Below are 57671 nucleotides of genomic sequence, written 5' to 3'. Positions count from 1 at the left end.
TGCGGTAGGTGCGGATCGGTCCCGCCGGGGTGGCCTGGGCGATGAGGTCGGCGATGATCGGGTGGTGGCGTTCGCCGGCGAACCGTGCGAAACCCTCCTCGTCGTTGGGGGGTTCGCCGCCCCGGCTCCCGAACAGGCTGAGGATCCAGCGGCCCTCCTCCATCGGCAGAAGTCCGGCACCCTGGCCGGGCTTGCCGGTGCCGGGGGTCATCTGGATCATCACGCCGGGGAAGTCGTCCTTCGCGCCGGGCGGTGCCTCGAACCAGCGGCTGACGTAGGTGATCCCTGCGTCGACGACGTCCTCGCGGACCTCGGGGAGGCCGAGCGCGGTCAGCCAGGCGGGGGCGCTGGAGCCGCGCCCGGTGGCGTCCACGACGAGGTCGGCGTACAGCCGCTCCGCACCGCCGCCGGTCTCGACGTGCGCGCCGGTCACCCGGGAGGCGGTGCCGGTCAGTTCGAGCACCTTGGTGCCCTCGCGGACGGTGACCCGGCCGTCGCGCAGCACCTGGCGGCGGACGACGTGATCGAGCAGGTCGCGGCTGCACAGCAGCAGGTAGGCGTCGGTGTCGATGCGTTCCATCCAGCCCTCGGGGCCGCGGGCCAGGGCGCCGTGGGGCAGGCCGCGCTTCTTGGCCCCGGCGGCGTAGAGCAGGTCGACGGTGCCGGGCAGCAGTTCGTCGACGGCCTCGACGCCGCCGCGCATGAGGATGTGGCTGTGGTGGCCCTGCGGCAGTCCGCGGCGGGGCTCGGGGGCGTCGGGGAAGGTGTCGCGTTCCAGGACGACGACCTGGTCGACGGTGTCGGCGAGGGCGGCTGCGGCCAGCATGCCGGCGAGGCCGCCGCCGAGGACGAGCGCGCGGGTCACTGGTCGACCCCCGAGATGGCGAGGAACAGCTTCATCCGCTGTTCGGCGAGTTCCGGGTCGGGGAAGGCGCCGGCCCGGTCGGCCAGCCGGTAGGCGGTGGCCAGGTGCGGCACGGAGCGCGCGGACTGCTCGCCCCACACCATCCGGAAGTGCGGGGCGTGCCCGGACAGCCAGGCGAGGAAGGTCACGCCGGTGCGGAAGAAGTAGATGCTGCGGCCCTCGCCGCTGAACAGGTGCCGGTTCAACGGCAGTGTGGACCGCAGGAGTTCGGTGGCCTTGGCGTCGTCGCCGTCGTCGAGGGCGCGGAACGCCTGGGCGGCGAGCGGGATCACGGGATCGATGACGGGGGTGAGGCCGTGGCTGTGGCCGCGTTCGTCGCCGACGAACATCCGCGCGTAGTCGGTGGTGTCGCTGGTGTAGAACTTCACCCCCTCGGGCAGCTTGGCGCGCCAGGCGATCTGGCGGTCGAGCTCGGCGGGGCCGATCTTGACGCCGTCGACCTTGCCGGGGTGGTCGCGGACGATGTCGAGGAGGGCGTCGTAGGCGGGCTCGGGTTCCTCGTGGCCCCAGTACTCGGTGTTGCGGGGGTCCCACTCGGAGGTGATCCAGTGCAGGATCACCGGCTTGCTGGACTGGCGGATGAGGGCGCCGTACACCTCGGCGAAGTCGTCGTGTCCCCGGGCGGCGACGGTGAGGTGGGGGCTGCACATGATGACCGGCTGGGCGCCGGCCTCCTCGACGACGGCGAGCTGCTCCTCGTAGGCGGCCTGTACGTCCTTGAGGGTGCAGGGCTCGAAGGGCTCGATCTGGTCGGTGAGGACGGCGGCGGCCATCCGGCCGCCCACGGCCCTGGCCTCGGCGCCGCAGCGGCGGATGAGTTCGGCGGCCATCGGCCAGTCGAGGCCCATGCCGCGGTGGGCGGTGTCCATGCCTTCGCAGAGGGTGAAGCCGTGGGACCACAGGTGCCGGCGGAAGGCGAGGGTGGCATCCCAGTCGAGGGTCTGCGGCGGCGGGGTGGGGCCGACGGGGCCGAGGGGCTCGTTGTCGGCCAGCGGGTCGGCGAGCACGTGGGCCGTCGCCAGCATCGACCTGGTGCGGAAGGGGGTGGGGTCGGCCGGCCGCACCTGGGGGGTGTGGTCCGGTTCGTAGCTGGTGAGGGTGCCGTCCGCCTCGGGAAGCTTGATCATCTTCTGCTCCGAACCCCGTTCCCGGGAAGGTCTCGTGGAGCGGCGGAGCTCGCCGTGGAGCTCGCGCGGCTCATGCGTCGTTGACGGAGATGGCGTTGACCGGGCAGTTCGCGGCGGCGGTCAGCGTCGCGGCGCGCAGTGCCTCGTCGGGTTCTTCGACGAGGCGGAGCACCCGGCCGTCGGGGTGCTGGTCGAACACGCCCGGTGCGTGGAAGACGCAGTTCCCGGAGCCCACGCACGCCTCGCGGTCGACCGAGATCCGCATCGTCCTCACTCCCGTGTCACCAGGTGACGGGCAGCTCGTGGAGCCCGTACGCGTGCGCGTCGAACATGTAGGGCAGTGCGTCGGCGGGTGCCGCGAGACGCAGGCCGGGGATGCGGGTGAACAGCGTGCGGAACACCACGTCCAGCTGCATCCGGGCGAGGTTGGCGCCGGGGCACATGTGGTTGCCGTAGCTGAACGCCATGTGGCCCTCGGCGTCGCGGTGGATGTCGAAGCGGTGCGGGCCCGGGTACCGGGTGGGGTCCCAGTTGGCGGCGCCGTTGAGGGCGAGGACGCCTTCACCCTCGCGCACGGTCTCGCCGCCCGCCAGTTCGATGTCCTTGGTGGCGACGCGTACGGTCGCCGAGTCCAGGATGCTGAGGAAGCGCAGCAGTTCCTCGATGGCGCCGGGCAGCAGCGAGGGGTCGCGCCGTACTTCGTCGAGCTGATCGGGGTGTTCGAGGAAGGTGAGGGTGCCCAGCGAGATGATGTTCGCGGTGGTGTCGGAGCCGGCGATCACCAGGAGCCGGGCGATGGCCACCAGGTCGTCGTGTTCGAGGGTCGGTTCCTCGGGCAGTCTGGCGGCGATCCGGCTGAGCAGGTCCTCGCCGGGGTTCCGGGTCTTCTCGGTGATCAGTTCGTCGAGGAACTCGTCCATCTCGGCGATGGCGCCGGCGACCGCCTCCATGCTGGAGTCGTGGCCGGTGGTGGTCTCGGCGTAGTTCCGGAAGTAGCCGATGTGCTCGGGGTCCGCGCCGAGCATCTCGCAGAACAGCAACGAGGGCACGGGGACGGCGAGTTCGGCGACGAGGTCGACGGGGCCGCCCTTGGCCAGCATGGCGTCGATGCGCGCGTCGACGATGGCCTGGGTGCGCGGCTTGAGTTCGGCGATCCGCTTGGCGGTGAACTCGGGGATCACCATCCGGCGGCGCACGGTGTGCTCCGGCGGGTCCATGGCCGCGAACGGGAAGGCGATGTAGGGCAGCATCTCCTCCGGCACCTGGAACTGGTGCGGGTAGCCGGGGTTGCGGGCGTTGGAGCTCATCGACGGGTCGCCGAGCACCTGGCGGACATCCGCGTAGCGGGTCAGCGCCCAGGCCGGCTTCCCGGTCATACGGTTGACGACCTTGGCGACCGGCTCGTCCGTGCGCATCACCTCGTATTCCCGGGGAACCGAGAGCGGGCACTTCCTGCGGTCGAGCGGGAACACCGGGAGGGCCCCGGTGGCACTGCCGGTCTCGGCGTTCTCGGTCATCGGCTGGATGTCCTCTCTGGGATCGTGGCTCGATCCAAGCGCGCGCCGGTCGGGCGGGGAGCCGGGAGACCCCCCTAAGGTCGCCGGGCAACCCCTAATGCCGTCCGGCGGCGCCCGCTGGGGTCGCCCCTACGCGGTGCCTGCCGGGGGCGGCGCGGGGTGACGTATGGTCCTTGTACGGCGGGCGGTTCCCCGGCCGGGCCGTGGGGTCCGCCGCCCGCACCGCCGCGGCCCGCGGGTGCCGCAGCGCCCGGGGCCGGCCGGGCTCCGGGGCGTTTGGACAGGTCAGCGCGGGTGTCGTCGCGTGTACGCCGGCGAAGCCCTGTTCGGTCGCGGACGGGCAGCGCATAGACTGAGGTGCAGGACGACCGGTTCTGTCCCCGGGCAGGACCTCGCGAAGGAAGTGAGTCGATGGACGCAAGCGGGGAGCCAGCCCTGCCGAGCTACCTCGGCCAGGCATGGGGTCTGCGGGAGAGGCCGACCAAGGGGCCGAAGCGCGGTCTGAGCCTCGAGCGCATCGTCGACGCCGCCGTGGCCATCGCCGCCTCGGAGGGCCTGTCCGCCGTCTCGATGAGCCGCGTCGCGTCCGATCTGGGCGCCTCGACCATGGCCCTGTACCGGTATCTCGCCTCGAAGGACGAGCTGCTCGTCCTGATGATGGACGCGATCTACCAGACGCCCCCTTCGCCGCCGCAGACGCCGGACGAGGGCTGGCGCGCGGGGCTGTCGCGGTGGGCCTGGGAGCAGCACACGATCCTGCGCAAGCACACGTGGGCGCTGCGCATTCCCATCACGGGTCCGCCGGTGACGCCGAATCAGATCATCTGGCTGGAGCGCGGTCTGGACTGTCTGGGCGACACTCCGCTGTCCGAGGGTGACAAGCTGTCCGTGATCATGCTGCTGAGCGGTTACACGCGCAGCGAGGCGACCGTCTCGGCGGACGTCGAGGCGACGTTCATGGCGAAGGCGCCGGACGAGCTGGCGGCCATGGTGTCGTACGGGCAGCTCGTGCGCCGGCTGGTCGGTCCCGACCGTTTCCCCGCGCTGAACAAGGTGATCGACGCCGGTGTCCTGGACGAACCCGCGGGTCCGGACGACGAGTTCGTCTTCGGGCTCGAACGCATCCTCGACGGCATCGGTGTGCTGATCGACCAGCCGCACGGCTGAGCCCGCCCGCCTGCCGGTACACCGGCTCGGTCCGCCGGTTCCCCGCGCCCGGCCGCGCGCCCCTGGTTAGGGGGCGGAAGGGGGGCCGCCGTGCGCCTCGCGTGGCTACGGTCTGCCGCGAGTGCGCCGCCTTTCGCTTTGCCGCGTCGGCCGTCGCGCACGCCGTAGGCCGCCGGCCGGACGGGCGCGAGGGCGCCGGGGCCTGGCGGTGCGACCGACACCGTCACCGCAGGAGGCGACATGACCGACACCGGTACCGGGCTCTACCTGGAGCTGCTGAAGAAGGTGCTCACCAACCGGATTCAGATGGACACCCCGTCGGCCTGGCCGGCGGGTCCCGGGGGCGCGGCGGACGGGGAGGACGAGGCCCGGCCGGCCGCGTTCAGCGCGCACACCATGGTGAGCCCCGAGAGCCTCGACAACGTGCAGTACTGCGTCGAACGCGCCCTCGCGGACGGCGTGCCCGGCGACCTCATCGAGACCGGTGTCTGGCGTGGCGGCATCTGCGTGCTGATGCGCGCCATCCTCAAGGCGCACGGGGTGGAGGACCGACGGGTGTGGGTCGCCGACTCCTTCGAGGGCGTGCCCGAGTCGGGCGAGGGCAGCCACCCGCTGGACCAGGAGATGGCGCTGCACAACCTCAACACCGTGCTCAGTGTGTCGGCGGACGCGGTCCGGGCGGTGTTCAAGTCGTACGACCTGCTGGACGAGCGGGTCGAGTTCCTGGAGGGCTGGTTCAGCGAGACGCTGCCGGCCGCGCCCATCGAGTCGCTGGCCGTGCTGCGGCTGGACGGCGACCTGTACGTCTCGACGATGGACTCGCTCTCGGCGCTCTACCCCAAGCTGTCGCCGGGCGGCTTCGTCATCATCGACGACTACAACATGGAGGGGTGCCGTACGGCGGTGCACGAGTACCGCGACGCGCACGGCATCAAGGAGGAGATCGAGGCGGCCGACAGCGTCGGCGTCTGGTGGCGCAAGGAGTCCTGAGCCGTACGAAGGCGGCCTCCGCGACGTGACGTCGTGGAGGCCGCCTTCGGCTGTGCGGGGAAGAAGCCGCCGGTGTGTCAGTCGGCGCGGCGCTGGAAGAAGACGCCGGCCAGCACGACGGACACCAGGAGGATGCCGCCGGACCAGACGAGCCCGATCCAGGCGTGGTCGCCGACCGGCCGGTCGAGCAGGAAGCCGCGGACGCTCTCGATGATGGCCGTGGACGGCTGGTGCTCGGCGACGCCCTGCAGCCAGCTCGGCAGCGTCTTGATCGGTACGAAGGCGCTGCTGATGTACGGCAGGAACATCATCACGAAGGCGAAACTCGCCGCCGCGTCCGTGGACTTGGTGAGCAGGCCGACCACGGCGGCGAGCCAGGACATCGCGAGGATGAACGCCACCAGCACGCCGGCGGCCGCGAGCCACTGGAGCGTGTCGGCCTTGGGGCGGAAACCGATGAGGAGAGCGACCCCGATCACCACGAAGGTCGAGGTGATGTTCTTGATGATGCTGGCCATGACGTGGCCGCCCAGCATGGCGGCGCCGCTGACGTCCATGGACCGGAACCGGTCGACGATGCCGGTGCTCATGTCGTTGGCGACGCCGACGCCGGTCTGGGCCGCGCCCCACACGGTGCACAGCAGGAGCACACCGGGTGCCACGTAGGTGACGTAGTCGCCGCCCGTCTGGATCGCCCCGCCGAAGAGGTAGACGAACAGCACCATCATCATGATCGGCAGCATGAGGGACATGATCAGCGCGTCGACGTCACGCCTCGTCAGGCGGGTGCACCGGCCGATCATCGTCAGCAGGCTGGACACCGTTCCGACGGAACGCGGCCTCGCGGTCAGCGCGATGCTCTCAGACACCGGCGGTCTCCTTCGCTTCGTCCGCCTCCGCGTTCGCGGTGCGGCCGGTCAGCGCCAGGAACACGTCGTCCAGGGTGGCGCTGTGGACGTGGAACTTCGCGACGCGGTCGCCGTCGGGGTCGACCTCGTCGAGCAGGGCGCGGACCCGCTGGGCCGAACCGTCCGAGGCCACGCCGATCGTCAGCAGGCCGGGGTCCTGTGCGACCGTCCGCTCGCCGAGCAGTCCGAGCACGGTGTCGTAGGCGCCGCGGTCGGTCAGTTCGAGGTCCAGGCGCTGCCCCGAGACCCGCTCCTTGAGCTCGTCCGGGGTGCCCTCGGCGACCACCTTGCCGCCGTCGAGCAGGGCGATGCGGTCCGCGAGCCGGTCGGCCTCCTCCAGGTACTGCGTGGTGAGGAAGACGGTGAGGCCGCCCTCGGCGAGGGCCGCGACGACACCCCACAGCGCCTGCCGGCTGCGCGGGTCGAGACCGGTGGTCGGCTCGTCGAGGAACACCACCGACGGTGAACTGACCAGGCTCGCCGCGAGGTCGAGGCGGCGGGCCATGCCGCCCGAGTAGGTGCTGAGTTTGCGGCCGCCCGCCTCCGTGAGGTCGAACCGCTCCAGCAGGTACCGCGCGCGCTCGTGCGCCTCCTGCCGGGACAGCCCGGAGAGCCGGGCCATCATGTAGAGGTTCTCCGCGCCGGTCTGGTTCTTGTCGATCGCCGCCTGCTGCCCCGTCAGCGTGATCCGCTGCCGGACTTTTCGGCGCTCCCGGGTGACGTCAAAACCGGCGACTTTCGCCTCTCCGGCGTCCAGGGAAGTCAGCGTCGACAGGATGCGGACCGTGGTCGTCTTTCCGGACCCGTTGGGCCCGAGCAGTGCGAAGACACTGCCCTTGCGCACGTTTATGTCGACACCGTCGAGCACCTGTACTTTTCCATAGGATTTCCGTAGCCCACGGGCCTCGATAGCCATTTCGTGGATCATTCGCCGTTGCACCCCTCGCCATCCGGAGAGCATGTCCGCAGCATCTTGAAGGCGATCTGCGTGTACCGTACGCTATTGAGCGTATCCCATACACAGTCCGGTGTCCACCCGCGTCCTGAACTGCGAAGAAGCTCAACTCCTCGCGTCCAGGGCGGCGTTCGCATGCGAGGGATCGATGACTTGGAGGGCAGGCGTGCCGTTGTACCGGGAACGTGGTGTCGAGGTCACGGTGAATCCGGACGGCTGGCTCGTTCTGTGCGACGGGCTGACGGGGAAGGAGCACTTCTATCCACCCCCGTTCACGGTCGCCTGGATCGCATTGCAGCGCTGGGGCGGGGACCCGCATCTCGCCACCGACGAAATCGCCGAAATGTGGCAGGAAGACGCGGCGGAGACCTTGACGGCTGTTCAGAAATGGCTGGCGGAGCTGCGGACGGCCCGGCTGATCCGCGACGACCACCCCTAGGCCGGATTTCCTCCCGGCCGGATTCCGCACTGCGACGGAAGGTGACGACGTTGGAAGGGCGCACGAGCCAGGGAATGCCCGCCCATCTCGCCGACGTGTGGGGCCTGCGCGAACGGCCGGCCAAGGGACCCAGACGCGCCCTCAGCCTGCCGCGCATCGTGGACGCCGCGGTGGCGGTGGCCGGCGCGGAGGGCCTGGCGGCCGTCTCGATGAGCCGGGTGGCCGCCGAACTGGACGCCTCCCCCATGTCCCTGTACCGCTACGTGTCCTCCAAGGAGGACCTGCTGCTGCTCATGGTGGACGCCATCTACCGCACCCCGCCCTCCCCGCACGAGGGGGACGGCGGCTGGCGCGAGGGCCTGCGGAGCTGGGCCTGCGAACAGCACGCGATCCTCGACGAGCACACCTGGGCCCTCCACGTGCCGGTCAGTGGACCGCCGGTGACCCCCCATCAGCTCAACTGGCTGGAGCAGGGTCTGGCCCGGCTGGCCGGCACCGCACTCCCCGAGGGCGAGAAACTGTCGGTGATCATGCTGCTCAGCGGCTACATCCGCAACGAGGCGACGGTGACCGCGGAGGTCCGGCAGTCCTTCCTCGCCGCGGCGCCGGACGAGCGGGCCGCGATGGCCTCGTACGGCCGGCTCATGCGCGCCCTGACGGACCCGGCCCGGTTCCCGGCACTGAACCGGGTGATCGACGCCGGGGTGCTCGACGAACCCACCGGCAGCGCCGAGGAGTTCGCCTTCGGCCTGGACCGCGTCCTGGACGGCGTGGGCGCGCTCGTCCGGGCCCGGGGGCGCGAGGCCGCCGACGGCCACCGGTAGGACGGACGCTCCGGGCGCGCCCCGTCACGGGCGCGTCCGGATGCGGCCCGCGTCCGGTTACGGGTGCGTCCCGTTCCCGGCCGTCGCCGTCAGCCGCTCCCGCAGGAGCGCGACGACGTCCCCGGCGTGCCGGTTGAGGTAGAAGTGGCCGCCGGGGAACACCTTCAGTTCGAAGGGCCCGGTGGTGTGCTCCCGCCACGCCTCCGCCTCGGCCTCGGTGACCTGCGGATCGGCGTCCCCGGTCAGCGCCACCACCGGGCACCGCAGCGGGGGTCCTGGCCGGTACCGGTAGGTCTCGGCGGCCTTGTAGTCGCTGCGGAGGGCCGGAAGGATCATCCTGACCAGCTCGGGGTCCTGGAGCATCGCCGGCTCGGTGCCCTCCATCTTCACGATCTCGGCGAGCAGCCGCTCGTCGTCGCCCAGGTGCACCCACTGCGCGCGGTGCCTGGACGGTGCCGTGCGCCCGGAGACGAACAACGCCGACAGGGTGGTCCCGGCGGCCTCCAGGCGCCGGGCGACCTCGAAGGCGACCGTCGCGCCGAGGCTGTGGCCGAACAGCGCGAGGGGCCGGTCCGTGAGGTCCGCGAGCTGCCCGGTGACGGCGTCGGCGAGCAGCTCCGCGTCCTCGAACGGCGCCTCACGGCGGCGTTCCTGCCGGCCCGGGTACTGCACGGCCAGCACGTCCACGGCGGGAGACAGCGCCCGGGAGACGGGGAAGAAGTAGGACGCGGCACCGCCCGCGTGCGCGAGGCACACCAGCTGGGCCGCGGCCCGCGGGGCCGGGTGGAAGCGCCGGATCCACTCTCCAGTGCCGACGGTCACTGCCTGTCCCTTCGTCGTACGAACCTGATGGAGCCGCGCCGGCCACGACCGTGCGTCGCCGGTCGGCCGGCCCGTGGGTCAGCCGGTCAGTCAGTCGTCATCGTCGTCGTCCTGGTAGTCGGGCAGGGAGAGTTCGGGTGCGATGGAGAACTCCGAGACGTCCGCGGTGCGGTGCTCGACGCGGCCCAGGGCCTCCTTGATCGGCACGCTCAGCCGCTCGGCCTTCTCGGCCTCCTTGCGGTCGCGGCCCTCCACGAACTCCGGCATCACCTCGCGGGCGAACAGCTCCAGCGACTCCATGATGTGCTCGTGCCTGTTCTTGCCGATCTGCACCGAGAAGATGATCTGGTCCACGCCGACGGCCTCGTAACGCCGGATGATGTCGCGGATCTGCTCCGGCGTGCCGATGCCGCGCCGCAACATGCCGACCTGGTCCATCATCGCCTGCTCGACCCCGCTCTGCTCGTCGCCCTCGGCGGGGGCGGCGGCCGGTGTGCGGGTGAAGCCCAGCGACTCCTTGGCGGCCTGGAACTCCGCCCAGATGTCGGTGACTCCGGGGCGGTGCTCACCGGTCATGTAGTAGTGCATCAGCGAGTACGAGAAGAAGTGCGCCGCCTCCAGGCCCCGGTCGAGGGCGACTTCCTCGTCCTCGTGGCACATGAACGGCAGGACCATGGCCACGTTCGCGTTGACCGCGTGGCCGAGCGGCCGGCACTCCTGCGAGGCGAGGGTGCCGTAGTAGGCGTCCACCCATTCCTTGGCCTCCTCGGGGTTGACGAAGGAGAAGGCCAGCGCGCCCATGCCCTCGCGGGCCGCGTCCTGGATGCTGTCGCGGCGCGTGCACGCCCGCCACAGCGGCGGATGCGGCTTCTGCTTGGGCTTGGGCACCACGTTGCGGGGCGGCATGTTCACCCAGGTGCCCTCGTGGCCGGTGAACGGTGTCTCGGTCATCATCCGCACGACGACTTCCAGCGCCTCGTGCCACTGCTCGTACTTGTCCTTGAGCTCGATGCCGAAGGCGCCGACCTCCAGCTGTGAACTGCCCTGCCCCGAGCCGAAGTCCAGTCGTCCACCGGATATCAGGTCCAGCACGCCGAGCCGTTCGGCGATGCGTGCCGGGTGGTTGACGGCGGGAGGCATGTGGACGATCCCGTGGGCGAGCCTGATGTTCTTGGTGCGGGCCGCGGCGGCCGCCAGGAACACCTCCGGCGCCGACGAGTGGGAGTACTCCTCGAAGAAGTGGTGCTCGGTCGCCCACGCGTAGTCGAGGCCGAGCCGGTCGGCCAGCTCGATCTGCTCGAGGGCCTCGTTGTACAGCCTCTCCTCGCTGTCCTCCGCCCACGGCCGGGGCAGCTGGTGGTGGTAGATCAGGCCGAATCTCATGAACTTCCTCCGTGGGACGAGAACCGTGCACAAGGGAGCCGCAGGCCGACCCTAGGACGCGGTGCCGTGCAGGTGGGACGACCCGCGGGGCACTGAGGGGGTGGGCCGGACGGTTCAGGGGGCGGGTGCCGCGCCGCTAGGGGTGGTGGGGACGGCACGGTGGAACCGGGCCTGGAAGAACAGCAGCGGATCGGGCTCGCCGGCGCTCACGCCCAGGTCCTGGACGCGGCCGACGGCGATCCGGTGGTCGCCGCCCGGGTACACCGCCTCGATGGTGCAGTCGACCCACGCGAGCGCACCGGCGAGGCGGGGCGATCCGGTGGCCGGGCTCGGCCACCACTCCACGCCGGCGAACCGGTTGCCGTCGGTGGCCGCGAACCGGCCGCACAGCGGCTGCTGTTCGGCGGCGAGGATGTTGGCGCAGAACCGGCCGGCGCGCCGGATGCCCGGCCAGGACCGGGAGAGGCGGGACACCGAGAACGAGACCAGCGGCGGCTGCAGGGACAGCGAGACGAACGACTGGCAGGTGAAGCCGACGGGCGGCAGGCCGTCCTCCTGGGCGGTGATGACGGCGATCCCGGTGCAGAAGTGGCCGAGGACGTGCCGCAGTCGCGCCGGTTCGAGACGGCTGCCGTCGCTGGTCTGTTCCGTGTGTACGCTCATCGGTCGCTCCGCCCGTCAGTCGGTCGCCGCACGGCTGCCGTCGCCCGGCACCGGTGCCGGCTGTTCGAGGATCACGTGCGCGTTGGTCCCGCTGATCCCGAACGAGGACACCGCCGCCCTGCGGGGGCGCCCGGTGTCGGGCCACGCCCTGGCCTCGGTGAGCAGGGCCACGTTGCCGGCCGACCAGTCCACCTGGGGGGTCGGCGCGTCCACGTGGAGGGTTCTGGGCAGCAGGCCGTGCCGCATGGCCAGCACCATCTTGATGATCGAGGCGACTCCCGCCGCGGCCTGGGTGTGCCCGATGTTGGACTTGACCGAGCCGAGCCACAGCGGCCGGTCCGCGGGCCGGTCGCGGCCGTAGGTGGCCAGCAGCGCCTGGGCCTCGATGGGGTCGCCGAGACGGGTGCCGGTGCCGTGCGCGTCGACCGCGTCGACGTCGTCCGTCCGCAGGCCGGCCTGCCGGAGCGCGTCCCGGATGACCCGTCGCTGCGCGGGCCCGTTGGGCACGGTGATGCCGCTGGACGCGCCGTCGGAGTTGGTGGCCACGCCCCGGACGACGGCGAGGACGCGGTGGCCGTTGCGTTCGGCGTCGGACAGCCGCTCCAGCACGAGCAGGCCCGAGCCCTCGCCCCAGCCGGTGCCGTCGGCCGCGGCCGCGAAGGACTTGCAGCGGCCGTCCGGTGCGAGGCCGCGCTGCGAGCTGAAGTACACGAACGTCTCCGGTGTGGACATCACCGTCACGCCGCCGGCCAGGGCGAGCGTGCACTCGCCGGAGCGCAGCGCGTGGGCGGCCATGCGCAGGGCGACCAGGGACGAGGAGCAGGCGGTGTCGATGGAGACGGCGGGGCCCTGCAGGCCCAGGGTGTAGGAGATGCGGCCGCTGGTGAGGCTGCCGCCGCCGTCCGCGCCGTCGTAGTCGTGGTACATGACGCCGCAGTACACGCCGGTGGAACTGCCCTTGAGGGACAGCGGGTCGATCCTGGCGTTCTCCAGCGCCTCCCAGGCCGTCTCCAGCACCACGCGTTGCTGCGGGTCGATGTCGCGGGCCTCGCGCGGGGACATGCCGAACAGGTCGGCGTCGAAGTCGGCGGCGTCGTGCAGGAACGCGCCTTCCTGGGTGACGCTCCGGCCGGGGCTGCCGGGCTCGGGGTCGTAGAGTCCTTCGACGTCCCAGCCACGGTCGGTGGGGAACGGGGTGACCGCGTCACGGCCGTCGGCGAGCAGCCGCCAGAACGCCTCGGGCGAGTCGGCGCCCCCGGGGTAGCGGCACGCCATGCCGATGACGGCGACGGGTTCCTCGGCCGCGTGCAGCAGCCGGGCGTTCTGCTGCTTGAGCCGCTCGTTCTCCAGCACGGAGGCGCGCAGCGCCGCGACGATCTTCGCGGTGTCCGCCGTGGTCATCGTTCCTGCTCCTCACCGGCGTCCACGCCCGCGAGGGCGGTGGCGACCAGGTCGTCGACGTCCATGCTCGCGATCTCCTCGCTGCGGTCCGCCGGGGTCCCGGCCGTCCGGTCGGTGCCCTGGGCGCCCGGTTGCGGGGTGCCCAGGCGCAGGATCGCGTCCAGGAGTCCCGCGGCGCGCAGGTCGGAGACGGGTACGGCGGCCAGCCGGCGCCGGATCTCCGCGTCGTCGGGCTGCCCGCCGTCGCGGGCGGGTCCGCCGTTCCCGGCGGGTCCCGTGTGCCCCCCTGGCGCGGGTTCCGCCGGGGCCGGTGCGTCCGGCAGGTCGGCGGCCAGCTCCTCCAGGAGCAGGTCGACCACGTCGGCCGGGGTGGGGTGGTCGAACATCATCGTGGCCGGCAGGCGCAGCCCCGTGGCGCTGCCGAGCCGGTTGCGCAGTTCGATCGCGGCCAGGGAGTCGAGCCCCAGTTCGGTGAATCCCCGGGCCATGTCGACGCTGCCGGCGTCGGCGTGCCGTACCTCGGCGACCTGGGCCCTGACGAGGTCGCCGAGCAGCCGAGCACGGCCGTCGGCGGACTGCGCGGCAAGGCGGCGCAGTAGGTCCTCGGGGCCCCCGGCGCCCGGCGCCCGTGGTTCCGGTGCCGCGCTGCCGGTGGGCGGCGCGCTGCGCGGGGCGCTCGGCATGACGTCGCGCAGCGTGGCCGGGATCTGGGTGCCGGACGGGTCGAGGCGCAGCGGGACCAGGACGGGTTCGTCCACGGTGAGCGCCCGGTCGAACAGGGTGAGCCCCTCGGCCGGGGTCAGCGCCGGGGTGCCGCGGGCGGCCAGGCGGCGGGCCAGCGCGGGGTCGGTGCCCCCGGCCATGCCGCTCTCCCCCGCCCACAGGTTCCACACCAGGGACGTGGCGGGCAGGCCGTGCCGGTGCCGGTGCCGGGCCAGCGCGTCCAGGAAGGCGTTGGCGGCGGCGTAGTTGCCCTGGCCGAGCGGGTCGAGCAGTCCGGCGACCGAGGAGAACAGCACGAACGCGTCGAGGTCGAGGTCCTCCGTCAGCTCGTGCAGCGCCCAGGCCGCGTCCGCCTTCGGCCGCAGCACGGCGTCCAGTCGCCCGGGGGTGAGCGCGGTGACGAGGGCGTCGTCGAGCACTCCGGCCGCGTGGACCACGGCGGTGAGCGGACGGTCGCCGGGTACGGCGGCGAGGAGCGCGCCGAGTGCGTCCCGGTCGGCGACGTCGCAGGCCGCCATGGTGACCTCGGCGCCCAGGGCGGTGAGGTCCGCGCGGAGTTCGGTGGCTCCGGGGGCGCCCGGGCCGCGCCGGCTCACCAGCAGCAGATGGCGTACGCCCTGCCGGGTCACCAGGTGCCGAGCGACCAGGGCGCCGAGTCCGCCGGTGCCGCCCGTGATCAGCACGGTGCCGTCCGGCCGCCAGCGCGGCGCGACCGGGTCGGGCCGCCGGGGTACGTGGGCCAGGCGCGGGACGCGCACCTGGTGGCCGAGGACCGACACCTCCGGTTCGGAGAGGGCGGCGACCGCGGGCAGCATGCCGAGCGAGGACTCCTGGGCGTCGAGGTCGACGAGCAGGATACGGCCGGGGTGCTCGGCCTGTGCCGCGCGGACCAGCCCCCACACAGGTGCCACGGTGAGGTCCAGGTGCGCGCCGTCCCCGTCGGCGCCGAACCAGGTCAGCACGACCAGCCGGGTCGCGGCGAGCCGGTCGTCGGCGAGGAGCTCGCGCATGGTGGCGAGGACGGTCCGCAGCCGCGAGCGGACCGCGTCCGGCATGTCGTCGTCGCCCGGTTCCACCGGCAGGAACACCAGGTCCGGCGCCGGCGCGCCCTTGTCCAGCGCGACCCGGAGCGCGGCCAGGTCCGCGTGCACGGGTACGTCCCCGGCGCCGATGCCGAGTCCGTCGTCGCCGAGGACGGCCCACCGTCCCGTGTCGGCCTCGCCGGCGTCGCCCAGCGGGAGCTGGCTCCAGCCGGGCCTGAACACCGATTCCAGGTGCCGGGTGCCGGTCTGGGCGGCGCCCTCGGCGACGAGCCGGTCCGCGGTGACCGGGCGGACGACGAGCGACTCCACGGAGGCCACGGGGCTGCCGTCGGGCGCGGCGAGGTCGATGCGGACCGCTTCGGAACCGGCCTGCTCGTCGGAGCCGAGCCAGCTCACACGGGCCCGCAGACTGCTCAGGCCGCCCGCCGAGTGCAACCTGATCCCGGCCCAGGAAAAGGGGAGTTGACCCGCTCCGACGTCCTGGGGTTTCCGGCCGCCGAGGAAGTCGGTGGCGGACATGGCGGCGTCCAGCAGCGAGGGGTGCAGCCGGTAGGCGCGGGCGTCCTGTCCGGCGTGGTCGGGCAGCGCGACCTCGACGAACAGGTCCCGGCCGCGCAGCCACACCGCGCGCAGGCCCCGGAACATCGGGCCGAAGTGGTAGCCCTTGGCGGTCAGGTAGTCGTAGACGCCGTCGATGTTCACCGGCACCGCGTCGGCGGGCGGCCAGAGGGCGCCGCCGAGACCGAACTCGTTCCCATCGGGCGCGGGTTGCCGTTCGGTGGCGAGCGTGCCGGTGACGTGCCGGGTCCAGGGCATCGGGTCGGGGGCGTCCTCGAAGCGGGAGTAGATCGCGAACGCCCGCCGCCCGGCGGCGTCCGGCCCGTCGACGACCACCTGCACCGCTGCGCCTCCATGGTCGGGCAGCGGCATGAGCTGCTGGATCACCAGCTCCTCGACGGTGTCACAGCCGGCCTCCTCGGCGGCGCGCAGGGCGAGTTCGACGAATCCGGTGCCGGGCAGCAGGCCCATGCCCATCACGTTGTGGTCGGCGAGCCATGCCTGGGCGGCGGTCTGCAGGGAGATCCGTCCGGTGAGCACCAGGCCGCCGCCCTCCGGCGCCGGCATCACCGCGGACAGCAGCGGGTGGCCGGCGTTGCGCTGGCCGTGCCCGGTCGCGTCGCCGCCCCCCGTCCCGCTGGCCGCGCCGGCCGGTGGCGAGAGCCAGAAGTGCCGCTTCTCGAAGGGGTAGGTGGGCAGGTCGACCCGCCGGGCGCCGGTGTCCGCGAAGGTCTCCGTCCAGCGCACGGAGAGGCCGTTGACGTGGAGCCGGCCGAGCGCGGTGAGCAGCTGGACCGGCTCGGGGCGGTCGCGGCGCAGTGCCGGTACGGCGAGCCGGTCGCCGTCGGTGACCTCGTCGACCATCGGTGTCAGCGCGGCGTCGGGCCCGAGTTCGAGGAAGGCGGTCACGCCGCGCTCCACGAGCCCGCGGACGCCGTCGGCGAAGGCGACGGTCCGCCGTACGTGCTCCACCCAGTACTCGGGGGTGCCCAGGGTCTCCGCGTCGGCGGGGCGTCCGGTCACGTTCGAGACCACCGGTATGCGTGGCTCTCCGTAGTCCAACGTGGAGGCGACGTCGCGGAATTCATCGAGCATCGGTTCCATGAGCGCGGAGTGGAAGGCGTGGCTGACCCGCAGGCGGGTGGCCCGGCGGCCGCGCGCGAGGAAGTGCTCCACGGTGGCGGTCACGGCGTCCTCGGGCCCGGAGACGACCACGGAGCGCGGGCCGTTGACCGCCGCGATGCCGACGCCGTCGGGCAGCGCGTCGCGCACCTCTCCGGGCTCGGCCTGCACCGCGGCCATCGCCCCGCCCGCGGGCAGGGCCTGCATCAGCCGGCCGCGCGCCGCGACCAGACGTGCGGCGTCCGCCAGGGACAGTACTCCGGCGACATGGGCGGCGGTCAGCTCACCGATGGAGTGCCCGGCCACGAAGTCCGGTCGCACGCCCCAGGACTCGACCAGCCGGTACAACGCCGTCTCCACGGCGAACAGCCCGGCCTGCGCGTACACCGTCCGGTTCACGAGTTCGGTGTCCGCGCCCCAGATCACCTCGCGCAGCGGCCGGTCGAGGTGCGCGTCGAGGAGGTCCACGGCCGCGTCGAAGGCCGTGGCGAACACCCGGTAGGCCGCGTGGAGTTCGCGGCCCATGCCGAGCCGCTGGGCGCCCTGGCCGGTGAACAGCACCGCGAGCCGGCCGTGCGGTGCGGCCGTACCGGTCAGCACCCCGGGCGCGGGCTTCCCGGCGGCGACGGCCGCCAGCCCGGCGAGCCGTCGCGCCCGGTCCTCGCCGAGCACGACCGCCCGGTGCTCCAGCTGGGCGCGGCCCGAGGCGAGCGACCACCCGACGTCGGCGCCGGACACGGCCGTGTCCGTGCCCCTGCCCGTCTCCGTGACATGGGCCGCGAGCCGTTCGGCCGCGCTACGCAGGGCCGCCTCGGTCCTGGCGGACAGGACCCAGGGCAGCGGTGCGGCGGCGGACGGTTCGTCCGCCGGTGCGGTGTCGGTCACCGCACCGGAGCGGTCGTCCGCTTCGGTGGCGGTCACCGCCCTCAGGTCGGCCGGTGGCTCCTCCAGGATGACGTGGGCGTTGGTGCCGCTGAGGCCGAAGGACGACACGGCGGCCCGGCGCGGCCGGCCGTCGGACGCCCACTGTCTGGCCCGCGTGAGCAGTTCGACCGCTCCCACCGACCAGTCGACCTGGTCCGACGGCTCGTCCACGTGCAGGGTGCGCGGCATGACGCCGTGACGCATGGCCTGCACCAGCTTGATCACACCGGCGGCACCGGCCGCGGCCTGCGTGTGCCCGAGGTTGGACTTGACCGAGCCGAGCCACACCGGCGCGTCGGCCGGCCGGCCCTGCCCATACGTCGCCAGCAGCGCCTGCGCCTCGATGGGGTCGCCGAGCGCGGTTCCCGTGCCGTGTCCCTCGATCAGGTCGACGTCGTGGGGCGAGAGCCCCGACGCGGCGAGCGCCGCCTCGATGACCCGCTGCTGGGACGGGCCGTTGGGCGCGGTGAGGCCGTTGGAGGCGCCGTCCTGGTTGATGGCGGACCCGCGGATCACCGCGAGCACCGGATGCCCGTGGCGGCGGGCGTCGGAGAGACGCTCCACCAGCAGCAGGCCGATGCCCTCCGACCAGCCGGTCCCGTCGGCGCCCTTGGCGTACGCCTTGCACCGGCCGTCCGGCGCCAGCCCGCGCTGCCGGCTGAAGTCCACGAACACGTCCGGCGTCGGCAGCACCGTCACCCCACCGGCCAGCGCCATGCCGACCTCGCCCTGCCGCAGCGCCTGGCAGGCGATGTGCAGGGCCACCAGGGACGACGAGCACGCGGTGTCGATGGTGACGGCCGGGCCCTCGAGACCGAGGGTGTAGGCCACCCGCCCGGAGGCGATACTGGCGCCGCTGCCGCCGGACAGGTAGGCGGCGATCTCCTCCGGGACGTGCTGCTGCACCCGTTGCCCGTACTCCGTGTACATGACGCCGACGTAGACGCCGGTCCGGCTGCCGCGCACCGAGGCGGGGTCGATCCCGGCTCGTTCGAAGGTCTCCCAGGCCCCTTGGAGCAGCAGCCTCTGCTGCGGGTCGAGGGCCAGCGCCTCGCGCGGCATGATGCCGAAGAACTCCGGGTCGAACTCCCCCGCGTCGTGCAGGAATCCGCCGCTGCGCACGTACGTCTTGCCCGGCACGCCCTCCCGCGGGTCGTACACGCCGTCGAGGTCCCAGCCGCGGTCGGTCGGGAACTCGGTGACGGCGTCCCGGCCCTCGTCGAGCAGCCGCCACAGGTCCTCGGCCGAGTTGACGCCGCCGGGGAAGCGGCAGTGGAGGCCGACGACAGCGATGGGCTCGTCGGCCGGAACCACGGTCGCGCTGCTCGGGGCGGCCGCCTGAGGCATGGTCACGGTCGGGGCCCCGGTCAGCCGGGAGACGATGAACTCGCCCGCCGCCTGAGCGTTCGGGTAGTCGAACACGAGAGTGGCGGGCAGTCGCAGCCCCGTCGCCGTGTTCAGCGCGTTGCGCAGCTCCACAGCTGCCAGCGAGTCGAAGCCGAGGTCGGAGAAGGCGCGGTCGGCCCGTACGTCGTCACCGCCGGCGTGCCCGAGCACGGTGGCGGCGCGGTCGCGTACGAGGTCTACCACGAGACGTACGCGCTCGTTCCCGGGCAGTCCCGCCAGCCGCTCGGTGAGCGCGTGTGCGGGTGCGCCGGTGCTCCCGCTCGCCCCGGCGGCGCGTCGGGTGACACCGCCGCGCACGAGCCCGCGCAGCAGCGCCGGCACCTCGCCACGGGCCCGGACCACCGTCCGGTCGACGCGCAGGGCCGCCACGCAGGGCTCGCCCGCGGTGACGGCGGCGTCGAACAGCGCCAGCGCGTCGGCGGCCGGCAGCGCGGGCAGCCCCATGCGCCGCACCTGGACCAGGTCGGGGTCCTCGGCGGACCCGGCTGCGGCACCGGAGGCGGATGTGCCCCCGGACTCCGGTGCCCCCAACTCGCGGGTGTCCCACAGGCCGAACGCCACCGACGTCACGGGCAGTCCCGCGGCGGCCCGGTGCGCGGCGAGACCGTCCAGGAACACGTTGGCGGCGGCGTAGTTGCCCTGCCCGGCGGCCAGCACGAGACCCCCGGCCGAGGAGAACATCACGAACGCCTCCAGCTCGGCGTCGAGGGTGAGTTCGTGCAGGTGCCAGGCCGCGTCCGCCTTGGGTCCGAGGACCGCGTCCAGGCGTTCGGGAGTCAGGTCGGTGACGAGACCGCTGTCGGCCACACCCGCCGCGTGCACGACCGCGCTCAACGGATGTGCGTCGGCCACCTCGCCAAGCACGGCGGAGAGCCGGTCTCGGTCGGCGGCGTCGCAGGCCACGACGGACACGGTCGCACCGAGTCCGGTCAGCTCCGCGCGCAGGGCGTCGGCCCCGGGCGCGTCCGGGCCCCGCCGACTGGTCAGCAGCAGGTGGCGCACACCGTGCCGCGCGACGAGGTGCCGCGCGACCCGGGCACCCAGCTCGCCCGTACCGCCGGTGATGAGCACGGTGCCCTTACTGTTCCACGGCGCCGTCGCTTCATCGTCGCCGGTGGCGATGGTGGCGGCGGTCGCGGTCATCGGCGTGAGGCGGGGTACGGTCACTCGACCGGTGCGCAGGGCGAGTTCGGGCTCGGTGGTCCCGGCCAGCCGTGTCAGCGCGGCGGCTGACCCGGCCGTCAGGTCGGTGTCGACAAGACCGAACCTCCCGGGGTGCTCGGCCTGCGCGGCACGGACCAGTCCCCACACGGGCGCCTGGCCCACGTCGACCGGCTCCCCGACCGTGGTGGCCACGGCCCCTCGGGTCACGAACACCAGGCGACTACCGACGAAGCGCTCCTGCGCCAGCCACTCCTGCACGGCGGCCAGCACCTCACCGGTGCTCGCCCGGCAACCGCGCGCCGGATCGCCCTCGACCGGTCCCACGGCCCAGAACACCACGGGAGGCACGACCTCCAGCGCGGCGAGTCCCGGGAACCGGGTCAGCCCGGTGCCGGGAAGATCACCCACGAGGGCGGCCCCGGCCGTGCCGTCCGGAACCGGCACGGGCGTCCAGTCCATCCGCAGCAACTCACCTACACGCCCGGTGCCTTGGCCGAATTGCTGGGCGGACACCGGCCGTACGGTCATCTGCTCCACCGTCGCGACGGGCCGGCCCGTCGGATCGGCGAGCCGCATGGCGCACACCTCGTCGCCGCGCAGCCGCTCCAGGTGCACGCGCAGCGCTGTCGCGCCCGTGGCGTGCAGGGTCACGCCGGACCAGGAGAACGGCAACAGGGTCTCGCCGTCCACGGCGCCGTGCTCGCCCAACTGGTCGGCGTGCATGGCCGCGTCCAGCAGGGCGGGGTGCAGACCGTACGCGGTGCCGTCGCCGCCCTCGGGCAGCTCCACCTCGGCGTACACGTGCTCGCCCTGCCGCCACGCCCGGCGCAGCGCGCGGAACACCGGTCCGTACCCGTAGCCGCGCTCGCGCAGACCCTCGTAGAAACCGTCGACCGGCAACGGAACCGCCCCCGACGGCGGCCACTCGGCGGCCAGGTCGAAGGACGCGTCCGCGACGACGGGCGACACCGCGCCGGTCGCGTGCAGCGTCCACGGTGTGTCGGCGTCCGGCCGCGAGTGGATCGTCAGGGCGCGCACGCCCTCCTCGTCCGGCGCGTCGACCACGACCTGCACGGTCACCGTGCCGGCGGAAGGCAGGATCAGCGGCGCCCGGTGGGTCAGCTCCTCCAGCCGTCCGCAACCGACGTGGTCACCGGCCCGCATGGCCAGCTCCACGAAACCGGTGCCCGGAAGCAGCAGGCTGCCCAGGATGTCGTGATCGGCCAGCCATTCCTGGCGGCCGGTCGACAGCCGACCCGTGATGATCACGCGATCGGCGTCGGCCACCGTGACCGCGGCGCTCAGCAACGGATGCTCGACGGCCTCCAGCCCCGCGGAGCCGACGTCTCCGGCGGTACGGAGAGGCGTCAGCCAGTAGCGCTGCCGTTGGAAGGGGTAGCCGGGGAGGTCGTCCAGATGCCTTCCGGGGGCGTGGAGGGCGGTGAAGTCGACGTCGGTGCCTCGTACGTGCAGTTCGCCGAGGGCGGTCAGGAGTGTGTGGGGCTCGTCGCGGTCCCGGCGCTGGGTGGCCACGGCGTGTGCCTCGGCGGGGAGGGTGTCCTCGGCCATGGCGGCGAGGACGTTGTCGGGGCCGATCTCCACGAACTCGGTCGCACCCTGCGCCGTCAGGGTGACGACCGCATCGGCGAAGCGGACCGGTTCGCGGACCTGGCGGACCCAGTAGGCGGGGTCCCGGAGCTCGTCGGTGGCCGGCTCGCCGGTGAGGGTCGAGATCAGGGGGATGCGGGGGGTGCCGTAGGTCAGTTGGGAGGTGACCTCGGCGAAGTCGGCCAGCATCGGTTCCATCAGCGGGGAGTGGAAGGCGTGGGAGACGCGGAGCCGGGTGACTTTGTGGTCCTGCAGCCTCTCGATCGTCTTCGTGACCGCGTCATCAGCTCCCGAAATCACCGTGAGGCGCGGTCCGTTGACGGCCGCGACCTCGACACCGTCTACGAGGGCCGCACGCACCACGGATTCCCCGGCCCGGACTGATGCCATCGCACCACCCGCGGGCAGCGCCTGCATCAACCGAGCACGCGCCGCGACCAGACGAGCCGCATCCGGCAGAGTCAGAACCCCCGCCACATGCGCAGCGGCCAGCTCGCCGATGGAATGCCCGGCCACGAAGTCCGGCTTCAGCCCCGCCGACTCCAACAGGCGGAAGAGGGCGACCTCTACCGCGAACAGACCCGGCTGCGCCCAGCCCGTCCGCCGCACCAGGTCCGCATCCTCACCCCACACGACCTCACGCAACGGCCGTTCCAGATGGATGTCCAGGGCCGCGACCACCTCATCGAAAGCCGAAGCGAACACCGGGAACCGAGCCGCCAGTTCACGCCCCATCCCGAGCCGCTGAGCCCCCTGCCCCGTGAAGAGGTAAGCGAGCTTGCCCGGAATCGGCGTCACCGCGCCGACATCGCTCAGCCCCCGCAGCAACTCCTCACGATCCGCCCCGACCACCACGGCCCGGTGCTCGAACTTCGCGCGACCGGCCAGCGTCCGCGCCACATCCACAGGACGCAACGACTCACGCTCGCCGAGGTACGCCTTGAGCTGATCGGCGTAAGCCGTCACCGCCTCGGGCGTCTTCCCCGACACCACCAACGCGACCGGCTGCACATCGTCCGGGGCAGGCGCCGCCAAGAACTCAGGCGGCTCCTCCACGATCACATGGGCGTTGGTCCCGCTGATCCCGAACGACGACACCGCCGCCCGACGCGGACGCCCCTCGACCGCCGCCCACTCCCGAGCCTCCGCCAACAACTCCACCGCACCGGCCGACCAGTCCACCTCACCCGACGGCTCATCCACATGCAACGTCCGAGGCAACACACCATGCCGCATCGCCAGAACCATCTTCATGATCCCAGCCACACCCGCAGCAGCCTGCGTATGACCGATGTTCGACTTGATCGACCCCAGCCACAACGGCCGACCCTCCGGCCGCCCCTGCCCATACGTCGCCAACAACGCCTGCGCCTCGATCGGGTCACCCAGAGTCGTCCCGGTCCCGTGCCCCTCCACCACATCCACATCCACGGGCGACAACCCGGCCGCCGCCAACGCCTGCCCGATCACCCGCTCCTGTGAAGGACCGTTCGGCGCCGTCAGACCATTCGACGCACCGTCCTGATTCACCGCCGAACCACGCACCACCGCCAACACCGGATGCCCCAGACGCCGGGCGTCCGACAACCGCTCCACCAGCAGCACACCCACGCCCTCGCCCCAGCCGGTGCCGTCCGCCGCGTCGGCGAACGACTTGCAGCGGCCGTCCGCCGCCAGGCCGCCCTGCCGGTTCATGTCGACGAAGGTGTCCGGGGTGGACATCACGGTGACGCCGCCCGCGAGTGCGAGCGTGCACTCGCCGTTGCGCAGAGCCTGGGCCGCAAGGTGCAGCGCCACCAGCGACGACGAACACGCCGTGTCGACGGTGACCGCCGGGCCCTCCAGACCGAACGTGTACGCCACCCGGCCTGACACCACGGCGGTGTGGCCGCCGTTGCCGAGGTAGCCGGCGTACTCTTCCGGGATCTCGCCGGGCCGGGTGGCCCAGTCGTGGTACATGACGCCGGCGAAGACGCCGGTGCGTGAGCCGTGGACCGAACGGGGGTCGATGCCGGCCCGTTCGAAGGCTTCCCAGGACGCCTCCAGCATGAGTCGCTGCTGCGGGTCCATGGCGACGGCCTCACGCGGGCTGATGCCGAAGAAGTCAGGGTCGAACTGGGCCGCGTCGTAGAGGAACCCGCCCTCCTTGGTGGAGGTCCTGCCGGATGTGCCGGGCTCGGGGTCGTACAGCTCGGCGATGTCCCAGCCGCGGTCGCCGGGGAACTCGGCGATCGCGTCCCGGCCTTCCGCGACGAGCCGCCACAGGTCCTCGGGCGAGGACACGCCGCCCGGGTAGCGGCAGGCCATGCCGACGATCGCCACGGGTTCGTCGGACATCCCGCGCGCCGCGGGGACGGCAGTCGTGCGCTTCGACCGGCCGTGAAGCAGGCGGTCCTCGAGGTGGGCGGCCAGGGCGAGGGGGGTCGGATAGTCGAAGACCAGGGTGGCGGACAGGCGCAGACCGGTGTCCGTGTTCAGGGAGTTGCGCAGTTCCACGGCGGCCAGTGAGTCGAAGCCGAGGTCGTTGAAGGCCCGTTCGGCCTCGATCGCGTCCGCGCCGGAGTGGCCGAGCACGGCGGCCACCTGGCCACGGACGAGGTCCAGCAGGTGGTCCCGTCGCTGTTCTTCGGGGAGTTCGGCCAGGCGCCGTCCCAGCGAAGCGGTGCCGGTCGGGTCGGCGCCGCCCGTGCCGGCCGTGCGGCGTGCGGGTGCCCGGACCAGGGTGCGCAGGAGCGGCGGTACGCCTCCCGGCCTGCCTCGCAGGGCGTGCGCGTCGAACCAGAGGGGTGCGGTGAACGCCTCGCCGGAGCGCACCGCCGCGTCCAGCATGGCGAGGTTCTCGGCGACGGAGAGTTCGCGCAGGCCCAGTCTGGTCACGCGGTGGACGGCCACGTCGGACAGGCCCGCGCCCATGCCGTGCTCACGGGGCCACAGTCCCCAGCCGAGGGAGGTGGCCGGGAGCCCGGACAGCCGTCGGTGCTCGGCCAGCGCGTCGAGGAAGGTGTTGGCCGCCGCGTAGTTGGCCTGCCCCGCTCCGTCGAGGAATCCGGCCGCCGAGGAGAACAGGACGAAGGCGCTCAATAGCAGGTCGCGGGTCAGTTCGTGCAGGTGCCAGGCGCCGTCTGCCTTGGGGGCGAGGACGGTTCCGATGCGGTCGGGGGTGAGGTCCTCGAAGGTGCCGTCGTCGACGATGCCGGCCGCGTGCACGACGGCGGTGAGCGGATGCTCCTCGGGCACGGCGTCGAGTACGGCGGCCAGCGCGGCGCGGTCGGCGACGTCGCAGGCGGCGAGGGTGACGGTGGCACCCGCCTCCGTGAGCTCGTCGCGCAGCTGCCCGGCGCCGGGCGCGTCGATACCGCGCCGGCCGACCAGGAGCAGTCGCCGTACGCCGTGTTCCGTGACCAGGTGGCGGGCCACCAGGGCGCCGAGCCCGCCGGTGCCGCCGGTGACGAGCACCGTGCCGTGGTCGGGCCAACCGGCCGCCTCGGACGTGTCGGCCGGGCGGCCGCCGCGGACGAGGCGGGGGGCGAGCAGCCGCCCGGAGCGCACGGCCAGCTCGGGCTCCCCGCAGACCACGGCGGCGGGCAGCACGGACGCCCATCCCTCCCCCGGCCCACCCGTGGCCTCCTCACCACCCGCGTCCACCAGGACCACCCGGCCCGGATGCTCCGCCTGCGCCGCCCGCAGCAGCCCCCACACGGATGCCGTGGCCAGGGCCGTGTCGTCGGGTGTCCGCGTCCACAGCGCCGGTACGGCGTCCTCGGTGACGACGACCAGTCGCGCGGCGTCCAGCCGCTCGTCGGCCAGGAAGTCCTGCACCACGCGCAGCGCCTGTCCGACGGTCTCGCGGGTCGCGTCGAGCGGCGCGGCTCCGGTGTCCGGACGCAGACTGGCAACCACCAGGTCGGCGCCCGCCGCCTCGGCGAGGTCGGCCGCCGGCCGGGCTCCGAGGGTCTGTCCCAGGCCGTGCGCATCGGCCCCGAGGACGGCCCAGGTGAGCTGCCCGGGGGGTTCGGGGAGCGGCAGTTCCGTCCAGTCGACGCGAAGGAGTGCGCCCCTGGTGCCGGTGCCGGTGCCGCCGATCCGGTCGGCGTCGACCGACCTGACGACCAGGGAGTCCACCGACGCCACCGGTGCGCCCGTGGTGTCGCGGAGTTCGATGCCCACGGTGTCGGGTCCGGTGGCGGTGATCCGTACGCGGACGCGGTTCGCGCCGGTGGCGTGCAGGGAGACGCCGTGCCAGGTGAAGGGCAGGGTCACCTGGCCGTCCGGCTGCGGCAGGGCGTGGCCGAGCGCGTGCAGGGAGGCGTCCAGCAGGGCCGGGTGCAGGCCGTAGGCGCCCTGGCCCTGGCCCTGGCCCGCCGGGAGGGTGACCTCGGCGTACACCTCTCCCCCGGCGCGCCACAGGGCGCGCAGGCCCTGGAAGGCGGGCCCGTACCCGTAGCCCTCGCGGCTGAGCCGTTCGTAGAAGCCGGAGACGTCGACCGGCTCGGCGCCGGGCGGGGGCCACGCCGCCGGTGCCGTCGCGGGGGTGTGGGTGGCGCGGGCGAGGACGCCGCCGGCGTGGCGCGTCCAGTCGTCCTCGGCGGTGCTGTCCTCGCGGCGGGCGTAGAACTCCACGGTGCGCCGCCCTGCCGGGTCGGGCTCGCCCACCACGATCTGGAGGGCGGTGCCGCAGTCGTCCGGCAGCGCCAGGGGGGCTTCCAGGTCGAGAACCTCGACGGTGTCGCAGCCGACCTGGTCAGCGGCGAGCAGGGCGAGTTCGACGAACGCGGTTCCGGGCAGCAGGGTGCTGCCCGCGATGACGTGGTCGGCGAGCCACGGCTGGACGCGGGGTGAGAGCCGTCCGCCGAGCAGGACGCCGTCGCCCGCGGCGAGGGTCAGCATCGCACCGATGAGGGGGTGTTCCACGGGCTGCTGGCCGACGCCCCGCGCGTCGCCGGCCGTCTTCGCGGCGGTGAGCCAGTACCGCTGCCGCTGGAACGCGTAGGTGGGCAGGTCGATCCGCCGGGCGTCCGGGTAGTGGGCGTCCCAGGTGACGTGCGCGCCGTTGACGTGGGCCACGGCGACGGCCGACAGGACGCCGGTGGGCTCGTCGTGGTCACGGCGCAGCGCGGGGGCGAACACGTGCCCGGCCGTGTCGTCGACGCAGTCGCGTGCCATCGCGGTGAGTACGGCGTCGGGGCCGAGTTCGAGGAAGGTGGTGACGCCGGCCGCCTCCAGGAAGGCGATGCCGTCGGCGAACCGTACGGGCTGCCGCACGTGTTCGACCCAGTACTCGGGCGAGCAGAGCCGGTCCGTGGCGAGCAGGCCGCCGGTCACGTTGGACACGACGGGGATGGTGGGCTCGGCGTAGGCCATGACCTGGGCGATGCGGCGGAACTCGGCGAGCATGGGGTCCATGAGCGCCGAGTGGAAGGCGTGGCTGACCCGCAGGCGCTTGGTCCGGTGGCCGCGGGCGGCGAGCGCGGCGGCGATCCGGAGGGTGGCGGTCTCGTCGCCGGAGATGACGACCGCTTCGGGGCCGTTGACGGCGGCGAGGTCGACGCCGGGTGTCTCGCTGAGCAGCGCGGTGACCTCGTCTGCGGGTGCGGCGACGGCCACCATGGCCCCTGTCTGCGGGAGTTCCTGCATCAGCCGACCGCGGGCGGCCACCAGCATGGCCGCGTCGGGGAGACTGAGCACTCCGGCGACGTGGGCCGCGGTGAGTTCGCCGACCGAGTGCCCGGCGACGAAGTCCGGGCGCAGTCCCCAGGACTCGACCAGCCGGAACAGGGCGGTCTCCAGGGCGAACAGGGCGGGCTGGGCGTACCTGGTCTGGTCGAGGAGCTGTGCCGTCTCGGGGTCGTCGTCGGTGAACAGGACGTCCCACAGGGAGCGTTCCATCTGGAGGTCGAGATAGCCGATCGCCTCGTCGAGCGCTTCGGCGAACCGGGGGTGGGCGTCGTAGAGCCGCCGGCCCATGGCGTGCCGCTGGCTGCCCTGTCCGGTGAAGAGGAAGGCGAGTCCCCCGCCGGTCGCGGTCCCGGTGACGAGCGCTGGGTGCGGCTCGCCGGCGGCGAGGGCGCGCAGGCCGTGCCGGAGTTCGTCGGCGTCGGCGGCCGTGAGTACGGCGCGGTGCGGCATGGTGGCGCGGCCGGTGGCGAGTGAGTGGCCGAGGTCGTCCCGCCGGGGCCGGAGCTCGGTGTCCAGGTGGTCAAGGAGGCGTTGTGCCTGGGCGCGCAGGGCCGGCTGGGAACGGGCGGAGAAGGCGACGGGCAGGGGGCCCTCGGGCTGGGGGCGCGCGGCGGGAGCCGGGCCGGGGACCGGCGGTTCCTCGACGATGACATGGGCGTTGGTGCCGCTGACGCCGAATGCGGAGACGCCGGCGCGGCGGGGGCGGTCGCCCGGCTCCCACGGCACGTCCTCGGTGAGCAGCCGGACGGTGCCCGAGGACCAGTCGACGTGCGGGGTGGGCTGGTCGACGTGGAGGGTCGGCGGCAGCACGCCGTGCCGCATCGCCATGATCATCTTGATGAGTCCGGCGGCGCCCGCGGCGGACTGGCTGTGTCCGATGTTGGACTTGACCGACCCGAGCCACAGCGGGGTCCTGGGCGAGTGGGCCGCGCCGTAGGTGGCGATCAGGGCGTGTGCCTCGATGGGGTCGCCGAGGGTGGTGGCGGTGCCGTGCGCCTCGACGGCGTCGACGTCGCCGGTGGTCAGCCCGGCGTTGGCCAGAGCCTGTCGGATGACGCGTTGCTGGGCGAGGCCGTTGGGCGCGGTCAGTCCGTTGCTGGCGCCGTCGGAGTTGACGGCCGTGCCGCGGATCAGGGCCAGCACGGGGTGTCCGAGGCGGCGTGCCTCGGAGAGCCGGGTGAGGACGAGCATGGCGGCGCCCTCGGACCAGGCGGTGCCGTTCGCGGCGGCGGCGAAGGGCCGGCAGATCCCGTCGGGGGCGAGTCCGCGCTGGCGGCTGAAGGAGGTGAAGGCGCCGGGATGGACCATGACGGACGCGGCACCGGTCAGCGCGAGGGTGCACTCGCCGGCGCGCAGCGACTGCACGGCGAGGTGCAGGGCGACCAGGGCGCTGGAGCAGGCGGTGTCCACGCTCAGGGTCGGGCCCTCGGTGCCGAGGACGTAGGCGAGGCGTCCGGAGAGCACGCTCGGGGAGTTGCCGGTCATCAGGTAGCCGTCGAGGCCGTCCGGGGCCTCGTGCAGTGGCATGCCGTAGTCCTGCGGGTCGGCGCCGACGAAGACGCCGGAGCGGCTGCCGCGGAGCGTGTCGGGGTCGATGCCGGCGCGTTCCAGGGCCTCCCAGGCGGTCTCCAGGACGAGGCGCTGCTGCGGTTCCATGGCCAGCGCCTCGCGGGGGCTGATCCCGAAGAAGGCGGCGTCGAAGTCACCGGCGTCGCGGAGGAATCCGCCGTGGCGGACGTAGGTGGAGCCGGGGGTGGCGGGGTCGGGGTCGTAGAGCCGGTCGAGGTCCCAGCCGCGGTCGTCGGGGAAGTCGTCGACGACGTGCCGTCCTTGGGCGACGAGCTGCCAGAGCTGGTCGGGCGAGGCGGCGCCGCCGGGGAAGCGGCAGCCGATGCCGACGACGGCGATGGGCTCGTCCGCCGCCGGGGGTGGCGCGATCTCGTCGGTGGCCCCGGCGGCGGTTCCGAGGAGTTCGGCGCGCAGATGGTGGGCCAGGTCCGCCGCCGTGGGGAAGTCGAAGCCGACGGTGGGCGGCAGGGTCAGGCCGGTGGCGGCGTTCAGCAGCCGCTGGAGCTTGACCAGGCCGAGGGAGTCCACGCCGAGTTCGCGCAGCGGGCGGCCGGGGTCGACCGCGTCCGGCTCCTCGCCGGCCTCCCGCAGCACGACCAGCACCTGCTCGCGCACCAGCTCGACCAAGACTCGTATCTGCTCGGGTGCGGGCAGCACCCCCAGCGTGTGTGCCGACGTCAAGAGGTTCCTCCGCGATGTGCGTCCGCCTGCCGTTGCGGGTCACGTTCGCGCACGGGCCGCCGGTCAAGAGCCCCTAACGACCCCTAACGCGCGTTCAGTCGGGCCGCGCAGCGCCGGGACCTCCGGCCGCTTCCCGGTCGCCTTGCCCGGCCGCTTCGCCGCCGGCTTGCCCTGCCGCTTCCTCCGCGAGGCGTCTGCGGTCGATCTTCCGGTTGGAGTTCAGCGGGAACTCCGCCAGGTGGGTGAAGCGCCGGGGCAGCATGCCCTTGGGCAGGAGTTCGGCGAGCTGCTTGGTCAGACGGGCGGCGGGCACGGGTTCGCCGGTGTAGAAGACCGCGATCTCGGTGGTGCCGCCGGTGGTACGGGTCACGGCTACCGCGTCGCGGACACCGGGGCAGGCACCGAGCGCGAACTCGATCTCGGCCAGCTCCACCCGCCAGCCGTTGACCTGCACCTGGGAGTCGTAGCGGCCGAGGTAGACCAGTTCGCCGTTGTCCAGGGCGCGCACCCGGTCCCCTGTGCGGTACCAGCGGCGGGCGTCGTGCTGGAGGAAACGTCCTTCGTCGTCCTGCGGTTCGAGGTATCCGGGGGTCATCTGCGGTCCGGTGACGCACAGTTCGCCCTCGTGGTCGGAGAGCGCGCCGTCCGGGGTGAGCAGCAGGTGGTCGTGGCCCTCGTGCAGCGCGCCGATCGGTACGAGGCCGTTGACGCACAGGTCCGGTGAGGTCTCGGGGGACCAGCGGTGGCCGGTGACCGTCAGGGTGAGTTCGGTGGGGCCGTAGATGTTCTCCACGGTGGCGGCGGGGGCCGCGGCCTGCCAGTCGACGACGTCCGCCGCGCGCAGTGCCTCGCCGGCGAACAGGCTCCAGCGCAGCGTCGGCATGCCGCCGGGGGCGAGGCCCCGGGTGCGGCGGGCGAGGCTGATGGCGCTCGGCGCGGAGAACCAGACGGTCAGGTTCCGTTCGCCGAAGAAGCCGGGCAGGTCCCGGTATGCCTGCGCGGGGACGGGGTGCAGACTCGCGCCGGCGCCCCAGGCGCAGAACATGTCGAACATCGCGCAGTCGAAGTTCAGGTCGAACGTCTGGGAGAAGGCGTCGCCGGCGTGGAAGTCGTAGTGCCGGTCGGCGAGGGCGAAGTAGTGCCGGGTCATGCCGTGGGTGAGGGGCACGCCCTTGGGGCGGCCGGTGGAGCCGGAGGTGAACAGGATGTAGGCGTGGTCGGTGTCGCGCACCTGGGCCGGGGCGTCGAGCGGGCGGCCGGCCGCCGGGATCGCGTCCGGCACGGTGTCGCCCGCCCCGGCGGCCAGTACGGGCAAGCGCAGTCCGTGCTGGCCGAGTTCGCGCAGGGTGGCGAGTCCCGGTCCGTCGGCGATCACCGCGTCCACTCCGGCGGTGACCAGCATCCGCCGGGTGCGTTCGAGCGGGAAGCGCGCGTGCAGCGGGACGACGGTGGCCCCGGCGTACAGGGCGGCGAGGACACCGGCGTAGCCCTCCAGGCTCCGGTCGGTGAGCACGCCCACGGCGCGCGGCGGGCCGCCCGGCGCGGCGTGCAGGTCGCCCGCCCGGCGCAGGGCCAGCTCGTGCAGTTCGGAGTAGGTCACGCGGCTGGTTCCCACCCGTACCGCGGTGCGGTCGGGGGCGGTGGCCAGGCCCCGCAGGAAGCGCGTGGTCAGCGCGGAGTCGACCAGGTCGGACATTCCGATCTCCAGCGAGTAAGGGGGGATAGGGGTTGCCGATACGTCCGGTAGTGGTCTTGCATCGCGAAGACAGCCACGCCTCTGAGTCGGAGTCATCATGCTCGACGTCAAGTTCGACGCCATACTGCGCAGATACCTTCCGTTCATATCCCCGGCGGACGCGATTGACGAGGAAACCTCACTCCGGGATTACGGCCTGGATTCCATGGCCACGGTGGAGCTGATCAGCGACCTGGAGGCGGAGTACGGCATCCGGTTCGTCGACGACCTGCTCAGTCTGGAAACGTTCGCCACACCCGGTCGGATCTGGGCGAGCATTTCCCGGATGACCGCGCCCGCCGAATGACCGAACGGGCATCGGAGGCCGTCGGGCCAGGTGAGCGGGGTGCCCTTTTCGGGCGTCATGCTGACGAGGGGCCGGCGTAGGCCGGTACCCCTATCGACCCCAGCGTTCACCGGCCGCCACCCCTCTTCGGTGACGTCACGATCACTCCGAGTCGACGCTACGCGCGAATACTTGACGGTAAGTCACCTTTGAGCGGGAGGCGGAGACGGGCAGGGCCCGTGCCGGCGTCCGGCCGGCCCCGGCCGGTCCCGCCGAGTGCACCATCGGGAATCAGCCAACCGCACATGAGGTGCCACTCGGGGAACGTCGACGTGGTGCCATGTCAAGGGATTTGAGTGAAACCTGAGGGAACGGCCACGGGCAGGAGAGCACACCACCCATGAGCAAGGAGGCACCCTCACAAGATATTTACCGATTCTCTTGCGCGGCCGAACAGTCGGACAAATAATGCGACCATCATGACGGACAGCATTACGGCCAAGATCACCGGTCCGCGTGCGGGCCTGCACCCAGGCATTTGGTGCCTGTTACTTGCCCATTCAACTGTTCCCGTGTGAACACGGCGGTGATTCACCGCGAACTCCTCTGCCGTTCGCAGTCCATTTGATGTCGGCCGGTCCCCACCGCGAAACCTGCATTTTACTTTCCATCTGAAAAGCAGAACTTCCCTCGTGTGAAAGAGGTCCCCAAAGATGGGTCGGGTTGAGAACAAGGTCGTCGTGATCACCGGCGCGGCCAGAGGGCAGGGCCGCAGCCACGCGGTCCACCTGGCGCGGGAGGGCGCGGACATCGTCGCCGTCGACCTGTGCAAGGACATCGAGACCGCCGGCTACTCCATGGCCAGCAACGAGGACCTGGACGAGACCGCCAGACTGGTCCGCGAGACCGGGCGCCGCGCGGTGGTGAAGTACGCCGACGTGCGCGACTACGCCGCCGTCCGCTCGGCCATCGCCGAAGGGGTCGCCGAACTCGACGGCGGCGTAGACGTCCTCGTCCCCAACGCCGGCATCCTGCCGATGGGCCAGGACGTGAGCGTGGACGGCTTCGCCGCCAGCGTCGACGTGAACCTGGTCGGCGTGCTCAACACCGTCCACGCCGCGGTGCCGCACCTGCGTGACGGGGCCTCCGTCGTGCTCTCCGGCTCCATCGCGAGCCTCGTGCCGCCCATCGGCGAGGACGAGATGGCCGGCGCCGGCTACGTGGGCTACCGCTTCAGCAAGCACGTCCTCGTCGACTACATGAAGGAACTCACCCTCCAGCTCGCGCCGCGCGGCATCCGGGTGAACTCGGTCCACCCGACCACCGTGGACACCGACATGACCAACAACGACGCCATGCTCCGGACCTACCGTCCGGACCTGGAGAACCCGACCAAGGACGACGTGGCACCGATCCTGGCCACCCTCCAGGCGATGCCCATCACCCACGTCACGACCGCCGACGTGTCGCACGCCGTCGTCTACCTGGCCTCGGACGAATCCCGGTACGTGACCGGAACACAGCTGAGGATCGACGGAGGCGCCATCGCCAGACATCGCCTGTGAACGGGGCGGGCGCCGCCCGGCGCGAAGTCCCGCTCAGCACGGAAAATGCCGAGCTCGGGGGGTAGGCACTTATGGCGAGAATGGGCTACGACGCGGCGCTGTCCCGGTTGCGGGACCTGCTCGCGGAAAGCACGTGCGGCAACGGCAAGCTGGCGCTCGTGGAAGGCGGCCTGGCCAGCGGCAAGACGCACCTGCTGCACGAGTTCTCACGGCAGGCGGCGAAGGCGGGAGCCCTGATGCTCACCGCCACCGGGTCCAGAGCCGAGCGGAGGCTCGCGCTGGGCGTCGCCGACCAGCTGCTCCGCAGCGCCGGCCCGGCGGCGTCCCTGCCGGAGCACGCCGCGCGGCTCATCGGCGTCCCGGACGAGTCGGCCGGTTCGTGGGGAGCGAACCAGCCCGGCCCGTACGGGACTTCGGACACGAACATCCGTGAACTGTGCGGCGTGCTCCTCGACCTCTGCGCGGACCAGCCGCTGGTGCTCGCCGTGGACGACGTGCAGTTCGCCGACGCGCCGTCGCTGCGGCTGCTGCTCTCGCTCCAGCGCAGGATGGTCAGCAAACGGCTGCTGATCGTCCTCAACGAGTGGCACCGCGGCAAGCCGACGCTGCCGGAGTTCCGGGCCGAGCTGACCCGGCACCCGTGCAGCCACATCCGGCTGGCTCCGCTGTCGGTCGAGGACCTCACCACCCTGCTGGCCAAGGAGGGTGTCCCCGAGCCCGCGCAGCTCGCCCACGGGTACCACCGGCTCACCGGCGGCAACCCGATGCTGCTGCACGCGGCGCTCGACGACCGGCTCGGCGCCGTGTTCACCGACGAGGACGCGGACCGCGAAGGACCCGTGGCCGGGGTCGCGTACGCACAGGCCGTGCTGGCCGGCCTGTACCGGTGGGACGCCGAACTGCTCTCGGTGGCGCGCGCCGCGGCGGTCCTCGGCGACCGCTCCTCACCGGCACTCATCGCCCAACTGCTCGACAGCAGGCCGGAGGAGACCGAGGAACTCCTGCGGATCCTCACGGAGGCCGGCCTGCTGCTCGGCGGCCGGATCCGGCATCCGCGCGGCGAGTCCGCGATCCTCGACGGCATGCCGCACGGCGAACGCTCGGCGCTGCACACGCGGGTGGCACGGCTGCTCTCCCAGGCGGGCGCGGCCGCCGTCGACGTGGCCCGGCACCTGCTCGCGGCCGGCCAGGCACCCGAGCCGTGGGCGGTGGCCGCCCTGCGCGACGCGTCGGAGCACGCGCTGACCGCCGGCGACCCGGAGACCGCGGTGCGCTGCCTGGAACTCGCGGTCGGCGCCAGCGCCGACCCTCGCGAGCGCAACGCCGGCATGTACGCCCTGACCCGCGCCCTGTGGCGGAAGAACACGGCGGTCGCCACCCCCTACCTGCCCGCCCTCCTCGACGCCGTGCGGGCGGGACAGCTGCCCCCCGCCGCCGCGGTCGAGGTGGTGCGCTACTCCCTGTGGCACGGCCAGGTGGAGGCCGCGACGCGGGCGGCGGCCGCGCTGTGCGAGACGCCCGAGCGGCTCGACCCGCGCAGCGCCGCCGAACTGTCCGCCACCTTCCACTGGTACTTCGGCTCCGACCGCCGGCTGCGCACGGCCGGCGCCGACGGCGTCCGGGTGGCGGCGCGCCGGGGCACCTGGGCGCACGCAGTGGACCGGATGACGACGTTCTGGGTGCGCGGCGGCGGCGACACTGCCACCACCTCCGCCCAGCACATCCTCCAGAGCTGCCATGTCGGGGAGACGGCCCTGGAGGTGGTGGCGGGCGCGCTGCTCGCCCTGCGCTGCGGCAGCAAACCGCACCTGGCGCGATCCTGGTGCGAGCGGCTGGTCCAGGAGGCGGCCCGGTTCGGCGACCTCACCTGGCAGGCGGTGCTCAACGGCATCAACGCGAGCATCGCGCTGCGCCTCGGTGACCTGGCCACCGCGGTGCAGCAGTCGGAGCAGGCGCTCCAGCTGCTCCCCGCCAAGGCGTGGGGCATCCTCATCGGGCTGCCGCGCGCCACCCTGGTCTCCGCCCGCACCAGCCTCGGCGACTACGAGGCGGCCGCCCAGGTGCTGCGGCAGCCCGTGCCGGACGCCATGTTCGAGACCTTCCTCGGCCTGTACTACCTGGAGGCGAGGGGCTGTCTCTTCCTCGCCACCGACCAGGCGCTCGCCGCGGGCGGCGACTTCCAGCTGTGCGGCAGGCTCATGCACGAGTGGGAGGTCGACCTGCCCGCGCTCAGCCCGTGGCGCGGCAACCTGGCCCTGGTGAACCTGGAACTCGGCCACACCGCCGAGGCCCGTGAGCTGGTCCGCCAGCAGCTGGAGCGGACGCGGTCGGCGGACATCCGCATGCGGGGCATCTCCCTGCGGGTGCTCGCCGGGGCCAGTGAACCGGCGCGGCGCCCGGCCCTGCTGCGGCAGAGCGTCGAGTTCCTGACCGCGGCCCAGGACCGGCTGGAGCTGGCCAGGGCGCTGGGCGACTTCAGCCTGGCCCACCAGAAGCTCGGCGAGTTCGACCAGGCCAGGCTGCTGGCCCGGCGCGCCACCCAGGTCACCCGGGCCTGTCTCGCGCCGGGGCTGCCCGCGGAGGACGACGGCGGTGCCGAGCAGCGGCGGGCCCCACAGGCCGGCTGGAGTCAGCAGGACCAGCAGTCGCGCCAGGTCCTCAGCGAGGCGGAGCGCCGGGTGGCGGAGCTGGCGGCGCTCGGGCACACCAACCGGGAGATCAGCCAGATGCTGTACATCACGGTGAGCACGGTCGAGCAGCACCTCACGCGGGTCTACCGCAAGCTCGGCATCACCCGGCGCACGGATCTGCTCTCGGTGTACGAGCTGCGCGGGCACGGCGGCGAGCACGAGCGCACGGACCTCGCCGGGGACGGGCTGCTGCCCACCGACCGTGAGGACATCGCGAGCTGAACCCCGCCGGGGGTGATGGTGGCGGTCCGGGGTTCCCGGACCGCCACCATCACCCCCGTTGCTATGCCACCGCTGCCCGGCGGGGCCGCGGCCGCAGCGCGACGGCGGGCGTCAGCGGCACCACGTCGAACCGGCCGCGGGCGCAGTCCACCCGGCCCCACAGCCCGTCCGGCCCCGACACCACCAGGCGTTCGACGCCGTGACCGGCGAGGGTGGCCATCGCCGCCGGCCACCGCACGGTGCGCACCACGCCGTCCAGCAGCAGCCCGCGTACGCCCGCCGCCGTCTCCACGACGGTTCCGTCGTGGTCGCCGACGATCGGCAGGTGCGGGTCTCGCAGGTCGAGCCGGCTCACGAGTTCCCGCTCGATGGTGTCGCGCAGCGGGGCGAACACCGAAGCGTGCATCGGCGGCCGCATCGTGTACATCGGCAGGCCGCCCCGGGCGCGCACCGCGGTGTGCAGCCAGTCCAGGCGGTGCTCGCGTACCGACAGCATCCAGAAGTCGTCGTCGACGTGGCAGGCGATCTCGTACCACTCCCCCGCGTCGTCCAGCTCCCGCAGGATCTCCGCGAACCTGGGTTCGGGGGTGCGCGCGAACGACTGGGTCACCACGTCGGCGTGGTTCTCGGCGAAGTACTCCTCGACGCAGTCGTTCCACCGGGCCGTCAGCCAGACCGCCTCGGCGAAGTCCAGCGCTCCGGCGTACACGGCGGCGGCGGTGTCGCCGAAACTCGCGCCGACGCACAGGGCGGGCCTGAGGTCCAGCGTGTCCTCCGCCCAGTGGGCCAGCGCCAGGCAGGTGACGAGGAAGGACACCCGTTCACCCGCGGAGTACGCGCTGTCGGCCTGGCGGTAGCGGTCGAGGGTCGAGTAGCCGAGCGTGTCGTCGGCGATCTCGGTGAGACGTCGCGCGACCGGGTTGATCAGCAGGAACTTGCCGAGGTCGGCGAAGGGGCTCTGCCGTATGCCGGGGAAGGCGATCGCGGTCGCCGGGCCGGCGCTCACCGCAGCGCCGATGCTTCGGCGGCGGGCCGTTCGCTCAGGATCTCGCGGGCGATGGCCTCGACGTAGTCGGTGATGGTGACGTCGTGGTCGAGGTAGGGCACCAGCTCACGGGTCCGCTCGTACAGCCGCCGTGTGTCACTGGACAGCGCGTCCGCGCCGCCCCGGATGTCGACCGCCTGGCACGCGCACAGCAGCTCGAACGCGACGACGTAGGTGGCGTTGTCCAGGGCCTCGCGGGCCTTGCGGGCCGCCACGAAGCCGAACGAGACGATGTCCTGGAAGTCGCCGGTGCTGGTGAGCGACTGGATGGACATGGGCATCGCCATGGCCCTGGTCTCGGCGGTGAGCGACGCCGTCATGAACTGCCCGCCCATGAGCCCCAGTCGCAGGCCCGGGTTCTCCCGGCACAGGAAGGCCGGCAGGCCGTTGCTGTTGCTCTTGTCCAGGAAGCGGTCGATCCGGCGGTTGGCCAGGTTGGTCAGCGTGGCGAGCGAGATGACCAGGTGGTCCATGGCCATGGAGACGTACTGGCCGTGGAAGTGGCCGTTGTGGAAGACGTCGTTCTCCTCCGGCACCACCAGCGGGTTGTCGTTGGAGGAGTTCAGCTCGCCCTCCAGGGTGGCGCCGACCTGCTTCATGCTGTCCAGGACCGGGCCGAGGATCTGCGGGGTGCAGCGGATCGAGTAGGCGTCCTCGATGGGCTGCGAGGCGTGCTTGGCCGCGTCCTCCTCCATCTCACCGGCGAGCGCGGTCTCGGTGTCGAGTTCGTTGACCGCCATCGACGAGTCCTGGAGGACGTCCCAGAGCCGCTTGGCGATCTCCCGCTGGCCGAGGTGCGGCTTGAGTTCGTGCACCCGGGGGTCGAACGGCTTGGTCATGCCCCGCAGGCCCTCCACGGACAGCGCCGACACCGTGAGGTAGGTGTCGAGCAGCCTGCGGGCCCGGGAGAAGACGAGGCTGCCGAGGCCGACCATGCCCGACGTGCCGTTGATCAGGGCCAGCCCCTCCTTGAAGCTGAGGGTCATCGGCTCGATGCCCGCCTTGGCCAGCGCGTCCGCCCCCGGCAGGACCTCCCCGTCCAGCCGGGCCTTCCACTGCCCGACCCCCACCAGGGCGATGGCGGCGAGCGGGCCGAGGTCGCCGCTGGTGCCCAGCGAGCCCTTCTCCGGCACACAGGGGACGACACCCGAGTTGTATACCTGGATCAGCTTCTCCAGGTTCGCCGGGGAGATGGCCGAGTTACCCCGGGACAGCGAGACGATCCGGGACAGCATGATGGCGCGGACCGTGCGGTCGTCGAGGTGCTGGCCGACGTTGGTGGCCACCGCGTTGATCAGGTTCTCCTGGAGCTCCCGGGCCATCGACACGGGCACCAGCCAGTCGACGAAGCCACCCATGCTCGTGTTCACGCCGTAGATGACCCGGTCGTTCTCGACGAACTTCTCGAGGGTCTCGCGCGAGGTGCGGACGCGCTGCCACACCTCGGTGTCGAGCTCGACCGGGACGTTCCCGGCCACGGCGGCGTCCAGTTGTTCCAGGGTGATCGACTGGTTGGCCTTGATTGTGAGTGTCATGAGAGAGGCTCTCCTGGGGTCTGGTGATCACGTCCCCGCGATGACAGGGCAGGCGAGCCCCAGTCAAACCAGCCCCGCTGACGCGGTGCACCGCCATCGCCCCCTATGCGCGCCCCGGATCCCCCTAACCGTGCCGGCGGTCGCCGTCGACGCGCTCGATCAGCACGAGGGCCGCGTCGTCCTGCTGCCGGCCGCGCCCGTGGCGGACGAGGTCCGCGCGCAGCGTGTCGAGCATGGCGGGGCCGGTCAGACTCGTCCAGTGCCGCAGCCGCTGCGCCAGCGGGTAGAAGGTGCCGTCGCCCGCGCGGCATTCGGTGACGCCGTCGGTGTACAGGAGGATCCGGTCGCCCGGCCGGAAGCGCGCGGTCAGCACCTGGTGCCCCTTCTGCACGAGGTCGCCGAGGCCCAGCGGCAGGCTGCTCGTCGGCGGCGTGAGCGGGACCGTGCGGCCCGAGCCTCGCAGCAGGAGCGGCCGGGGATGGCCGAAGCGGACGACGCGGACCACTTCCTCGTCGGGGATCTCCACGACGACGGCGGTGGCGAAGCACTCGGAGAAGGCGTTGGCCGCGCGCACATGGCGTTGCGTGCCGGCCTCCAGGCGCTGGGCCAGGCGGTGCAGCGACGTCTCGGTGTGCGCGGCCTCCCGGAAGCAGGTCAGCAGCGCGGCCGCGGCCTCGACGGCGGGCAGCCCCTTGCCCCGGATGTCGGCGACGAGCACCCGCACCCCGTAGGCGGTGTCCAGGCACTCGTAGGCGTCTCCCCCGATGCGCGCCTGGTGGTGCGCGGCGAGGTAGACGCCGTTCAGGCGTACCGGTCCGAGCCGCTCGGGCACGGGGCGCAGCACCACGCGCTGAGCCGTCTCGGCGATCAGCCGGACGTTGACCAGTTCGTGTTCCCGGCGCAGTCGTACGGCGCCCGCCTCCAGGGCCGCGACCGACACGGCGGCCACGCAGAGGATCGTCACCCGGAACGGGGAGTCGATCAGCCAGCCGTTGCCCCAGGCGATGAAGGTGGCGACGAGACCGGTGAGCAGGCCGGTGCAGACGATGCCGGTCAGGGTGCAGGTGGCCGCGGCCAGGGCGGGTACGGCCGCGAGCACGGGGCCGAACCGGGTGCGGAACGGCGCCCAGGCGTCCAGCACGGCGGCGGCGGTCAGCGCGAGCAGCGGCAGCGGGGTGCCGCGCAGAGCCTGCCCGAACCGGCCGGGGATGCGGGGTGTGCGTATGCGGCGTACTTCGGCCACGGGTCTCTCCTGTCGTGCGGCCCCCTGCCGGGGGGTTCCAGAGTCGTCCGCGTGTACCGGTGACGGGCATCCACCAGGTGGCTGACGCGCCGGTGGAACGCCGGGGCCCGGCGTCCGGCGGCGAGCGGCCCCGGGCGCCGGTGCGCGAGGGCCCGCAGGCCCGTTCCGGTGATCACGTCCGCGGTGTCCTCGTTGCGTCGGCTCGGCGTACCGCTGTGTGTGGTGTCGTTCTTCCGCTTGCCCCTCCGCGCCCGGGCGGTCCGCCGGCCCGCCCCGGAGCCCGTGCGACGGGCGTGCCGGGGAACGGAAACGGAGACCAGTGGATGGTGTGTTCAGCGGCCGGGCTGTTGGCGGCGGATCAGTCCTGGACCGCCGAGGACACGTGGCTCCTGGTGGTGGTCGGTGTGTCCATCGCCGTCGTCGTCCTGCTCATCAGCTGGGCGAGGATCCACCCCTTCCTCGCCCTGACGGTCAGCGCGCTGACCGTCTCGCTGCTGGCCGGGGAGTCCGCGCAGAAGGCCATCGTGTCCTTCACGACCGGCCTGGGCCGCATCACCGGTTCGGTGGGCGTGCTGATCATCCTGGGCGCCGTGCTGGGGCGGATGCTGGCCGACTCGGGCGGCATCGAGCAGGTCGTCGGCACCCTGACCCGCGTGGTCCGGCCGGAGCGGCTGCCGTGGGCGCTCACCCTGGTCGCGGCGCTCATCGGTCTGCCGATGTTCTTCGAGGTCGGCTTCGTGATGCTGATGCCGCTCGTGCTGCAACTGGCGCGGCAGACGAACTACCCGGTGCTGCGGGCGGGCATGCCGGTGGTGGCCGGACTGGCCACGGTGCACGCGCTGGTCCCCCCGCACCCGGGACCGCTCATCGCCATCCAGGCGGTGCACGCGCCGGTCGGGCTCACCATGCTGTACGGCCTGCTGGTGGCCGTGCCGTGCGCCATCGTGTCCGGTCCCCTGTTCACCGCGTACATCTGGCCCCGGGTACCGGCGCACGTGCCCGACTCCGCCACCGCCGCCTTCACCACCGGGCCGCACGGCGACGGCGCGGCGGGCCACGGCACCGGCCGCGGCTCCGCATCCGGACCCGCCTCCGCCTCCGGTGCGGACGACGCCGGGCCGGCCGTTCCGCGCAGCCTGCCGAGCCTCGCCGTCACCGTCGGCACCATCCTGCTGCCGATCGTGCTGATGACGCTGAAGGCCGTCTACGACAGCATGCCGAAGTCCCAGGGGACGCTGTACACCGTGGTCGAGTTCCTGGGCACGCCGATGATCGCCCTGCTGGTCACGGTGTTCGTCTCGCTGTTCACGTTCGGGTACTCGCTCGGCTTCAGCCGCCTCCACGTCCAGGCGTCCCTGGCGAGGAGTTTCGCGCCCGTGGCGGGGGTCATCGTGATCGTCGGGGCCGGCGGGGGCTACTCCCAGGCCCTCCAGGACACCGGTGTCGACCGGGCCGTCACGCTGGCGGCCGGCCACCTCCACATCTCGCTGCTGCTGCTCGCCTGGCTGATCGCGGCCCTGATGCGGACCATCGTGGGTTCCGGCACCATCGCCACCATCACCGCGGCCGGCATCGTCGGCCCGCTCTCGCACGGTCTGGCGCCCGCCGAGGCGTCCCTGCTCGCGCTGGCCCTGGGCTCGGGCGCCGCCTTCGCGGGGCACGTCAACGACGCGGCCTTCTGGATGGCCAAGGAGTACTTCGGCACCTCGATCGGCGGCACGCTGCGGACCTGGACGGTGTCCCACACCCTGCTCTCCCTCACCTCCCTCGGGTGTCTGCTGCTGCTCGACATCGTGGTGTGACGCCGGCTCAGCCCGGGAAGCGGCCGGTGGAGCGCAGGGACCAGCGTCGTTCGGCGTAGGCCAGGTCGTCGCGCCAGAGGCGGCCCGCGGCCTGCCGGACCAGCGGAGCCAGCAGCGGGCCGGCGCGGCGCGCGAGGGCGAATCCCGGGCGTCCGGAGGCGGCCACGACGGCTTCGACCACGGCGGTGCGCGGGGTGCCCGTCGCGTCGGTGCCCAGGGGTGTCGCGTGGGTCTCCACGACGGAGCCCTCGCCCTCGCCGTCGGTGATCCGCATGACGACGGTGCGCGGTCCGGGTGCGGTGAACTCCGCGCGGACGGGCACGACGAGCCGGCCGGCGACCTTGAAGGAGACGTCGACCGTGAAGCCGTCCGGCACCGCCCGCCCGTCCGGCGCGCGGGGGATGTCGACGACGGTGAGGTCGACGAATGAGTACGGGTGGAACCAGGCGCCGTGCCAGGGGTCGAGGCGGTTGGCCACCACGTCCTCCGGCTCGCAGCGCCCGCTCCCCGTGTAGACGGCGACCAGCGCGCGGCCGGGGTCGGGGCGGACCGGCACCGGTGGCAGGGCGGTGGGTTCCTCGCCGCCCACGTCGTCCAGGCGTACCCAGAGCAGCACTCCGTCGTCGTGCGCGGGCCAGGGTTCCCAGCCGGCGAACGGGGCGCCGTCCAGAGCAAGTCCGTGCCAGTGGCACACCAGGGTGCCGCAGCGCACCGGGCTGTCGCGCAGCGGCGCGCCCAGGTGAGGGCAGACGCCGGGTCCGGCGACCAGGTCGCCGCGCTGGTCGCGCCAGAGCACCACCTCGTGTCCTGCGACGGTACGGGCCACGGGCCGGTCGGCGCGCAGGTCGCGGGAGGCGCCTACGACGTACCAGTTGCCGCTCGGCCGGGCCTGCGCCCGCTTGAGGGCGTCGGCGATCAGCGCGGGCCGTGCCTCGCGCCAGGTGGGGCGCTGGCGTTCCCAGGCCACCGGGGCGCGGCGCAGGCGCAGGGGCAGCCGGCCGCGCCTGGGGGGACCGGCGGGTGTCACATGGCCTCCTTGGCTCGGGTGGACGCCGGAGCGGTGGTACCGGGGGTGCCCGGTGGCCGTCGGCGGGTGGCGAGGCGGGCCGCCGTGACGCGGAGCAGACCGTCGGCGGCGGTGAGGGCGCGGCGACGGCGGGGCACGACCGCGCGGCGGTGCAGCGCCGCCCAGCCGTCGGCGGCGACGGCGTCCAGGATGCCGCGGTAGAGGACGAGGGCCGTGCGGATGCACGGCCGGGTGACGGGGTCGAGCATGGGCACGCCGGGAGCCGCGCGGTCGTAGGCGGCGCGGGTGAGGGCCTCGAACGCGCGGAGCGCGGCGACGACGCGGGTGTCGGTGCGGCCGGTGTCCCGGCAGTGGCGCAGCAGGTCGCGGTCGACGCCGTGCGCGGCGAGCAGGTCCTGGGGGACGTAGATCCGGCCGCGGTCGAGGTCCTCCCCGACGTCCCGCAGGAAGTTGGTCAGCTGGAAGGCGACGCCGAGCTCGGCCGCGTACGGTGCGGCCTCCTCCCTAGGGACGACGGTGCCGAGGACGGGGACCATCTGGAGGCCGATCACGGCCGCCGAGCCGTGCATGTAGGCGCGCAGGGCGTCGTAGTCGGCGTACTCGGTGACGGTCAGGTCGCTGCGCATGGAGCCGAGGAAGTCGGTGAAGTGGCGGTGTTCGATGCCGTAGCGGCGGCTGGTGTCGGCGAGGGCGACGGTGACCGGCGCGGCGCCGGTGCCGCCGGCGAGGCCGTGGGCGAGGTCGTCGGCCAGCCGGTCGAGGGCGGCGGCCCGCCGTTCCGTCCCGCCGTCGGCGAGCCGGCGCAGGTCGCCGTCGCAGACGTCGACGATGTCGTCCGCGTGGCGGGCGAAGCCGTACAGGGCGTGCACGGCGGGGCGCCGCCCGGGCGGGAGCAGCCGGGTGGCGAGGAAGTACGTTCGGCCGTGGCGTGCGTTGAGCCGGCGGCAGTGGGTGTAGGCGTCACGCAGCCGCGGCTCCGTGATGCCGGCGGCGTCCAGTTCGCGGGCCGTCATCGTCGGGCTCCTCGCGTCGTCGGGATGGTCCGGCCGGTGGTGGCGGCCCGCGTGCGCGGCCCGGTGATGCGGGCGGCCGCCAGCTTTCCCGAGAGCAGGACGGGGGGCACGCCGACGCCGGGGGTGGTACCGCACCCGGCGAGGACGGCGTTGGCGGTGCCGCGCACCAGGTTGCGCGGGCGGAACGGCCCGGTCTGGCCGAAGGTGTGCGCGGCGGAGAACGGGGTTCCCGCCGCGTGTCCGAGCCCGCTCCAGTCGGCGGGAGTGACCAGGCATTCGGTGTCGATGGCCGAGGCGATGCCGGTCAGGCCCCTGCGGTCCAGTTCGCGCAGCAGGCTGTCGCGGTAGCGGGGGGCCAGGTCGGGCCAGTCGACGGCGCCGGGCCCGATGTCGGTGTTGGGGCAGGGGGCGAGGACGTAGTGCAGGTGGCGGCCGGGCGGGGCGAGGCCGGGGTCGGTGGCGGTGGGCCGGGTGATCAGGAGTGAGGGGTCGCTCATGAGCTCGCCGGTGCGGGTCAGCTGGCGGAAGGTGCCGCGCCAGGCGTGGCCGAAGGACAGGGTGTGGTGGGCCAGCTCGGGCCAGGTACGGTCGCAGCCGGCGTGCAGGACGACGGCGGACGGGGCGTGCCGCAGGCGGGTGGGGCGGCGCGGGGCGCGGCCCAGCAGGCGGTACGTCACCGGCAGGTCGGGGGTGAGGACGACGGCGTCGCAGGGGATGCGTGCGTCGGCGGTGACGACGGCGGAGACCCGGTCGCCGGTCCGTTCGAGGCCGGTCACCCGCTGCCCGTACCGGAACTCCGCCCCCGCCTCGGCGGCGGCGTCGGCCATCGCCCGGGGCAGCGCGTACATGCCGCCGCGCGGGAAGTACACCCCGGCGATGGTGTCCATGAACGCGATAACGGCGTAGGCGGCCAGGGCCCGTTCGGGCGGGACGCCGGCGTAGAGGGCCTGGAAGGAGAAGACGCGGCGCAGCCGTTCGTCGCGCAGGTGGCGGGCGATGCGCGCCTCCCAGCGGCCGAAGCCGCCGAGGGCGGCGAGCCGCAGCAGGTCGGGGGTGAGGAGCTGGAACGGGGAGTCGAAGTCGGCGTCGAGGAAGCGGCCGCGCTCGGTGCGGTACAGCTCGCCCAGCCAGTGCCGCAGCCGGTGGTAGCGGGCCGCTTCGGCGCCTCCGGCGAACCGTTCGATCTCGGCCTCCATGGCCGCCGCGTCGGTGTGCACGTCGAGGGTGCTGCCGTCGGCGAAGCGCGCCCGGTAGGCGGGGTGGAGCGGGATGAGGTCGACGCGGTCGCGCAGGGAAGTGCCGACGGCGGCGAACGCCTCGTCGGCGATGTCGGGCATGGTGAGCACGGTGGGGCCGGTGTCGATGAGGTAGCCGCCCAGTTCCAGGCGCCCGGCCCGGCCGCCCGGCCGCGGGTCGCGTTCGACGACGGTCACGCGGCGGCCCGCGCCGAGCAGGTGCAGGGTGGCGGAGAGGCCGGCCAGTCCGGCGCCGACGACCACGACGTGGTCGGTGGGTCCCTTGACCGTCCTGGTCACCTGGCCGCCTCCGATCCCGCCGCCGCGGCGGGGGTGGTGGTGAGCGGGGGGCCGTCGGGTCCGGGTCCCGGCCGGGGGGTGCCGGTGATCTCGGCCAGCAGGGCGCGCAGCCGGTCCGCGGGACCGGGTTCGAGGGTGGCCTCGGCGAGATGGCGCAGGGACTGCCGGGCCAGCCGCCCGATCTTCGTCTCCACCAGGTCACGGGCGCCGGTGGTTTCGAGCACGTCGCGGACGTCGGCCAGTTCACGGGGCGTCAGGTCCGCCCGGCCGACCGCGTGTTCGAGCACGCCGAGCGCGGCCTGGTCGCCGGCGGCGGTGGCCCGGGCCCGGGCCACCGCCAGCAGGTAGGTGGGCTTGCCCTCGCGCACGTCGCCGCCGCTCAGCTTGCCGGTGGTGGCGGGGTCGGCGAAGACGTCGTCGAGATCGTCTCTGAGCTGGAAGGCCAGTCCGGCCGAGCGTCCGGCGAGGCACAGCGTCCAGGTGGTGGCGGTGTCGGCGCCGGCGAGCACCGCGCCGAGCTCCAGCGGCCGTTCGACGGTGTAGAGGGCGCTCTTGAGACAGGCGGCGCGCAGCGCGCGGCCCAGGGAGAGGGCCGAGGTGGCCTGGCCCTGGACGTCGAGGTACTGGCCGGCGACCATCTCGGTGCGCAGGGTGCGCCAGACCTCGTTCAGCCGGCGCGCGGTGTCCCGCGAGAGTCCGGGGTCCAGCATCAGCCGGGCCAGTTCGTCGTCCGCCCAGGCGAGCGCGAGGTCGCCGGCGAGCAGCGCGGCGGACGCGCCGAGCCGGTGGGCCGCGGGCCGTGGCGCCGTGCCGGTGTACTGGGCGGTCACGTCGGCGTGCAGCGCCGGTGCGCCGCGGCGGGTGGGCGCCTGGTCCATCAGGTCGTCGTGGACCAGGGCGCAGGTCTGGATGAGTTCGAGCGCGGCGGCCGTGCGCAGCGCCGCGCGGACCTGGACGGCGTCGTGGCCGCCGCAGGCGCGCAGCGACCACCACACGAGCCGGGAGCGGAACCGGCGGCCGCCGCGTCGGGTGAAGCGGGCGACGCGCTCGGCGATGTCGTCGGCGAACACCGGGTCGAGTGCGCGGCAGTCGGCGAGGCGGGCGGTGAGCAGGTCCCGCAGCTCCCTGCCGACGGCGCCCGGCACGTCGGCGTCGACGGTGCGCGCGTCGTCCACGCCGCCGGGTTTCCCGGGTGCGCCGGGTTCGGCGGGGGCGGGCGGCGTACGGGGTGCCGCTGCCGTGAGGCGGCCGAGCACCTGGGTGGAACGCATCGTTGATCCTCTCGCCGTCCGGAGAGCCGGGCTGCGCGCCCCGGGCTCGCCTGTCCTGTCTCGTGTCACTCGTGTCTCGTCTCTCGTCGTCACACATTCCGCGCGGATCACCGCGCCGGATGCGCCATTCGGTGGACATGCCGATGCCGGGGGCGGGCGGCGGCACGACACGCTCGCGGCTGCATCCGCCGGGGCGGTGCGGCGGGAAGACTGGTCGGATCAACGGGCCGGGGAAGGGAGCCGCCGTGGAGGTGGAGTCGGACGTCGCGGTGGTCGGCGCGGGCGCCGCCGGCCTGTCGCTCGCCCTGCTGCTGGCCCGGCCGCCCGCGGGAGCGCGCCCGGTGACGGCGGTGGTGCTGGCGGCACCGCCGGGTCCGTTTCGCGCGCCGCGCCGCACCTGGTGCTACTGGGAGGCGGGCGAAGGGCCGTACGACGGGGCGCTGACGGCTTCCTGGCAGCGGCTGCGGGTGCGTGCGGGCGACGGGCGGCCGGTGACCGCCGCGATCGAGCCCTGGCGGTACAAGATGCTGGGCTCGGACGCGTTCGAGGAACTGGCCGGCCGGGCGCTGCGGGTGAGCCCGTGGGTGACGACGGTCGAGGCGGTCGTCGAGGGCGTGGCGGCCGTGCCGGGCGGTGCCCTGGTGCGGGGCCGCCGGGCGGACGGCGGCGAGGTGACCGTGCGCGCCCGCTGGGTGTTCGACTCGCGTCCGCCGGCCCGGCTGCCGCCGGCCCGCACGACGCTGCTGCAGCACTTCCGCGGCTGGTTCGTGCGCACCCGGCGGCCCGTCTTCGACCCCGCGACCGTGGAGTTGATGGACTTCCGTACCCCGCAGCCTGCGCACGGGCTGTCGTTCGGGTACGTCCTGCCGACCGGCCCGCACGAGGCGCTGGTGGAGTACACGGAGTTCTCCCGGCGCGTGCTGGACACGGACGCGTACGACCGTGCGCTGCGGGACTACACCGGCCGGGTCCTGCGGATCGGCGAGCACGAGGTCACCGCGTGCGAGCAGGGCGTGATCCCGATGACGGACGCGTGTTTCCCCCGGCGGGCCGGGGCGTCCGTGTTCCGGATCGGGGCCGCGGCCGGGGCCACCCGGCCCGCGACGGGCTACACGTTCAGCGCGGTGCAGCGCCAGGCGGGCGCCGTCGCGGCCGCGCTGCACGCCGGGCGCCATCCGCTTCCGCCGCGCCCGCACTCGGGCCGCTCCCGGCTGATGGACGCCGCACTGCTGTACGCCCTCGACCACGGCCGGGTCGACGGGCCGGCCTTCTTCACCCGCCTGTTCACCCGGGTCTCCGCGCCTCGGCTGCTGCGTTTCCTGGACGGTCGCACCAGCCTGCCGGAGGACCTGTCCATCGGCCTGCACGTGCCCGTCACCGCGATGCTCGGCTCGGTCCTCGCCCTGCCGTTCGCCCCGCGCCGACGTGCCCCAGCCGCATGAACCCCGCCCCGACGTGCCCCGACCGCCTGACCCACGCCCCGACGACCATTTACGGAGATGGCATGCCCGTGCTGCGTGACGCCGACCTGGCCAGCGCGTTCAACCACGCCGCCCGCAGTTACGACACGCTGGTGGCGGCCAACCCCGGCTACCACGCCCAGCTGCGCCGCTCCGCCCGGCGGCTCGGCCTGCCCCGTGGCGGTCCGGCCCCGCGCGTGCTGGATCTCGGGTGCGGCACGGGTGCCTCGACGGCGGCGCTGGCCGCCGTGCTGCCGGGCGCGGACATCACCGCCGTCGACGCGTCGGCCGGCATGCTGCGGCGCGCGGCCGGGCGGCCGTGGCCGCGGCCGGTGCGGTTCGTGCACGCGCCGGTGGAAGAGCTGGCCGATGCGGGGGTGCGGGGCCCGTTCGACGCGGTCTTCGCCGCCTACCTGCTGCGCAACACCGCCGACCCGGACGCGGTTCTGGCCGGCGCGTACCGGATGCTCGCCCCGGGCGGCCGGCTGGCGGTGCACGAGTACGCGCTGAGCGGGCGGGCGGCCCACCGTGCGGTGTGGAACGCGGTGTGCGGTGGACTGGTGCTGCCGGTCGCCACCCTGCTCGGTGACGGTCCGCTCTACCGGCATCTGTGGCGCAGCGTCGTCACCTTCGACACGGCGGGGCAGCTCGCCCACCGGGTGCGGCGGGCGGGTTTCGAGCGGGTGCGGGTGCTGCCGCTGCCGGGCTGGCAGACCGGCATCACCCACACCGTGGTCGCCCGCCGCCCGTCGGCCGGGCAGGACGGGGCGGGACGATGACCGGCCCGCGCCGCGAGGTCGGGCGCCACACCCGCACGGCCCTCCCCGGCCGGGACCGGCTGGCGAGGCTACTGCCCGCAGCGCCCGGCGTCGCACGGGCCGAGGGGTCCGGCGCACCGCGTGCGGCCGTCGTCGGCGGCGGCATCGCCGGCCTGACGGCGGCCACCGCCCTGGCCGAACGCGGCGTCCGGGTCACGCTGTACGAACGGGACGCGCAACTGGGCGGGCGGCTGGCCGGGTGGCGGACGCGGCTGGCGGACGGGTCCCCGGCCACGATGAGCCGAGGCTTCCACGCCTTCTTCCGCCAGTACTACAACCTGCGGTCCCTGCTACGCCGCACCGACCCCGCCCTGACCGGTCTGACGGCGCTGCCCGACTACCCGCTGCGGCACGGCAGCGGCCGCCGGGACAGCTTCCGGCACGTGCCGCGCACACCCCCGTGGAGCGCGCTCGGGTTCGTGGCGCTGAGCGAGTCGTTCTCCGTGCGCGACCTGCCCCGGATCCGGCCGCGCGCGGCCCTGCCGCTGCTGGACGTGCGGGTTCCGGACGTGTACGAGCGGCTCGACCACGTCAGCGCGTACGACCTGCTGGAGGCGATCCGGTTCCCCGCGGCGGCCCGGCACCTGGCGTTCGAGGTGTTCTCGCGCAGCTTCTTCGCCGATCCGCGCGGGCTGTCGGCCGCGGAGATGGCGCTGATGTTCCACGTCTACTTCCTCGGCTCGTCCGAGGGCCTGCTGTTCGACGTGCCCCGGGAGCCCTTCCCGCAGGCCCTGTGGGACCCGCTGGCCGCGCGGCTCGACCGGCTCGGCGCGGGGGTGCGCACCGACACGGCCGTGGACGAGGTCTCCGTGACACCCGCGGGGAATTTCACCGTGACCGCCGCGAGCGGTGCCGAGCCGTACGACGCGGTGGTCCTCGCCCTGGACCCGGCGGGGCTGCGCTCGCTGGTGACCCGTTCGCCCGGGCTGGGCGACGCGCGGTGGCGTGAGCGGGTGGCGCGGCTGCGCAACGCGCCGCCCTTCCTGGTCTCGCGCCTGTGGCTGGACCGGCCGGTGCGCGCGGACCGCCCGGGGTTCCTGGGCACCAGCGGGTACGGGGCCCTGGACAACGTGAGCGTGCTCAGCGGCTGGGAGGGCGAGGCCGCCCGCTGGGCCGCCCGCTCGGGCGGTTCGGTGCTCGAACTGCACGCGTACGCCCTGCCTCAGGACGCGGACCGGGAGACCGTGGGCAAGGAACTGCTCGGCGAACTGCACCGGCTGTATCCGGAGACCCGGCAGGCCCGGGTGGTCGACGCCCGCCACGAGTGGCGGGCCGACTGCCCGCTGTTCCCGGTCGGCGGCCACGCGGACCGGCCGGCGGTGGGCACGTCCGTGCCCGGCCTGGTCGTCGCGGGCGACACGGTCCGCACCGGCCTGCCGGTGGCGCTGATGGAACGGGCGGCCACCAGCGGCTTCCTCGCCGCCAACACGCTGCTCGGCCGGTGGGGGCTGCGCGGCCACGACCTGTGGACGGTGCCCGGCCGGGGCCGCTCCGCGGGCCTGCGGTGGGCGGCGCGGCGGTTCGGCGCGGCGTATGGGCACGGCGGGCGGGGGAACTCGGGCCGGGGAGGGGCAGAGGCGACAGGGCCGTAGCGGTACAGGCGGGCTCGTCCCGCCGGGCAAGGACTCTCATGGCAGCCTTCCAGGACGCGGTCGGAATTCACTTCGTCGGCAACGCGACGGTGCTGCTGCGCTACGGCGCGCTGACGCTGCTGACGGACCCCAACTTCCTCCACCGCGGTGAGCGGGCGCATCTGGGGTACGGGCTGGTCAGCCGCCGGCTCACCGAGCCGGCCCTGGACGTGGCGGACCTGCCGCGCCTGGACGGCGTCGTCCTGTCCCATCTGCACGGTGACCACTGGGACCGCCGGGCCAGGACCGGCCTGCCCCGGTCGGTGCCCGTCGTCACCACACCGCACGCCGCACGCCGTCTGCGCACCCTCCAGGGGTTCGGCCGGGCGGGCGGGCTGCGCACCTGGGAGAGCTGCGTTCTGCGGCGGAACGACGCGCAGGTACGGATCACCGCCCTGCCCGGACGGCACGCCCTGCGTCCGCCGCTGCGCGGGCTGCTGCCGCCGGTCATGGGCAGCATGCTGGAGTTCGGCCCCGCGGGCGGGCCGGTGCGGGTCCGGATGTACGTCTCGGGCGACACCCTCCTGTACGACGGCCTGGACGAGATCGCGCGGCGCTTCCCTGACGCCGACCTGGCCATGCTCCACCTGGGCGGCACGCAGTTGCCCGGGGGCTTCGTGGTCACCATGGACGGCCTCCAGGGAGCCGAGCTGGCCCGGCGCCTCGACTACCGCCGTGTCCTGCCGGTGCACTACGACGACTACACCGTCTTCCGCTCCCCGCTGCAGGAGTTCCTGACCGCGGCGGCCAGCCTCGGACTCGCTGAGCGGATCGTGCACTGTCCCCGTGGCGGTCACGCCGAGGTGGTGGCGGGCGGCGACCGGCCCACCGTGCGCTGAGCAGGCACCGCCCGCGGCTCAGCCGCTCCCTCGCCCACGGCGCCGTTTCTAACTCCAACCTGCGTTGTTCCTAGAATGGCCGGGTGGAAGACATCGACGCGATCGCCGCCTTGCAGGACCCGGTGCGGCGCCGCTTGTACGAGTACGTGGTGGCGCGGGGCCGCGAGGTCGGCCGCAACGAGGCCGCCGAGGCGACCGGGGTGGCGCGCACGCTGGCCGCGCACCATCTGGACCGGCTGACCGAGGCGGGACTGCTGGAGAGCGGCAGCCGCCGCCTGACGGGCCGTTCGGGCCCCGGGGCCGGCCGGCCCGCCAAGGTGTACACACGGGCGCGGGCCGAGCGGGCGGTGTCGTTGCCCGCGCGCGACTACCGCACCGCGGCCGAACTCCTGGCCGAGGCCGCCGAGCAGGCAGGCCTCGACGCCGAACTCACCACGGCCGCGCGCCGCCGGGGTGAGGCGCTGCGCGGCCCGGAGGGGCCCTGCACGAGCCTCGACCAGGCCATGGAGGTGCTGGCGGCCCGCGGTTACGAACCTCACCTGGAGAGCGGCGAGGGCTCCCCGGGCACCGAAGGCACCAAGAATGCGGCCGAGGAGGGCACGCCCGTCGTCCGGATGCGCAACTGCCCCTTCCACGCGGTCGCCGAGCGCTTCCCGCCGCTCGTCTGCGGCATGAACCTCGCGCTGCTGGAAGGGCTGCTCGGTGCGGACGGCGCCCTCCGCGCCCGCATGGACGCCCGGCCGGGGGAATGCTGCGTGGTGGTCGAGTCTTCTAAAAACAAATCTCGTTGACATAGAAATCCGCGCCGTGCTGGGATGTGGCCATGACCGCAGCCACGCATGCCCTCCACCTCGCCCAGCTCAACGTCGCCGCCCTCACCCACCCCCTGGACGACCCGCGCACCGCCCCGTTCGTCGAGCTGCTCGACCCGGTCAACGCCGCCGCGGACGCGGCGCCCGGCTTCGTGTGGCGGCTCGTGGAGGAGGGAGCGGCCGACGCCACCGCCCTGCGCCCGATGGGCGAGAACGTCATCGTCAACCTGTCGGTGTGGCAGACCCAGGAGGCTCTGTGGGAGTTCACCTACCGCAGCGGGCACCTGGAGGTGATGCGACGGCGCCGCGAGTGGTTCGAACGGCACGTCGAGGCGCACATGGTGCTCTGGTGGGTCCCCGCCGGCCATCTCCCCACCGTCGGCGAGGCGTTGGAGCGGCTCGCCGATCTCAGGGCGCACGGGCCGTCGCCGCGCGCGTTCACGTTCGCCTCCGCGTACACCGCGGCCGAGGCCGCCCGGCACGGCCACGCCCCTCACGAGGTCTCGTCGCCCGCTCCCCCGCCGGCGGACCACACCTGGACCGTGCCGTTGGCCACCCCGATCGCCGGAGTGGACCCGGTGGTGTCGTAGGACAGGCTCGCGAAGGCCTGCCGTGCCGGCCGCGAGGCGGCTCCCGTCGGTGAAGGTCAGGCCCGTCGGATGCGCGCGGGTTCTGGCAGGCGCGGGCTTTACAGCCGGACGACGACCAGGGCGATGTCGTCCGGCCCCCCGCCGGCCACGTCCAGGCGGGCGAGCAGGGTGTCGGCCAGGTGACCGGGGGCCAGACCGGCGTGCCGGCCGAGGGCTTCGGTGAGGCGGTCGATCCCCGCGTCGATGTCCTCGCCCCGGCGCTCCACGAGACCGTCGGTGTAGAGGACCAGCGTGTCCCCCGGATCGTAGGTCACCGTGGCCTGCGGGCGCGGGGCCTGGTCGAAGGGAACCCCGAGCGGCGGGTCGGTGGCCTGGTCGAGCAGGACGACCGTGCCGTCGCCCCGGGCCAGGGCGGGCGGCAGGTGGCCGGCGCTCGTGTAGGTGATGCGCCGGGGGCGGGTGTCGATGACGGCCTTGACCGCGGTCGCGGCCAGCGCCCCCTCGCAGGTGCGCGCGTAGCGGCTCAGCACGTCCATCGCCGTGCCGGGTTCGCGGCTGGCGCGGACGGCGGCGGAGAGCGTGCTGCGGAGCATGCCCATGACCGCGGCGGCGTCCAGGCCGTGGCCGACCACGTCGCCGACCGCGACGGTGAAGCTCTCGTCGGAGAGGTCCACGACGTCGTACCAGTCGCCGCAGACGTTGAGCGACCGGGCCGCCGGCATGTAGCGGACGGCGATGTCGCTGTGCCCGTCCAGGTCCGGCGTGTGCAGCATGGCCTGCTGGAGGGTGAGGGCGGTCCGGCGTTCCCGGTCGTGGGACTCGCGCAACCGTTCGTTCAGGCGCTGGAGTTCCTGGGCCCGCGCGTACAGCTCCGCCTCCATGGCGGCCTGCTGTCCGCCCGGGCCGTCCGGCCCCACGCGCCGCGGAAGGGTCCGCACGAACTCGGTCATGTCCTCGACCCGGTGGATGATCCACTCGACGTCGCCGTGCGGCCCGAGGACGGGCGTGTTGAGCGGGGACCACCACTTCTCCCGGAAGACCCCCGGGCGCCCCGTCACGGGGACGTCGTACTTCTGCACCGCCATCGTGTCCGGCTCCTTCGAGCACAGGACCCGCCGCAGGGAGGCGCGCAGGTTCCGTTCCCCGTCGGCGTCGGGGTCCGCCGGATTGTCGGGGTGGACCTTGAAGAGGTAGCGGCCGATCAGTTCCTCACGGGTCCGGCCCGTCGCCCGGAGGTAGGCTTCGTTGACCTCGACGATCGTCAGGTCGGGGTCCAGCACCAGGTAGGGGCTGGGCGTCACGGCGAACAGCGCTCGGTAGTCGATCCCCGCTGTGGTGGTCACTCGCACCATTCGGCCCTCCGGCCCCCGTACGCGACTTCACCCCGCGCCTCGACTATGCGTCGTTGCGGGCGGGCGGGCCCGGCGGCACGCAGAGCCGGGCTCCGGGCGGTGCGCGGCGCGCAAGGTCGGGCTCCGGGCGGTGCCCGGCACACAAGGTCGGGCTGCGGGCCGTGCGGGCGAAGAAATCGAGCTGCGGGGGGTGTGCGCGCAGAAATCGGGCTGCGGGGGGGTGCGGCGTGGCCGTGGTCCCGGCCGGGCGGGTCAGTCCAGGACGCCCAGCGCGGTGTCCGGGCGGCAGTGCGGACAGGCGGGCACCTGCTGCCGCAGCGCCTCGACCGCCTGCTCGCGGCTGACCGGCCGGCACCGTCCGCTCTTCTTCGCCGACCAGCAGTCACCGACATGCACGGCGTCCACGTTGGTCCGGTTGAGGCCGTGCTGGATCAGCCAGTCCGCCGTCTGCTCCCTGCGCGCCTCGGCGGTCCGGCGTCCCGCCTCCCGTCGCTCCTCGTCCGCGATCCACCGGTCGATCAGGGCCAGTTGCCGGGCGGTCTGCTGCTCGACGACACGCCGGGCGAAGCGCAGCATGTCGAGACGGGACAGCGGACGGGATTCGTTCACATGTTCGATCATAGGAGATGCGGAGCCCCCGGACACCAGGAGGGGCCCCGCGGTCATGGAAACCGCGGGGCCCTGGCCCGGAGAACGCGCCCTGACGCCGTCAGGTGCCCGGCGGGGCCCCCGCCGTGTCCTCAGCGGCGGCCGTCAGGGGCTCCTGGTCCCGTGCCTCGGTCCTGGGCCGGGCCAGGCGGCTGGGCCACCAGACCGCCGGTCCGATGTCGCGGGCCAGCGCCGGCACCAGCAGCGACCGTACGACGATGGTGTCGAGCAGCACGCCGAACGCGACGATGAAGGCGATCTGCGCCAGGAAGGCGAGCGGGATGACGATCAGCGCCGCGAAGGTGGCGGCCAGCACCACGCCGGCGGAGGTGATGACGCCGCCGGTGGTGACCAGACCCCGCAGGATGCCCTGCCGCGCGCCGACGCGGATCGTCTCCTCACGCACCCGGGACATGAGGAAGATGTTGTAGTCGACTCCCAGCGCGACCAGGAACACGAACCCGTACAGCGGGACCGAGGCGTCCGTCCCCGAGAAGCCGAAACCGTGCCGGAAGACCAGACCCGCGATGCCCAGTGTCGCCAGGTAGTTCAGGGCGACGGTCGCCACCAGCAGGACGGGCAGGAGCAGGGAACGCAGGAGCACGACCAGGATCAACAAAATGATGGCGAGGACGACGGGGATGATGACGGCGCGGTCGTGCTCGGCGGTGCGCTGGGTGTCGTACCGCTGGGCGGTGTAGCCGCCCACCAGCGCGTGCGGGTCGGCCCCGGGGAGCCGGTCGCGCAGCCGCTGAACCGTCCGCTTGGCCGCGTCGCTGTCCGGTGCGTCGGCCAGGGTGGCGTCCACCCGCACCCGGCCGCCCACCACGAGCGGTTCGCCGCCCGGCCGCCCCGACGCGCTGACCGCCTGCGCGCCCGCCACTCCCGTGGTCGCGGTGGCCGTCCGGGTCACCCGGGCCAGCCGGTCCGCGTCCGCGATGATGACGACCGGCTGCCCGGAGCCGCCGGGGAAGTGCCTGCCGAGGGTCTGCTGGGCCGCGACGGACGGCGCGTCGTTGATGAACAGCTCGTCCAGCGGCACGCCCTTCGACGGAAGCAGCGGGCTGAACGCGGCAGCCGCCACCAGGAGGGCGAGCGTCGCCAGCCAGAGCTGCCGGGGGCGGGTGTCGACCAGGTGGGCGACGCGTCGCCAGATGCCGTGACCGCCCGTCTCCGCGTCGGTGGACCGGGGCCTGGCCGGCCAGAAGGCGGCCCTGCCCAGCAGCGCCAGCACGGCGGGCAGGAAGGTGAGCGTCGTGACCAGGGCGCAGACGATGCCGATGGCGCCGACGGGTCCCAGTGCGCGGTTGTTGGTGAGGTCGCTGACCAGCAGGGCGAGCAGACCGAGCGCGACGGTCGCGGCGCTCGCGGTGATCGCGCCGAGGGAGCCGCGCAGCGCCTTCCAGGCGGCCGAGGCCTTGTCGCCGCCGTGGGCGAGCTCCTCCCGGAAGCGCGCCGTCAGCAGCAGGGCGTAGTCGGTGGCCGCGCCGATCACCAGGATCGACAGGATGCCCTGGACCTGCCCGTCCACCCGCACGACGTCGTGGTCCGCCAGCACGTAGACGAGGGCGCTGGCCACGCCGAGCGCGAACACGGCGCTGACGATGATGGTGAACGGCAGCACCACGCTGCGGTAGACCGCCAGCAGGATGACCAGGACGGCGGCCAGCGCGACGCCGAGCAGGATGCCGTCGATGCCGGAGAACGCGTCGGCGAGGTCGCCCTGCGTGGCCGCGGGACCCGCGATCCGAACGCGCGCGCCGTCCACCTGCCGGGCGGCGTCCCGCACGTCGTCGAGCACGTCGGGAAGCCGCTTCCCCAGATCGACCCGGAGCGGTACCACGCCCTCCAGGGCGCGGCCGTCCCGTGAGCGGAGCGCGGGCGACGGCGCCCCCTCGACCCCTTCGCTCCCGGCGAGCGACCGCAGCGCCCGGGTCGCCGCACCCTGCTGGGCCCCGGTGACGCCGCCTCCCCCGTCGGCGGTCCACACGACGATGGCCGGCAGGCTCTCCCGCTGGTCGAACGCCTTCTGCCGGTCGATGACCTCGGTGGACTCCGCGTTCCGCGGCAGGAAGGCGGCCTGGTCGTTCGTGGACACCTCGCCGAGCTTGCCCGCGTAGGAGCCGAACGCTCCCCCGAGGCCCAGCCAGACGATCACGAGGACGACAGGGACCAGCCATCGGACCGGTCGGCGCGCTGTGTGCATGTGGTCTCCAACGTGCGCGGGCGGACGCGCGGACGAACGGTCGCCCATATAACTCAAGCATAAAGTATCTCAACGATTGAGAGATCTTATCCTTGAGGCATGCAGTACGACAGCAAGGAGAGCCTCGAGGGCTCCGCGAGCGACCTTCAGGCCTACGCCGTTCTGCTGCGCGCGCTCAACGGCGAGTTCAACCGCATCGCCCATGCGTTTGCCCAGGCGCACGACCTGCATGCCACGGACGTGCACGCCCTGGCCGCCATCCTGGACGCCTCGGCCACCGACGGCGAGCCGATGACCCCCTCCCGACTGCGCGAACGGCTCAACCTGACCTCCGGCGCGGTCACCGCGTGCCTGGACCGGCTGGAACGCGCGGGGCACATCAGCCGCAGCCGGGACAGCGCGGACCGCAGGGTGGTGCACCTGCACTACAACCCCCCGGCCCGCACACTCGCCCGGCGCTACTTCAGCCCGCTGGCCCGCAGCACCGAGGCGGCCATGGCGCACTTCGGCCCGGAGCAACTGTCGACGATCGCGGAGTTCCTGCGGCTGCTGAACCGGGAACTGTCACAGGAGCGCTGACGGGCGTCCGCCGATGTGGCGCGGGCTCACCGGGACGCGGGGCGTGGCTCGCACCGGTGCGTGTGGCCCGGCCCTCACGCTTGCGGTGGCAGGGTGGAAGGGACGGGCACACACTGTCAGGCGGCAGGACGGAGGACCGCATGGACTGGCGTATGTTCGCCCAGCAGATGG

General features: G+C 73.3%; 37 protein-coding genes and 1 pseudogene (2 of these 38 cut by a window edge). 16 read left to right on the top strand and 22 right to left on the bottom strand.

Going from position 1 to position 57671, the window contains the following annotated elements; all coding sequences use genetic code 11:
• From PV343_RS10930 to PV343_RS10915, 4 genes are all read right to left on the bottom strand, one after another.
• A protein-coding gene (locus tag PV343_RS10930; protein WP_319146642.1) for an NAD(P)/FAD-dependent oxidoreductase crosses the window boundary here: on the bottom strand, positions 1-865 show its 5' portion. It extends 545 nt beyond the left edge of the window; the window shows 865 of its 1410 coding nt (coding positions 1-865); it begins with the start codon at positions 863-865; its stop codon lies off the left edge, out of view.
• Entirely contained in the window at positions 862-2052 is a 1191-nt protein-coding gene (locus PV343_RS10925; protein ID WP_319146640.1) for a DUF993 family protein, read from the bottom strand. The genes PV343_RS10930 and PV343_RS10925 overlap by 4 nt, the downstream gene beginning before the upstream one ends.
• A 70-nt stretch (positions 2053-2122) precedes the next feature.
• A complete protein-coding gene (locus PV343_RS10920) occupies positions 2123-2317 on the bottom strand; it encodes a ferredoxin (protein ID WP_319146639.1) in 195 nt (64 codons plus the stop codon).
• Positions 2318-2333: 16 nt separating this feature from the next.
• The gene (locus PV343_RS10915) at positions 2334-3569 is read right to left on the bottom strand and encodes a cytochrome P450 (RefSeq protein WP_319146638.1); all 1236 of its coding nucleotides are present in this window, start codon (positions 3567-3569) and stop codon (positions 2334-2336) included.
• A 411-nt stretch (positions 3570-3980) separates the two neighbouring features.
• On the opposite strand from PV343_RS10915, the gene PV343_RS10910 reads away from it, so the two are divergent.
• A complete protein-coding gene (locus PV343_RS10910; protein ID WP_319146637.1) occupies positions 3981-4736 on the top strand; it encodes a TetR/AcrR family transcriptional regulator in 756 nt (251 codons plus the stop codon).
• A gap of 240 nt (positions 4737-4976) precedes the next feature.
• Complete coding sequence (locus PV343_RS10905; protein WP_319146636.1) at positions 4977-5726, top strand: TylF/MycF/NovP-related O-methyltransferase; 750 nt, start codon at positions 4977-4979, stop codon at positions 5724-5726.
• Between the two features lie 77 nt (positions 5727-5803).
• On the opposite strand, the gene PV343_RS10900 is transcribed toward PV343_RS10905, so the two are convergent.
• On the bottom strand, positions 5804-6547 hold the full coding sequence (locus PV343_RS10900) for an ABC transporter permease (RefSeq protein ID WP_317447765.1): 744 nt from the start codon (positions 6545-6547) through the stop codon (positions 5804-5806).
• Positions 6548-6587: 40 nt separating this feature from the next.
• A complete protein-coding gene (locus PV343_RS10895; protein ID WP_319146635.1) occupies positions 6588-7562 on the bottom strand; it encodes an ATP-binding cassette domain-containing protein in 975 nt (324 codons plus the stop codon).
• Between the two features lie 100 nt (positions 7563-7662).
• On the opposite strand from PV343_RS10895, the gene PV343_RS10890 reads away from it, so the two are divergent.
• Both PV343_RS10890 and PV343_RS10885 read left to right on the top strand, forming a co-directional pair.
• Entirely contained in the window at positions 7663-8028 is a 366-nt protein-coding gene (locus PV343_RS10890) for a hypothetical protein (RefSeq protein WP_319146634.1), read from the top strand.
• Positions 8029-8069: 41 nt separating this feature from the next.
• A complete protein-coding gene (locus PV343_RS10885) occupies positions 8070-8852 on the top strand; it encodes a TetR/AcrR family transcriptional regulator (protein WP_319146633.1) in 783 nt (260 codons plus the stop codon).
• Positions 8853-8909: 57 nt separating this feature from the next.
• Here the strand turns inward: PV343_RS10885 and PV343_RS10880 are convergent, their stop codons facing one another.
• From PV343_RS10880 to PV343_RS10855, 6 genes and pseudogenes are all read right to left on the bottom strand, one after another.
• Positions 8910-9674 (bottom strand): thioesterase II family protein, encoded by a 765-nt coding sequence (locus tag PV343_RS10880; protein WP_319146632.1) that lies wholly within the window; start codon positions 9672-9674, stop codon positions 8910-8912.
• Between the two features lie 90 nt (positions 9675-9764).
• Entirely contained in the window at positions 9765-11057 is a 1293-nt protein-coding gene (locus PV343_RS10875) for an LLM class flavin-dependent oxidoreductase (protein WP_319146631.1), read from the bottom strand.
• A 114-nt stretch (positions 11058-11171) separates the two neighbouring features.
• Positions 11172-11720, bottom strand: a complete 549-nt coding sequence (locus tag PV343_RS10870) for a flavin reductase family protein (RefSeq protein ID WP_319146630.1) — start codon at positions 11718-11720, stop codon at positions 11172-11174.
• 45 nt (positions 11721-11765) lie between these two features.
• Positions 11766-13121 (bottom strand): annotated as a pseudogene (locus PV343_RS10865) (type I polyketide synthase); the annotation flags it as partial.
• Entirely contained in the window at positions 13118-29569 is a 16452-nt protein-coding gene (locus tag PV343_RS10860) for an SDR family NAD(P)-dependent oxidoreductase (protein ID WP_415923481.1), read from the bottom strand. The gene PV343_RS10860 and the pseudogene PV343_RS10865, both read right to left, overlap by 4 nt.
• A 121-nt stretch (positions 29570-29690) precedes the next feature.
• Complete coding sequence (locus tag PV343_RS10855) at positions 29691-31292, bottom strand: AMP-binding protein (RefSeq protein WP_319146628.1); 1602 nt, start codon at positions 31290-31292, stop codon at positions 29691-29693.
• 97 nt (positions 31293-31389) lie between these two features.
• Between PV343_RS10855 and PV343_RS10850 the strand changes: the two genes are divergently transcribed.
• The 3 genes from PV343_RS10850 to PV343_RS10840 all read left to right on the top strand — a co-directional run bounded on the left by PV343_RS10850 (position 31390) and on the right by PV343_RS10840 (position 36094).
• On the top strand, positions 31390-31638 hold the full coding sequence (locus tag PV343_RS10850) for an acyl carrier protein (protein ID WP_319146627.1): 249 nt from the start codon (positions 31390-31392) through the stop codon (positions 31636-31638).
• A 692-nt stretch (positions 31639-32330) separates the two neighbouring features.
• Positions 32331-33182, top strand: a complete 852-nt coding sequence (locus PV343_RS10845) for a mycofactocin-coupled SDR family oxidoreductase (RefSeq protein WP_319146626.1) — start codon at positions 32331-32333, stop codon at positions 33180-33182.
• Between the two features lie 71 nt (positions 33183-33253).
• The gene (locus PV343_RS10840; RefSeq protein WP_319146625.1) at positions 33254-36094 is read left to right on the top strand and encodes an AAA family ATPase; all 2841 of its coding nucleotides are present in this window, start codon (positions 33254-33256) and stop codon (positions 36092-36094) included.
• Between the two features lie 61 nt (positions 36095-36155).
• On the opposite strand, the gene PV343_RS10835 is transcribed toward PV343_RS10840, so the two are convergent.
• The 3 genes from PV343_RS10835 to PV343_RS10825 all read right to left on the bottom strand — a co-directional run bounded on the left by PV343_RS10835 (position 36156) and on the right by PV343_RS10825 (position 39917).
• Positions 36156-37100, bottom strand: a complete 945-nt coding sequence (locus tag PV343_RS10835) for an ACP S-malonyltransferase (RefSeq protein WP_319146624.1) — start codon at positions 37098-37100, stop codon at positions 36156-36158.
• Positions 37097-38674: a phenylalanine aminomutase (D-beta-phenylalanine forming) gene (locus PV343_RS10830; RefSeq protein WP_319146623.1), complete on the bottom strand. Its 1578-nt coding sequence runs from the start codon at positions 38672-38674 to the stop codon at positions 37097-37099. Before PV343_RS10830 ends, PV343_RS10835 begins: the two co-directional genes overlap by 4 nt.
• A 124-nt stretch (positions 38675-38798) precedes the next feature.
• Positions 38799-39917, bottom strand: coding sequence for a PP2C family protein-serine/threonine phosphatase (locus PV343_RS10825; RefSeq protein ID WP_319146622.1), 1119 nt, complete (start codon positions 39915-39917; stop codon positions 38799-38801).
• A 323-nt stretch (positions 39918-40240) separates the two neighbouring features.
• Between PV343_RS10825 and PV343_RS10820 the strand changes: the two genes are divergently transcribed.
• A complete protein-coding gene (locus PV343_RS10820; protein ID WP_319146621.1) occupies positions 40241-41719 on the top strand; it encodes an SLC13 family permease in 1479 nt (492 codons plus the stop codon).
• Positions 41720-41726: 7 nt separating this feature from the next.
• Here PV343_RS10820 and PV343_RS10815 read toward each other — a convergent pair whose 3' ends face one another.
• Genes PV343_RS10815 through PV343_RS10800 form a run of 4 tightly spaced genes read right to left on the bottom strand, consistent with a single transcriptional unit; the run spans position 41727 to position 46565 of the window.
• A complete protein-coding gene (locus PV343_RS10815) occupies positions 41727-42746 on the bottom strand; it encodes a DUF5914 domain-containing protein (protein WP_319146620.1) in 1020 nt (339 codons plus the stop codon).
• On the bottom strand, positions 42743-43759 hold the full coding sequence (locus PV343_RS10810) for a phytoene/squalene synthase family protein (protein WP_319146619.1): 1017 nt from the start codon (positions 43757-43759) through the stop codon (positions 42743-42745). Before PV343_RS10810 ends, PV343_RS10815 begins: the two co-directional genes overlap by 4 nt.
• Positions 43756-45294: a phytoene desaturase family protein gene (crtI, locus tag PV343_RS10805; RefSeq protein ID WP_319146618.1), complete on the bottom strand. Its 1539-nt coding sequence runs from the start codon at positions 45292-45294 to the stop codon at positions 43756-43758. Before crtI ends, PV343_RS10810 begins: the two co-directional genes overlap by 4 nt.
• Complete coding sequence (locus PV343_RS10800; RefSeq protein WP_319146617.1) at positions 45291-46565, bottom strand: polyprenyl synthetase family protein; 1275 nt, start codon at positions 46563-46565, stop codon at positions 45291-45293. The genes crtI and PV343_RS10800 overlap by 4 nt, the downstream gene beginning before the upstream one ends.
• 245 nt (positions 46566-46810) lie before the next feature.
• Here PV343_RS10800 and PV343_RS10795 point away from each other — a divergent pair, with 245 nt between their 5' ends.
• The 6 genes from PV343_RS10795 to PV343_RS10770 all read left to right on the top strand — a co-directional run bounded on the left by PV343_RS10795 (position 46811) and on the right by PV343_RS10770 (position 52715).
• Positions 46811-48007 (top strand): lycopene cyclase family protein, encoded by a 1197-nt coding sequence (locus tag PV343_RS10795; protein WP_319146616.1) that lies wholly within the window; start codon positions 46811-46813, stop codon positions 48005-48007.
• A gap of 62 nt (positions 48008-48069) precedes the next feature.
• Positions 48070-48804, top strand: a complete 735-nt coding sequence (locus PV343_RS10790; RefSeq protein WP_319146615.1) for a methyltransferase domain-containing protein — start codon at positions 48070-48072, stop codon at positions 48802-48804.
• Positions 48801-50435 carry an FAD-dependent oxidoreductase gene (locus tag PV343_RS10785; protein WP_319146614.1) on the top strand — a complete coding sequence of 545 codons (1635 nt, stop codon included), beginning with the start codon at positions 48801-48803 and terminating at the stop codon, positions 50433-50435. The genes PV343_RS10790 and PV343_RS10785 overlap by 4 nt, the downstream gene beginning before the upstream one ends.
• Before the next feature lie 38 nt (positions 50436-50473).
• Positions 50474-51313, top strand: a complete 840-nt coding sequence (locus tag PV343_RS10780; RefSeq protein WP_319146613.1) for an MBL fold metallo-hydrolase — start codon at positions 50474-50476, stop codon at positions 51311-51313.
• Positions 51314-51396: 83 nt separating this feature from the next.
• A complete protein-coding gene (locus PV343_RS10775; protein WP_319146612.1) occupies positions 51397-52104 on the top strand; it encodes a helix-turn-helix transcriptional regulator in 708 nt (235 codons plus the stop codon).
• Positions 52105-52136: 32 nt separating this feature from the next.
• Positions 52137-52715 carry a DUF3291 domain-containing protein gene (locus PV343_RS10770; RefSeq protein ID WP_319146611.1) on the top strand — a complete coding sequence of 193 codons (579 nt, stop codon included), beginning with the start codon at positions 52137-52139 and terminating at the stop codon, positions 52713-52715.
• Positions 52716-52813: 98 nt separating this feature from the next.
• On the opposite strand, the gene PV343_RS10765 is transcribed toward PV343_RS10770, so the two are convergent.
• The 3 genes from PV343_RS10765 to PV343_RS10755 form a co-directional block, all read right to left on the bottom strand.
• Entirely contained in the window at positions 52814-54067 is a 1254-nt protein-coding gene (locus PV343_RS10765; protein ID WP_415923477.1) for a PP2C family protein-serine/threonine phosphatase, read from the bottom strand.
• Positions 54068-54319: 252 nt separating this feature from the next.
• The gene (locus PV343_RS10760; protein ID WP_319146609.1) at positions 54320-54676 is read right to left on the bottom strand and encodes a DUF6233 domain-containing protein; all 357 of its coding nucleotides are present in this window, start codon (positions 54674-54676) and stop codon (positions 54320-54322) included.
• 100 nt (positions 54677-54776) lie between these two features.
• A complete protein-coding gene (locus PV343_RS10755; protein WP_319146608.1) occupies positions 54777-56921 on the bottom strand; it encodes an MMPL family transporter in 2145 nt (714 codons plus the stop codon).
• A gap of 99 nt (positions 56922-57020) precedes the next feature.
• Here PV343_RS10755 and PV343_RS10750 point away from each other — a divergent pair, with 99 nt between their 5' ends.
• On the top strand, positions 57021-57500 hold the full coding sequence (locus tag PV343_RS10750; RefSeq protein ID WP_319146607.1) for a MarR family winged helix-turn-helix transcriptional regulator: 480 nt from the start codon (positions 57021-57023) through the stop codon (positions 57498-57500).
• 140 nt (positions 57501-57640) lie between these two features.
• Positions 57641-57671: the start of a GAF and ANTAR domain-containing protein gene (locus tag PV343_RS10745; RefSeq protein WP_319146606.1), read on the top strand. Its footprint extends 656 nt past the window's final position; the window shows 31 of its 687 coding nt (coding positions 1-31); its start codon is at positions 57641-57643; its stop codon lies beyond the right edge, outside the window.

Origin of the sequence: Streptomyces sp. WI03-4A (assembly GCF_033792105.1) — a bacterium.
GTDB lineage: Bacteria > Actinomycetota > Actinomycetes > Streptomycetales > Streptomycetaceae > Streptomyces > Streptomyces collinus_A.
Note: the sequence above shows the minus strand (reverse complement) of the source record. Positions and strands in the feature narration are given on the sequence as shown.

Coding starts and splice junctions, on each gene's coding strand:
- PV343_RS10925 (WP_319146640.1), bottom strand. CDS start 2,052: ATGATCAAGCTTCCCGAGGCGGACGGCACCCTCACCAGCTACGAACCG.
- PV343_RS10920 (WP_319146639.1), bottom strand. CDS start 2,317: ATGCGGATCTCGGTCGACCGCGAGGCGTGCGTGGGCTCCGGGAACTGC.
- PV343_RS10915 (WP_319146638.1), bottom strand. CDS start 3,569: ATGACCGAGAACGCCGAGACCGGCAGTGCCACCGGGGCCCTCCCGGTG.
- PV343_RS10910 (WP_319146637.1), top strand. CDS start 3,981: ATGGACGCAAGCGGGGAGCCAGCCCTGCCGAGCTACCTCGGCCAGGCA.
- PV343_RS10905 (WP_319146636.1), top strand. CDS start 4,977: ATGACCGACACCGGTACCGGGCTCTACCTGGAGCTGCTGAAGAAGGTG.
- PV343_RS10895 (WP_319146635.1), bottom strand. CDS start 7,562: ATGATCCACGAAATGGCTATCGAGGCCCGTGGGCTACGGAAATCCTAT.
- PV343_RS10875 (WP_319146631.1), bottom strand. CDS start 11,057: ATGAGATTCGGCCTGATCTACCACCACCAGCTGCCCCGGCCGTGGGCG.
- PV343_RS10870 (WP_319146630.1), bottom strand. CDS start 11,720: ATGAGCGTACACACGGAACAGACCAGCGACGGCAGCCGTCTCGAACCG.
- PV343_RS10855 (WP_319146628.1), bottom strand. CDS start 31,292: ATGTCCGACCTGGTCGACTCCGCGCTGACCACGCGCTTCCTGCGGGGC.
- PV343_RS10850 (WP_319146627.1), top strand. CDS start 31,390: ATGCTCGACGTCAAGTTCGACGCCATACTGCGCAGATACCTTCCGTTC.
- PV343_RS10845 (WP_319146626.1), top strand. CDS start 32,331: ATGGGTCGGGTTGAGAACAAGGTCGTCGTGATCACCGGCGCGGCCAGA.
- PV343_RS10840 (WP_319146625.1), top strand. CDS start 33,254: ATGGCGAGAATGGGCTACGACGCGGCGCTGTCCCGGTTGCGGGACCTG.
- PV343_RS10830 (WP_319146623.1), bottom strand. CDS start 38,674: ATGACACTCACAATCAAGGCCAACCAGTCGATCACCCTGGAACAACTG.
- PV343_RS10820 (WP_319146621.1), top strand. CDS start 40,241: ATGGTGTGTTCAGCGGCCGGGCTGTTGGCGGCGGATCAGTCCTGGACC.
- PV343_RS10810 (WP_319146619.1), bottom strand. CDS start 43,759: ATGACGGCCCGCGAACTGGACGCCGCCGGCATCACGGAGCCGCGGCTG.
- PV343_RS10800 (WP_319146617.1), bottom strand. CDS start 46,565: ATGCGTTCCACCCAGGTGCTCGGCCGCCTCACGGCAGCGGCACCCCGT.
- PV343_RS10790 (WP_319146615.1), top strand. CDS start 48,070: ATGCCCGTGCTGCGTGACGCCGACCTGGCCAGCGCGTTCAACCACGCC.
- PV343_RS10785 (WP_319146614.1), top strand. CDS start 48,801: ATGACCGGCCCGCGCCGCGAGGTCGGGCGCCACACCCGCACGGCCCTC.
- PV343_RS10780 (WP_319146613.1), top strand. CDS start 50,474: ATGGCAGCCTTCCAGGACGCGGTCGGAATTCACTTCGTCGGCAACGCG.
- PV343_RS10770 (WP_319146611.1), top strand. CDS start 52,137: ATGACCGCAGCCACGCATGCCCTCCACCTCGCCCAGCTCAACGTCGCC.
- PV343_RS10765 (WP_415923477.1), bottom strand. CDS start 54,067: ATGGTGCGAGTGACCACCACAGCGGGGATCGACTACCGAGCGCTGTTC.
- PV343_RS10755 (WP_319146608.1), bottom strand. CDS start 56,921: ATGCACACAGCGCGCCGACCGGTCCGATGGCTGGTCCCTGTCGTCCTC.
- PV343_RS10750 (WP_319146607.1), top strand. CDS start 57,021: ATGCAGTACGACAGCAAGGAGAGCCTCGAGGGCTCCGCGAGCGACCTT.